53 protein-coding genes and 1 other annotated feature (2 of these 54 only partly in view) are annotated in these 57,671 nt (G+C 49.1%); of the genes, 2 read left to right on the top strand and 51 right to left on the bottom strand.

Annotation, left to right across the window (positions count from 1 at the left end):
• From KNQ12_RS09680 to KNQ12_RS09640, 9 genes are all read right to left on the bottom strand, one after another.
• Positions 1 to 704: the beginning of an aromatic amino acid hydroxylase gene (locus tag KNQ12_RS09680; protein ID WP_214747817.1), read on the bottom strand. It extends 946 nt beyond the left edge of the window; the window shows 704 of its 1,650 coding nt (coding positions 1–704); it begins with the start codon at positions 702 to 704; its stop codon lies beyond the left edge, outside the window.
• Positions 705 to 764: 60 nt separating this feature from the next.
• Positions 765 to 969: a binding site (T-box leader), on the bottom strand.
• A 70-nt stretch (positions 970 to 1,039) separates the two neighbouring features.
• Positions 1,040 to 2,185, bottom strand: coding sequence for an FUSC family protein (locus KNQ12_RS09675; RefSeq protein ID WP_023467731.1), 1,146 nt, complete (start codon positions 2,183 to 2,185; stop codon positions 1,040 to 1,042).
• 105 nt (positions 2,186 to 2,290) lie between these two features.
• Positions 2,291 to 4,225 carry a PTS fructose transporter subunit IIABC gene (locus KNQ12_RS09670; RefSeq protein ID WP_214747814.1) on the bottom strand — a complete coding sequence of 645 codons (1,935 nt, stop codon included), beginning with the start codon at positions 4,223 to 4,225 and terminating at the stop codon, positions 2,291 to 2,293.
• 17 nt (positions 4,226 to 4,242) lie between these two features.
• Positions 4,243 to 5,163: a 1-phosphofructokinase gene (pfkB, locus tag KNQ12_RS09665; protein ID WP_023467729.1), complete on the bottom strand. Its 921-nt coding sequence runs from the start codon at positions 5,161 to 5,163 to the stop codon at positions 4,243 to 4,245.
• Entirely contained in the window at positions 5,160 to 5,906 is a 747-nt protein-coding gene (locus tag KNQ12_RS09660; protein WP_023467728.1) for a DeoR/GlpR family DNA-binding transcription regulator, read from the bottom strand. The genes pfkB and KNQ12_RS09660 overlap by 4 nt, the downstream gene beginning before the upstream one ends.
• 287 nt (positions 5,907 to 6,193) lie before the next feature.
• Complete coding sequence (locus KNQ12_RS09655) at positions 6,194 to 7,018, bottom strand: fumarylacetoacetate hydrolase family protein (RefSeq protein ID WP_214747811.1); 825 nt, start codon at positions 7,016 to 7,018, stop codon at positions 6,194 to 6,196.
• Positions 7,019 to 7,259: 241 nt separating this feature from the next.
• Complete coding sequence (locus tag KNQ12_RS09650) at positions 7,260 to 7,712, bottom strand: hypothetical protein (RefSeq protein WP_023467726.1); 453 nt, start codon at positions 7,710 to 7,712, stop codon at positions 7,260 to 7,262.
• Positions 7,713 to 7,913: 201 nt separating this feature from the next.
• Entirely contained in the window at positions 7,914 to 9,356 is a 1,443-nt protein-coding gene (locus tag KNQ12_RS09645) for a SulP family inorganic anion transporter (RefSeq protein WP_214747808.1), read from the bottom strand.
• 72 nt (positions 9,357 to 9,428) lie between these two features.
• The gene (locus KNQ12_RS09640; protein ID WP_214747804.1) at positions 9,429 to 10,337 is read right to left on the bottom strand and encodes a TetR/AcrR family transcriptional regulator; all 909 of its coding nucleotides are present in this window, start codon (positions 10,335 to 10,337) and stop codon (positions 9,429 to 9,431) included.
• A gap of 169 nt (positions 10,338 to 10,506) precedes the next feature.
• Here KNQ12_RS09640 and KNQ12_RS09635 point away from each other — a divergent pair, with 169 nt between their 5' ends.
• A complete protein-coding gene (locus tag KNQ12_RS09635; protein ID WP_214747801.1) occupies positions 10,507 to 11,979 on the top strand; it encodes a DHA2 family efflux MFS transporter permease subunit in 1,473 nt (490 codons plus the stop codon).
• Positions 11,980 to 11,999: 20 nt separating this feature from the next.
• On the opposite strand, the gene KNQ12_RS09630 is transcribed toward KNQ12_RS09635, so the two are convergent.
• From KNQ12_RS09630 to KNQ12_RS09445, 38 genes are all read right to left on the bottom strand, one after another.
• On the bottom strand, positions 12,000 to 12,488 hold the full coding sequence (locus tag KNQ12_RS09630) for a 4Fe-4S single cluster domain-containing protein (RefSeq protein WP_214747798.1): 489 nt from the start codon (positions 12,486 to 12,488) through the stop codon (positions 12,000 to 12,002).
• Positions 12,460 to 14,322 (bottom strand): anaerobic ribonucleoside triphosphate reductase, encoded by a 1,863-nt coding sequence (locus KNQ12_RS09625; protein ID WP_214747795.1) that lies wholly within the window; start codon positions 14,320 to 14,322, stop codon positions 12,460 to 12,462. Before KNQ12_RS09625 ends, KNQ12_RS09630 begins: the two co-directional genes overlap by 29 nt.
• A 206-nt stretch (positions 14,323 to 14,528) precedes the next feature.
• Positions 14,529 to 16,568 (bottom strand): ATP-binding protein, encoded by a 2,040-nt coding sequence (locus tag KNQ12_RS09620; protein ID WP_058265170.1) that lies wholly within the window; start codon positions 16,566 to 16,568, stop codon positions 14,529 to 14,531.
• A 101-nt stretch (positions 16,569 to 16,669) separates the two neighbouring features.
• Positions 16,670 to 17,194: an AAA family ATPase gene (locus KNQ12_RS09615; protein ID WP_214747792.1), complete on the bottom strand. Its 525-nt coding sequence runs from the start codon at positions 17,192 to 17,194 to the stop codon at positions 16,670 to 16,672.
• 101 nt (positions 17,195 to 17,295) lie between these two features.
• On the bottom strand, positions 17,296 to 17,979 hold the full coding sequence (locus KNQ12_RS09610; RefSeq protein ID WP_023467718.1) for an LrgB family protein: 684 nt from the start codon (positions 17,977 to 17,979) through the stop codon (positions 17,296 to 17,298).
• Positions 17,972 to 18,346, bottom strand: a complete 375-nt coding sequence (locus KNQ12_RS09605; RefSeq protein ID WP_251137746.1) for a CidA/LrgA family protein — start codon at positions 18,344 to 18,346, stop codon at positions 17,972 to 17,974. Before KNQ12_RS09605 ends, KNQ12_RS09610 begins: the two co-directional genes overlap by 8 nt.
• A 451-nt stretch (positions 18,347 to 18,797) precedes the next feature.
• The gene (gene mutL, locus KNQ12_RS09600; protein ID WP_214747786.1) at positions 18,798 to 20,630 is read right to left on the bottom strand and encodes a DNA mismatch repair endonuclease MutL; all 1,833 of its coding nucleotides are present in this window, start codon (positions 20,628 to 20,630) and stop codon (positions 18,798 to 18,800) included.
• Between the two features lie 10 nt (positions 20,631 to 20,640).
• Entirely contained in the window at positions 20,641 to 23,172 is a 2,532-nt protein-coding gene (gene mutS, locus KNQ12_RS09595) for a DNA mismatch repair protein MutS (RefSeq protein WP_214747783.1), read from the bottom strand.
• Positions 23,173 to 23,234: 62 nt separating this feature from the next.
• Positions 23,235 to 23,672, bottom strand: coding sequence for a YlbF/YmcA family competence regulator (locus KNQ12_RS09590; RefSeq protein ID WP_023467714.1), 438 nt, complete (start codon positions 23,670 to 23,672; stop codon positions 23,235 to 23,237).
• A 111-nt stretch (positions 23,673 to 23,783) separates the two neighbouring features.
• A complete protein-coding gene (locus KNQ12_RS09585) occupies positions 23,784 to 24,611 on the bottom strand; it encodes a DNA-3-methyladenine glycosylase family protein (protein ID WP_214747780.1) in 828 nt (275 codons plus the stop codon).
• Positions 24,608 to 25,876 carry a DUF445 domain-containing protein gene (locus KNQ12_RS09580; protein ID WP_055967116.1) on the bottom strand — a complete coding sequence of 423 codons (1,269 nt, stop codon included), beginning with the start codon at positions 25,874 to 25,876 and terminating at the stop codon, positions 24,608 to 24,610. Before KNQ12_RS09580 ends, KNQ12_RS09585 begins: the two co-directional genes overlap by 4 nt.
• A gap of 105 nt (positions 25,877 to 25,981) precedes the next feature.
• Positions 25,982 to 26,269, bottom strand: a complete 288-nt coding sequence (locus tag KNQ12_RS09575; RefSeq protein ID WP_029341204.1) for a hypothetical protein — start codon at positions 26,267 to 26,269, stop codon at positions 25,982 to 25,984.
• Between the two features lie 124 nt (positions 26,270 to 26,393).
• Complete coding sequence (locus KNQ12_RS09570; protein ID WP_214747777.1) at positions 26,394 to 27,848, bottom strand: phytoene desaturase family protein; 1,455 nt, start codon at positions 27,846 to 27,848, stop codon at positions 26,394 to 26,396.
• Positions 27,845 to 29,461 (bottom strand): alpha/beta hydrolase, encoded by a 1,617-nt coding sequence (locus KNQ12_RS09565; protein ID WP_214748243.1) that lies wholly within the window; start codon positions 29,459 to 29,461, stop codon positions 27,845 to 27,847. The genes KNQ12_RS09570 and KNQ12_RS09565 overlap by 4 nt, the downstream gene beginning before the upstream one ends.
• A 145-nt stretch (positions 29,462 to 29,606) precedes the next feature.
• Positions 29,607 to 30,782 (bottom strand): glycine C-acetyltransferase, encoded by a 1,176-nt coding sequence (locus KNQ12_RS09560; protein ID WP_214747774.1) that lies wholly within the window; start codon positions 30,780 to 30,782, stop codon positions 29,607 to 29,609.
• Positions 30,782 to 31,870, bottom strand: coding sequence for an L-threonine 3-dehydrogenase (tdh, locus tag KNQ12_RS09555; RefSeq protein WP_023467708.1), 1,089 nt, complete (start codon positions 31,868 to 31,870; stop codon positions 30,782 to 30,784). The genes KNQ12_RS09560 and tdh overlap by 1 nt, the downstream gene beginning before the upstream one ends.
• Positions 31,871 to 31,969: 99 nt before the next feature.
• The gene (locus KNQ12_RS09550; RefSeq protein WP_214747771.1) at positions 31,970 to 32,836 is read right to left on the bottom strand and encodes a 2-oxoacid:ferredoxin oxidoreductase subunit beta; all 867 of its coding nucleotides are present in this window, start codon (positions 32,834 to 32,836) and stop codon (positions 31,970 to 31,972) included.
• Entirely contained in the window at positions 32,823 to 34,571 is a 1,749-nt protein-coding gene (locus KNQ12_RS09545) for a 2-oxoacid:acceptor oxidoreductase subunit alpha (RefSeq protein ID WP_214747769.1), read from the bottom strand. The genes KNQ12_RS09550 and KNQ12_RS09545 overlap by 14 nt, the downstream gene beginning before the upstream one ends.
• Before the next feature lie 189 nt (positions 34,572 to 34,760).
• On the bottom strand, positions 34,761 to 35,021 hold the full coding sequence (locus tag KNQ12_RS09540; protein WP_023467705.1) for a stage V sporulation protein S: 261 nt from the start codon (positions 35,019 to 35,021) through the stop codon (positions 34,761 to 34,763).
• 29 nt (positions 35,022 to 35,050) lie between these two features.
• Positions 35,051 to 35,845, bottom strand: coding sequence for a TIGR00282 family metallophosphoesterase (locus KNQ12_RS09535; protein WP_023467704.1), 795 nt, complete (start codon positions 35,843 to 35,845; stop codon positions 35,051 to 35,053).
• 49 nt (positions 35,846 to 35,894) lie between these two features.
• Positions 35,895 to 37,457, bottom strand: coding sequence for a ribonuclease Y (gene rny / locus KNQ12_RS09530; protein ID WP_023467703.1), 1,563 nt, complete (start codon positions 37,455 to 37,457; stop codon positions 35,895 to 35,897).
• A gap of 193 nt (positions 37,458 to 37,650) precedes the next feature.
• A complete protein-coding gene (gene recA / locus KNQ12_RS09525; protein WP_023467702.1) occupies positions 37,651 to 38,694 on the bottom strand; it encodes a recombinase RecA in 1,044 nt (347 codons plus the stop codon).
• 111 nt (positions 38,695 to 38,805) lie between these two features.
• Positions 38,806 to 40,038, bottom strand: a complete 1,233-nt coding sequence (locus tag KNQ12_RS09520) for a competence/damage-inducible protein A (protein ID WP_214747766.1) — start codon at positions 40,036 to 40,038, stop codon at positions 38,806 to 38,808.
• 71 nt (positions 40,039 to 40,109) lie between these two features.
• The gene (gene pgsA / locus KNQ12_RS09515; protein WP_023467700.1) at positions 40,110 to 40,688 is read right to left on the bottom strand and encodes a CDP-diacylglycerol--glycerol-3-phosphate 3-phosphatidyltransferase; all 579 of its coding nucleotides are present in this window, start codon (positions 40,686 to 40,688) and stop codon (positions 40,110 to 40,112) included.
• A 63-nt stretch (positions 40,689 to 40,751) separates the two neighbouring features.
• Positions 40,752 to 41,651 (bottom strand): helix-turn-helix domain-containing protein, encoded by a 900-nt coding sequence (locus KNQ12_RS09510; RefSeq protein WP_035398676.1) that lies wholly within the window; start codon positions 41,649 to 41,651, stop codon positions 40,752 to 40,754.
• 27 nt (positions 41,652 to 41,678) lie between these two features.
• The gene (locus KNQ12_RS09505; protein ID WP_023467698.1) at positions 41,679 to 42,461 is read right to left on the bottom strand and encodes a DUF3388 domain-containing protein; all 783 of its coding nucleotides are present in this window, start codon (positions 42,459 to 42,461) and stop codon (positions 41,679 to 41,681) included.
• Positions 42,462 to 42,555: 94 nt separating this feature from the next.
• Positions 42,556 to 43,260 (bottom strand): elongation factor P 5-aminopentanone reductase, encoded by a 705-nt coding sequence (gene ymfI / locus KNQ12_RS09500; protein WP_023467697.1) that lies wholly within the window; start codon positions 43,258 to 43,260, stop codon positions 42,556 to 42,558.
• Positions 43,260 to 44,531 (bottom strand): EF-P 5-aminopentanol modification-associated protein YfmH, encoded by a 1,272-nt coding sequence (gene yfmH, locus KNQ12_RS09495; RefSeq protein ID WP_251055780.1) that lies wholly within the window; start codon positions 44,529 to 44,531, stop codon positions 43,260 to 43,262. The genes ymfI and yfmH overlap by 1 nt, the downstream gene beginning before the upstream one ends.
• Positions 44,528 to 45,781 carry an EF-P 5-aminopentanol modification-associated protein YfmF gene (yfmF, locus tag KNQ12_RS09490; RefSeq protein WP_023467695.1) on the bottom strand — a complete coding sequence of 418 codons (1,254 nt, stop codon included), beginning with the start codon at positions 45,779 to 45,781 and terminating at the stop codon, positions 44,528 to 44,530. The genes yfmH and yfmF overlap by 4 nt, the downstream gene beginning before the upstream one ends.
• Positions 45,778 to 46,329, bottom strand: coding sequence for a cob(I)yrinic acid a,c-diamide adenosyltransferase (locus KNQ12_RS09485; RefSeq protein ID WP_023467694.1), 552 nt, complete (start codon positions 46,327 to 46,329; stop codon positions 45,778 to 45,780). The genes yfmF and KNQ12_RS09485 overlap by 4 nt, the downstream gene beginning before the upstream one ends.
• Before the next feature lie 33 nt (positions 46,330 to 46,362).
• The gene (locus tag KNQ12_RS09480) at positions 46,363 to 48,090 is read right to left on the bottom strand and encodes an ATP-binding protein (RefSeq protein ID WP_023467693.1); all 1,728 of its coding nucleotides are present in this window, start codon (positions 48,088 to 48,090) and stop codon (positions 46,363 to 46,365) included.
• A gap of 2 nt (positions 48,091 to 48,092) precedes the next feature.
• A complete protein-coding gene (locus KNQ12_RS09475; protein WP_023467692.1) occupies positions 48,093 to 48,809 on the bottom strand; it encodes a response regulator transcription factor in 717 nt (238 codons plus the stop codon).
• A gap of 170 nt (positions 48,810 to 48,979) precedes the next feature.
• Entirely contained in the window at positions 48,980 to 50,146 is a 1,167-nt protein-coding gene (ccsB, locus tag KNQ12_RS09470) for a c-type cytochrome biogenesis protein CcsB (RefSeq protein WP_023467691.1), read from the bottom strand.
• Entirely contained in the window at positions 50,143 to 51,690 is a 1,548-nt protein-coding gene (resB, locus tag KNQ12_RS09465; RefSeq protein WP_081637418.1) for a cytochrome c biogenesis protein ResB, read from the bottom strand. The genes ccsB and resB overlap by 4 nt, the downstream gene beginning before the upstream one ends.
• Positions 51,691 to 51,712: 22 nt before the next feature.
• A complete protein-coding gene (resA, locus tag KNQ12_RS09460) occupies positions 51,713 to 52,303 on the bottom strand; it encodes a thiol-disulfide oxidoreductase ResA (RefSeq protein ID WP_023467689.1) in 591 nt (196 codons plus the stop codon).
• A 126-nt stretch (positions 52,304 to 52,429) separates the two neighbouring features.
• On the bottom strand, positions 52,430 to 53,191 hold the full coding sequence (locus tag KNQ12_RS09455) for a pseudouridine synthase (RefSeq protein ID WP_023467688.1): 762 nt from the start codon (positions 53,189 to 53,191) through the stop codon (positions 52,430 to 52,432).
• Positions 53,191 to 53,763 (bottom strand): SMC-Scp complex subunit ScpB, encoded by a 573-nt coding sequence (gene scpB, locus KNQ12_RS09450; RefSeq protein WP_023467687.1) that lies wholly within the window; start codon positions 53,761 to 53,763, stop codon positions 53,191 to 53,193. The genes KNQ12_RS09455 and scpB overlap by 1 nt, the downstream gene beginning before the upstream one ends.
• A complete protein-coding gene (locus KNQ12_RS09445) occupies positions 53,753 to 54,508 on the bottom strand; it encodes a segregation/condensation protein A (RefSeq protein ID WP_214747763.1) in 756 nt (251 codons plus the stop codon). Before KNQ12_RS09445 ends, scpB begins: the two co-directional genes overlap by 11 nt.
• 92 nt (positions 54,509 to 54,600) lie before the next feature.
• Between KNQ12_RS09445 and KNQ12_RS09440 the strand changes: the two genes are divergently transcribed.
• A complete protein-coding gene (locus tag KNQ12_RS09440; protein ID WP_023467685.1) occupies positions 54,601 to 55,065 on the top strand; it encodes a DUF309 domain-containing protein in 465 nt (154 codons plus the stop codon).
• Between the two features lie 17 nt (positions 55,066 to 55,082).
• Here KNQ12_RS09440 and KNQ12_RS09435 read toward each other — a convergent pair whose 3' ends face one another.
• From KNQ12_RS09435 to KNQ12_RS09420, 4 genes are all read right to left on the bottom strand, one after another.
• Positions 55,083 to 55,430, bottom strand: coding sequence for a GNAT family N-acetyltransferase (locus tag KNQ12_RS09435; protein WP_023467684.1), 348 nt, complete (start codon positions 55,428 to 55,430; stop codon positions 55,083 to 55,085).
• Positions 55,431 to 55,581: 151 nt separating this feature from the next.
• Complete coding sequence (locus KNQ12_RS09430; RefSeq protein WP_214747760.1) at positions 55,582 to 56,109, bottom strand: type 1 glutamine amidotransferase domain-containing protein; 528 nt, start codon at positions 56,107 to 56,109, stop codon at positions 55,582 to 55,584.
• A gap of 97 nt (positions 56,110 to 56,206) precedes the next feature.
• A complete protein-coding gene (locus KNQ12_RS09425; protein ID WP_023467682.1) occupies positions 56,207 to 56,644 on the bottom strand; it encodes a peptidylprolyl isomerase in 438 nt (145 codons plus the stop codon).
• 103 nt (positions 56,645 to 56,747) lie between these two features.
• Positions 56,748 to 57,671 carry the 3' portion of a S66 family peptidase gene (locus tag KNQ12_RS09420; protein WP_214747757.1) on the bottom strand. Its footprint extends 81 nt past the window's final position, so the window shows 924 of its 1,005 coding nt (coding positions 82–1,005); its start codon lies off the right edge, out of view; it ends in the stop codon at positions 56,748 to 56,750.

Here is a 57,671-nt window from a genome sequence, read left to right as displayed (position 1 = left end):
CCGACGGATGATAAAAGACCTGCCCCGTAGATTTGTGGGTTGTCGATATTACCAATCAGACCGAATTCAACCGTCCACCAGAACAGACGTGAGATTTCGTTCGCTTCCGAAATTCCTTTGACGTGTGTCCGTGTCTCCGCGAGTTCGACTTCAGCTTGCTCGATGTCGGCTGGCGTCGAGAACGGGCTCTCTTTGACGATCGTCAATTTCTTTAGTGCCTTGAACACGTCATGCTCGGCTTTATGATTAAAGGCATGTGCCCCGATCTCACCGAAGCGTCGAACGAATTCCGCGTAGACCGGATTCATCAAGATTGGCGCGTGCCCCGCTGCTTCATGCAAAATATCTGGCGCCGGTGTGTAGAGAATGTTATCGACCTTCCGAATGTCGGTCGCGATCGGCAAGAGTCCGTGCCCTTGGAAATCGAAGAAGGCGACGCCAGGAATGAGACCATCAACAGCGACTGTTCCCCAGCCTCCACAGCTTAGGTTCGCTGTCATTTCACGCACGTCCGGAATCCGTTCCGGGCTGATGCCCGATGCAGCAAGCCCTTCGAGGTATGCCGGATGTGCTGTATCTTGTAACGTATTTAAATTCAGTCGCATGACGTATCTCCAAACGGCATGATCCGTTGGCGTGTAGTCTTCGTAGTGCTGTGGTGCGACGTGTGGACGTAAATGACTTGGAATGATTGGTGTAGACATATGAGTTCCCCCTTGAATGAATGTGAGATAACAAAAAAGCCCCTGCCGAACATATTGTTCGACAGGGGCGACGAAAGCCGCGGTACCACCCTGATTACCCAGTCATCGACTGAGTCACTTATGATTGGGATAACGGTGTGCTCCGCTCGCTTACGCAAGAAGCTCAGAAACTGTAATTCAACACCATCTGTGTACACGTTCGCAGCGCCACGTGCTCTCTGAAACAGGGAGATGGTCTTTACTTCGGTTTCATCATCGCTTAATCTTTCGTTCTGTTACGCTGTTATACTGTTATGCTTTTAGCAAGTAAAGTATCGTTAAGGAGGACTATACGCTTACTTTTTACTTTCGTCAATGGCTTTTTTACGTTTAAATCGATTAAATGTTTTATCACGGACTGATTTTTGTTCGATCGTCAGTGATGTGATATGACGACGAAGCGCACCATTGAGCCGTTTTTCGAATGCTTCAAGCTCTTGGATCCACTCATTCATCGAAACGACGATCGGTAAGATTTCCATGATGACTTCTTCCTCGAGTTCATCGCGGTCAAGGAAAGAGTGCTTAACGAAGGCGATGTTCTCTTTGACGAGATCCTCCATTGCGAGTGGTTCTTCCGTCAACAAGAGATCATATGTCAGCAAGACCTTCTCTTGTCGCTGGGCGATATGCATCAAGTGATAAAACAATTCACTCCGAAGATCGTCCGCAATCGAGTCAAGGGCCTTCTCTCGCTCTCTGAAGCGCTCTGCCGTCGCGACACCACGTTCGAGGCACGATTGCATATGTTTGAGAATCAAGAGGTTCCGTAAGAGCGAGGCGTGCTTCTGACGCGTTCCTCGAATCTCTTCCTTGTGTAGGTTGAACAAGTTTTGTGTCTCAAGGAGCGAATTTGACATTTTATCGATTGCCGCCCGATATGGGGCGACCTTGCCTTCGAAGGCAATCGCTCGCGTGACGACGAGCAGCTTTTCGAAGAGTTTCGTCGCTTTTTGATAGTAGACATTGCCATAGCGCGGCGGGAAGATCAGCGCATTGATGCCAAGCGCACAGCCGATCCCGAGCATGACGAGCAAGTAACGGATCAGGACGACTTGCCAAAGTGGCTCGGTCGCTGTCGCCACACTTTCGAGAATGACGATGATCATCAAAACGACGTGTGGAATCGTCCGCCCGAAACCAAAGGCTAGCAAAATCGAGATTGCTGCCATGATGACGATTCCGATCGCGAGCGGATTGGCTGGATTATCCCCTAAAATCCAAAGTGCGAGTAACGTCAAAAAGGCACCAATCAAGTTGGCCTCTGCTTCCTCGAGAAATTGTTTCCATGTCTGATAGACCGAAGGCAGGAGTGTCGTCGCTGCCGAGATTGCAGGCAGGATCGGGCTGAGGTTGAACAGATTACTGATCAACAGCGCCAAGATGACCGCAAGACCTGTCTTGATGGTCCGTGGTCCGATTTGTAAGGATTGTCCACCCATGTCCATCCCTCCTTCTTATTCAGTATGCCCTCTATTCTTCACCGTTAGCCGTCAAAATTCAACAAAAAATCCCCTCCGCTTGAAAACGGAGAGGATTTAGATGAATTATGATGCTTTCGTACCTGTTCCTTCTGTCATTTCCGCTTTCGCGACCGATTGGTCAACAAGTGGTTTTTTGAGGAAGGATAGGATTGCCGCACCGACGAGTGAACCGATGAGGATCGCACCCGCGTAACCGACGATTGCCATGACCGTACCTGATGGACCATCAAGTAACGGGAAGACGAAGATACCGCCGTGTGGTGCTGGGAGCAAGACGCCGAAGACGATCGTCAATGCACCAGCGATAGCTGAACCGATGACGCTTGAAGGAATGACGCGGAGTGGATCGGCTGCTGCGAATGGAATCGCACCTTCTGTGACGAACGATGCACCCATTGCGTAAGCAGCGATACCTGCTTCACGTTCTTGCGGTGTGAATTTCTTACGTGCGAATAATGTTGATGAGAAAGCCACGATGAGTGGTGGAACCATCCCACCTGCCATGACGGCTGCCATGACTTCCGTGTTACCTGCTGTAAGAGCAGCTGTACCGAAAACATATGCTGTTTTGTTGATTGGACCACCCATGTCGATTGCCATCATACCTGCGACGAGCATACCGAGGAGGATTGCGTTCCCACCGCTGAGCCCGTTCAACGAATCCGTGAGCCATGTCATGAACTTCGCGATCGGCTCATTGATGACGAGCAACATGATCATCCCTGTGATGAATGAACCAAACAATGGATAGAGTAAGACTGGTTTGATTCCTTCAAGTGCTGCTGGGAGACCTTTGAGGACTTTAACGAGCAAGAGCACGACGTAACCAGCAAGGAAACCGGCAATCAATCCACCGAGGAAACCAGCATTACCGTTGCTTGCAAGGAAACCAGCAATCAGACCAGGAGCAAGACCTGGTTTATCAGCGATCGACATCGCGATGAATCCGGCGAGGATCGGAATCAAGAGACCGAATGCAGCTTTCCCGATCGACATTAACTGAGCAGCGAACTCGTTGTATGACGGATCATCCGGGTTCGCAGAGTTGATTCCCCAGAAGAAGCTGATCGCAATCAAGAGACCACCAGCGACGACGAGTGGCAACATTGCGGATACCCCACTCATTAAGTGTTTGTAGAATCCACCACGCGCTGGTTTTGAACTTTCGCTTGAACCGCTCGCTTTGTATACAGGTGCGTCTTGTTTGACGGCACGGTTAATTAATTCTTGTGGTTTACGAATTCCTTGTGCGACCGGTACTTCAACGACGTGTTTCCCGTTGAAACGATCCATCTCAACCGCTTTATCCGCAGCGACGATGATCGCTGTCGCATCGTTGATGTCTTGTTGTGTCAAACCGTTCTTGACGCCTGTCGATCCGTTCGTCTCTACTTTGATGCGGACACCCATCTCTTCTGCTTTTTGGCGAAGGGCATCAGCCGCCATATACGTGTGTGCAATCCCTGTCGGACAAGCTGTGACAGCGAGGATGTACGGTGCGTCTTGGTCAACGTTGTCGCTTGAGACGTCAACTGGACCTTCTTCTTCACGTTCCTTCGCTTCGATTGCTGCGATGACTTCGTCTTTCGTTTTAGCCGCAAGGATCGTATCGCGGAAGTTCATATCCATCAGATAAACCGATAGTTTCGAAAGTGTTTCAAGGTGCGCATTATCTGCGTTCTCACCCGCTGCGATCATGAAGAACAACCGACTTGGTTGACCATCGAGTGCTTCGTAGTCAACACCTGCCGAACGACCGAAAGCGATCGCTGGTGTTTTGACTGCTGCTGTTTTTGCGTGTGGAATGGCAATGCCTTCCCCTAAACCTGTCGTACTTTGCGCTTCCCGTGCGAGAATCGCTTCTTTATATGCCGAGCGATCGTTCAGTTTTCCTGCCCGATCGAGGACGTTGACGAGTTCATCGATGATAGCGGCTTTAGATGACGCTTGTAAATCGAGCTGAATCGTATCACGTGTCAAGAGATCAGTAATTTTCATGAGTAGTCACACTCCTTTTAGGATTGAATGAGTTCAACGACGTTGACGTCTTTGATGAGACGATCGATATCTTCCTTCGTACAAAGACCAAAGGAATAAGCAGACGCGCTACCAGTCGTCACCGCATAGCGGAACGCTTCTTCTGGTGATTTACCGAGCGCGTGGCTGGCGACGAATCCAGCGACGAGTGAATCTCCAGCACCGACGGAATTGACGAGCTTCCCTGCCGGTGTGTTTGCCGTATAGGCACCTTCACGATTGACAAGCAGTGCTCCGTCTCCTGCAAATGAGATGACGACGTTCTCGGCACCTCGCTCGACGAGCTGTTGGGCGTATGGAACGGCCATCTCCTTCGACGTAATCTCGACGTCGAAGATTTCACCGAGTTCATGGTGATTCGGCTTGATTAAAAATGGACCGAGCGGTAAGACTTCAAGCATCGCTTCCTTCGTCGTATCGACAGCGAAGCGGACGTTCCGTTCATTCAGGATCGTCGCGATATGACGATAGAGATCATGCGGCAGACTGCTTGGGATACTACCTGCGAAGACGACGATGTCACCGGCTTCCATCGTCTTGAATCGGGATAATAAATGCTCCAGCTCTTCCGGTTGAATCTTCGGTCCCGCTGCATTCAGCTCAGATTCTTGATCGGCGCGAATCTTTACGTTGATTCGCGTCTCATCTTGAATCGGTGTGAAGTCCGTCAACACGCCTCGTTTCTCGAGTTCCGTCCGAATGAATTGTCCGGTACTTCCTCCAAGGAATCCGAGTGCTTGTGTTTCCACCTCATAGTTTTTTAGGACGAGAGAGACGTTGATCCCTTTCCCTCCGGCCACTTTTTCCGCCTGTTCGACACGATTGACTTGTCCTGCCTCAAATACCGGTAACGTGACATAATAGTCGATGGATGGGTTGAGTGTCAGTGTATAAATCATTTCGCGTTCACCACCTCTGTGTATTGACTGTATTTCGCTTCTTGCTCACTGGATGTCGTCGTGATGATCGTCGCCGCTTGCAAGGACGCCACACGACTGAAACTGATCGCATCCAGCTTCGTCTCATCGACGAGTACATACGATTGTTTTGCTAATTCGATCGCTGTCTTCTTTACGAGTGCCTCTTCCGGATCTGGTGTCGTGAAGCCTTGTGCCGGATGAACACCGTTCATCCCAAGGAACGCGACATCAAAATGGTAAATCAACATTCCTTCACGTGCGTTGTAACCGACGAGTGCTTGCGTTGAATGCTTGAGTTGCCCTCCGACGACGAACGTCGGGATACGGTGATAGAGTAACGTGTTCGCTAGAGGAAGACTGTTCGTTACGACCGTAATCGCCTTCTCTTCGAGATACGGAACGATGGCAAGCGTCGTCGTTCCGGCATCGAGATAGACATACATCCCGTCTTCGATCAGATCGGCAGCCGCTCGCGCGATCCGTTCCTTCTCTTCGACGTGTTGGTCACTCTTCTCGAAATAACTCGGTTCTTCAATTTGCAAATGGTTCGCTGTCGCGCCCCCGTGCACCCGACGCAGATGACCTGCTGTCTCGAGTTGTGATAAATCCCGACGAATCGTGGATTCACTCGCACCGGTTTGTTCGACGATCTTTTGCATCTTGACGACTTCTTCTCGGGCTAAAAGCTCAAGGATGAGTTGATGGCGTTTTTTCGTTAACATAAGGTTTCCCTCCGCATCTTTAATATAAAGCGTTTACATCTAAAAATCAATCAAAAACGTTCAAAATTTATATAAATTCTTTATAAAACGTTCAAAATACGACTTTTTTCGACATGAAACCGTTCTTATAGTTTCATTATACATCAAAAACGGTCATTTTGTGACTGTTTTATTGGTTAGAATCAATCATTTTTTAAATTATTAATGATTTTCACAAAATAAAAAACCACTTTCCAAAGCAACTTGGAAAGTGGTGAATGAAAATCGGTCATTTCAGTCATCTTCGTTCACTGTACTTCATTTTGCAAGCGACCGATTCCTTCAATCGATACTTCGACGACATCCCCTGTCTGAAGGTAGACCGGTGGTTTCATGCCGTGACCCACACCAGCCGGAGTGCCTGTCGCAATGATGTCCCCTGCTTCAAGTGTCATCCCGTGTGACACTTCAACTAAAATCGTTACGACATCACGCAACATCAAGGCCGTTGATCCCGATTGACGGAGTTCCCCGTTCACACGCGTCTCGACAAGGACGTCACGCGGATCAAAGCTGTCCGCTGAGACGATGACCGGTCCGAACGGACAGAACCCATCGAGTGATTTGCCACGGAAGAACTGGACGTGTTCTTTTTGTAAGTCCCGCGCTGTCAAATCATTGACGATACTGTAGCCAAACACGTGATCAAGTGCATTCTCAGGTGTCAGATCACGCCCCGTCGTGCCGATGATGATGGCGAGTTCACCTTCATAATCCAGTTGCTGTGTCAAATCCGCATGCCGTTCGATCGATTCGAACGGACCAACGATCGATGTCGGTGCTTTCGTGAACAAGACGAATTTCCCCGCTCCCGCCGTATCCATCTCCTTGATATGATCGGCGTAGTTCTTGCCGACACAGATGACGTTTCGTGCCGGAATATACGGTGCCAGTTTTCGAACATCCCCTTTAAGTAGTGGCGCGATATCTAAATCAAGATCAACATCGAACTCACGTGAAATCACTTCAAACAATGAATCCGTATAGACTTGTGCCGTCACATCATATGTAGAGCCATCCCGTTCAACCCCGATACCTACTTTTCCTTCTTGCTCAAATCGAAACCATTTCATCCTAAATGCCCCCTTTTGTTTCTAGTATAGCGAAACTGAAAGCACGTCGCACTTATCCTCTCCAGCACATGTTCAATCCTCAAATCGTTTTGCTATTATTTTTAGTGATAAAACATAATTCATACATGGTATTCAGTCATTCTTTGACTTTTAGTTCGTTTCAACAGATGAAGATCATATAGATATCTTATAAATCATATCGGACGAGTAGTAGGTTTGAATGTTAAAACATCATACTCATTTATTCCTGTGATAAGAAGTTAAATTTTTCTATAGGAATATGATGAATATTTATAGGACACTTGTATTTTTCTAATACATTTTGGAGTAAAGGAAAAATGTCATCCAAATTATTTTTATGTTTGAAATTACCAATAACTTCAATATCCAAATTCCATCGGCACTCTTCTTTATCCTCTAAAAAACCACCTGCCACGGTACATAATTCATCATACGTTTCTTGAGTAACTTCCTCAGGTGAAATAATGATTGCTTTTATAAAATTATCATATCCAAAGTCGTCTTCCGAGATTCCATCAATATTTTTTAAATAAGGAAAATCGTCAATAGTGCTAGGACGTTGATAGTCAATGAGTATTAGGCAATACATAGGTGGTGTTAAATAACCATCTCTCAAAAAATATGCTTCGACTGTCCTTAAATTGAGTATTCTATTCAAATGGTAATTTTTCATTTAGTGAACCTCGTTTACTTATTAAAGTGAGTTGAATTAAAGTTTTTAACGTTAGTTCATAATAACTTTCTTTTTTAATAGCTTACACCTTATCACATCATACAAATATTGGATACATAGTGCGTATATGACTCGTCGAGACAATAGAAAGAGGTGGCATTCCCAATGTACCTAGGAATGCCACCCCTTTTATAAAATTCGTTACGCAATCCGCTGAGCTAGTCGATCAACAAGAGCCTGCGACTCTTCGTTCAATCCAACGAGTTCAACTTTTTTGCCAAGTCGTTCGTATTTCAAGACGACGTTTTCGATCGCTTCGATAGCGGAATCATCAAACAAGTGACACGCTGAGAAATCGAGCGTGATGACAGACGATGGATCAGTTTCGAGCTGAAACTGTTCTGCAAATGCTGTCGTCGATGCGAAGAACAATGGTCCACGAATCGTATAACGGACTCGATCTGTTTGCTCCTTGCGCTCGACTTGAATACGAGAAATTTTTGACGCGAATAATAACGCAGCAAGCAAGATTCCGACAAGAACACCCATTGATAAATCGTTCGTCAATACGGTGACGAGAACGGTTGCGAGCATGACAGCAGAATCACTCTTCGGTGACGTCTTGAGCATCTTGAATGATCCCCAGTCAAACGTCGCATACGAGACGAAGAACATGACGCCGACGAGTGCTCCCATCGGAATCGTCATCAATAGATCATTCATCGTGAACATCAACAGCATTAAAAACACACCTGCTGTAAACGTCGACAAGCGACCACGCCCACCCGACGTGACATTGATGACCGATTGACCGATCATTGCACAGCCCGGCATGCCACCGAACATACCTGCGATGATGTTCGCAATTCCTTGTCCGCGTGATTCCATCGCTTTGTTCGACGTCGTATCCGTCATCTCATCGACGATTCGTGCTGTCAGCAACGATTCGATCAACCCAACGAATGCAAGTGACAAAGCATACGGGAAGATGATTTGGAGCGTCTCAAGCGAGAACGGAACATTCGGCAGGAAGAAGCTTGGTAACGCCGCTTCGATTTGCCCCATGTCCCCGATGACTCGTGTATCAAGTGAGAAGACGACCGTCAACACTGTCATGATCGTGATCGCAACGAGTGGTGCCGGGATCACTTTCGTCACGCGTGGGAATAACAAGATGATGGCGAGTGATGCGGCGACCATTGCGTACATGATCCAGTTCTGTCCTTCGAACTGCGGCAGTTGTGCCGAGAAAATCAAAATCGCTAAAGCATTGACGAATCCGACCATGACGGATCGAGGAATGAACCGTAATAACTTAGCAATTCCTAAAAATCCGAACGCGATTTGTAGAATTCCGGCAAGGATACCGGCAGCTAGTAAATAATCGACACCATGGTCCTTGACGAGCTGGACAACGACGAGTGCCATCGCACCGGTCGCAGCTGAAATCATTCCGGGACGACCGCCGGCAATCGAGATGACGATCGCAATGATGACGGAAGCGTATAAACCGACCATCGGATTAACGCCAGCAATCAGCGAAAACGCGATTGCTTCCGGAACGAGTGCCAAGGCAACGACGATTCCGGACAGCAAATCCGCTTTTGGTTGCAGGAACCACTCTTTTTTCCATTGAGTAAACATATGATGATTGAGACCCCTTTTCTAACATGAATGGTCTCAGTGTAATCCGATTAGTTTCAAAAAACAACCTTTTTAGGAAGTTCTGGTCCGCACACGGGCAATCTCATCGACCATCGCCTTATAGGTCGCCATGATTTCCTGACCCGCAAAGACCGGATCTTCGTCCATCGTCTCGAGTGCACGGCGTAGAAGATGAATTTTTGGTTTCTTCCGTTCGAGTAGTTCTTCATAGATGAAATCAAGAACCTCTTCATGGGCTTCCTTCGATTCATCGGAAATCGATGACAGGGTAATCAAGCGTTTCATATGCGCACTCGTCTTCTCGAACAAATCCTTCCGAATGACGACTTCATCTTGTGGACGGTCGAGCCAAACGGATAGGAAGCGCGGCGGAATCAACTGTTCTTCCGTCCGACTGACGTCTTCGACGAGATGCGTCAATCGATTGAATACGTAACGGACGACCCGTTCCGGCTGTGTGTTCGGTTCGGATTGACGGAAGAAGTACATCGCATATTGCAACATCCCTGTATAAATGACCGCTAAATCTAGAAGATACGGTTCTTTCGTCTGACCGAATAAATCACGTAATCGTTCAAACGTCCATTCGATCTCGAGAAGACGGTTATTCTCCATGAATGTCTTTAGTTCTTTTTCATTTGAAGCAATCGCCTCTTCGAACAACGTATACAATTTATATTTTTGCATCAGTTCCAAGTAACAGTTACCTTGTTGAATGAACGTCTCATAATCCGAGACATCTCGTCCGACGAGAATTTCCTTGCGCGCTGTCCGCATCTTTTCAAAGACGGTATTGAATACATCGATGAATAATTCATTTTTAGAGGAGAAGTAGTTATAGAACGTTCCTTTGGAAACGTTACTGTGCTCAAGAATGTCCTGGATGGACGTCGATTGATATCCTTTTTCGACGAATAGCTGATAGGCGGCATCTAGAAGTTGTTTCTTTTTTGGATTCATGGTCTTGTCCTTTTCTGTTCAAATGATTGCAATGGTTTAACAATCACTTATTTTAGTGTATGAAGCAAATAATTTGAATTCATTCGACTTAGCCTGGTAAGATAGCCAAGTTAGTCATAGAATTCAAGTCTAACATTTTAGACTCGTAGTACAAAAGGAGCATAACGAAATGCAATCAAGCAAGCAATCATCACGACTTTATTTAATTTTAACTGTCCTTATGGCAGGTGCGTTCGTTGCGGTCCTGAACTCAACGTTACTTAATATCGCCTTACCGTCGATCATGGGATCATTCGGTATTCAGGCAAGCACCGCCCAGTGGTTGACGACGGGCTATATGCTCGTCAACGGAATCATGATTCCGACGTCAGCCTTCCTTGTCCAGAAGTTTTCGACACGTCAACTGTTCTTGACGGCGATGACGCTGTTTTCACTCGGTACGATCATCGCTGGACAAGCACACGTCTTCCCGCTTCTACTCGGCGCGCGGATGATGCAGGCGTCAGGTTCTGCGATCATGATGCCATTATTAATGAATGTTCTTTTGACCGGTTTCCCGATCGAGAAACGCGGACAAGCAATGGGGATCTTCGGACTTGTCATCACGTTCGCCCCAGCCATCGGCCCCACATTGTCCGGCTGGATTCTTGAACATTATGAGTGGCGGATGTTGTTCCATCTCGTTACACCGATCGCATTACTCGTACTGTTCACGGGTGCTTTCTTGTTGAAAAAAGAGACAGTTCGTAGCACACTCAAACTCGATTTGTTTTCACTCGTTCTCTCAAGCTTCGGTTTCGGTGGTTTGCTGTATGGATTTAGTTCCGCTGGTTCTGCCGGATGGGGATCTTGGACGGTCATCGGATCATTGATCATCGGTGTGATTAGTCTGACTTCCTTCATTATACGTCAATTCATGCTCGAAGAACCGATGCTTGAGTTCGGGATTTTCCGTTATCCGATGTTCGCTTTATCGCAAGGAATTTCGATGGTCCTGAACATGTCGATGTTCTCCGCAATGATCTTGATGCCGATCTATATCCAGACGATTCGGGGTATCTCACCGTTTCACTCTGGTCTCTTGATGTTACCGGGGGCGATCGTCATGGCAATCATGTCACCGATCACAGGTCGTCTGTTCGACCGATTCGGTGCCCGGTTCCTTGCGATCATCGGCTTATCACTGACGGTCTTGACGACGTTCTCGTTCAGTCAGCTAGCTGCGGATACGTCATACGCGTTCCTCGTCATCATGTATACGCTACGTTTCCTTGGAATCTCGATGGTCATGATGCCGGTCATGACGAACGGATTGAACCATATTCCGCAACACTTGACGCCCCACGGTACGGCATTGAACAATACGTTGTCACAAGTATCGGGTGCGATCGGTTCAGGTCTGCTCGTGACGATCATGACATCGCGGACGAAACATCACGTTCCGGAATTCGCTTCACAACCTGAAGCCGCTAATCCGGAATGGTTACAGATGCAGGCGATGATCGAAGGGATCAACGATACGTTCTTCATCGCGACGTTACTTGCACTCGCGGCATTGATTTTATCGTTCTTCATCAAAAAACGACGGACGACGACACTTGCAGTCGTCGAATCCGTCGATCAAGAACAAAAATATGCATGATCTGACTCTCCCCTGTCTATTCAGACGGGGGAGTTTTTGTTTTCGTGTAACACTCTTTTTTGCAGTTGCTGTCGATCGTAGATTCGTTGATTCGTGCTGCCCCGAAAACGTGTCGTTCGGTCGAGTTTCGACAGGATGAACGGACCATCGATGAGTCCATCTAGTCGCAGTATTAGTGGATACCATCGTTGACGTCTTAAGATTTCCTCTAGTACATAGCCAGTATATAAAATGACGTCATAGTCTGGTCCAAGTCGTTCAAGTAGTTGCACAAGTGCTGCCGCTTGAAGCATCGGCTCCCCACCGGACAATGTCAAACGACGATTTCCAATCGCCTGAATCCGTTCAACTGTTTCTTCAATCCTCCACTCCACTCCACCTGTCGGGTCCCAGGAGGACGGATTATGACAGCCGACACAGTGGTGTGGACAACCGGCAAGAAACAGGACCGTTCGCAAACCGGGTCCATCAACGACAGAATCAGGATGAAGGGAAAGAACGCGTAACATCGTGCTTCACCCGATTCTGCTCTTCAGCCCGTTTTGCCTCATTCCAACGGTCCAGTGTACCGACGAGATATCCTGTGATGCGTCGAATCCGTTCGATCGATCTACTTCCGCAAACCGGACACTGATCCTCGATCGTCTGCTCCGTTCGACAATCAAGACAACGATCGACGGGATGATTGATTGACCCATAGCCGATTCCAGCTTCCGCCATCAAACGAACGATGTCTTCAATCGCTTGTGGATTTCCGGCAAGGGCGCCATCTGTCTCGACATAGGTGATATGTCCACCATTACATAATGCATGAAACGGTGCTTCGAGTTGAATCTTTTCACGGATCGTTACGGGCGCATCGACAGGGATATGAAAGGAATTCGTGTAATACGGCTGATCGGTCACTCCTTTGATTTCACCGAAGTCACTAGCATCACGACGTGTGAACTTACCTGATAACCCTTCAGCTGGAGTTGCCAGTAAACTGAAGTTCAATCCCGTCATCTCGCCATAGTTGTCGATGACCGTTCGCATCGCTTGAATCAAGGCAATACCAATCTGGTGCGCCAGTTCGGAATACCCATGATGATTGCCCGTCAAAACGGTCAAACATTCCGCGAGACCGATGAAGCCGACCGCTAACGTCCCGTGCTTGAGGACCTGACCCACCTGATCCGTACTTTTTAGCATCTCACCGTCTTTCCAGACATGTTGATATAAAAATGGAAACGCGTCAGCTGTTCGACTTGCCTGGAACTCATAACGCGCAATGAGTTGCCGGCATGCAAGTCTTGTCGTCTCTTGGACGGCTTCGAACATTTGATCGACGGTTTGACTCTGAAGTGCCAAACGGACGAGATTGATGCTCGTAAACGATAAGTTCCCTCGCCCTGTAACGGACGGGATGTCTCCACGATCTTCAAACACACGGGTCCGGCATCCCATGTACGCGACTTCGGCTCCCCCTGGTTGCTCCTGACGGTTGAATGGTGCATCAAGAAACGCAAAGTTCGGAAACAGTCGTTTTCCTGTCACGCGGGTAGCAAGTTGAAACAAATCGTAGTTCGGGTCTGTCGGTGACAGGTTGATGCCTTGTTTGACTTTAAAGATTTGAATTGGAAAGATCGGCGTCTCCCCTCTTCCTAACCCACGTTCCGTCGCTGTCAGCAAGGCGCGCTGGAAGAGCCGCCCTGCCTGCGTAGTATTCGTTCCATAATTGACGGATAAAAACGGTACCTGTCCCCCACCGCGTGAATGCATTGAATTCGTATTATGGATGAACGCTTCGCACGCCTGAAACGTCTTTTCATACGTCTCCTGCCATGCGCGCCGCTCCCGTTTGCGTCGCTTCCAATGCGGTACAAGATCTTGTAGTTTGGTCCATTCGCGTTGGTAGGTCTTTTCGACGAATGGTGCTAGATCATCGTCAAAGGTCGCAAAGGCTTGTCCGCCATGCTGCATGTTTTGATTCGCCTGGACGATGATTGCTGCAAGGGCGAGGGCGGAACGGATGTCTTGCGCTGGACGGATTGAACCGTGTGTCGTCTGAAATCCGTTTGAGAGTAGCTGACCGAGCGGAATCTGGGCACAAGTCGTCGTCCCGGTCACGTAATAATCGGCGTCGTGGATATACAAGATGTTGTCGTCAAGCGCCTGCAAGACATCTGCTTCGAGATGTTGTCGCATCATCTGTCGCGCTGCTTCCCCAGCAATCCGCTGTAATTTCGCTAGCGGTGTTTTGCCATCAATGTTTGCATTCTCTTGTTCGATATCTTGCGGTGGTGTGAGTAACGCTTCTAAGCTCTCCATGATTCTTTTTCCTCCCACGTTTTTTGTAATCACTATAGCGAGAGTTCAGAAACGTTCGCAATCCCTGCACAACTTACGATTTTTTCAACTGTTTCAGCCGTTCTGTCATCAATCTGTTCGATTTATCGTTCAAATGTCTGCATCTTACTCGTTTTAGCCAAACGCAGGAATTTGGACGAATCTCACACGAGGCACGACAAAAAAGAAGAGGCGTATGATATCGCCTCTTCTTCATCTCTTCATTCTGCTTCGAGTAACGCGTCTGTCGCACTCGGCAACTTGACCCGGAAGACCGTTCCTTCTCCAAGGATTGATTCGACTTCGATATTGCCATCATGTGCGCGAACGATTTCCTTACAGATCGATAATCCAAGACCTGTCCCGCCAATCTTTCGGCTGTCTGAGTTGTCGACCCGGTAAAACTTACTGAATAGATGCGGCATCGAATGACTCGGAATCCCGATCCCGAAATCGCGAACGCTGAGTTCGATTTGATTGTGTTGGTGAGTCATCGTGACGACGACATCCCCGCCGTCCGGTGAGTACTTCACCGCGTTATTCAAGAGATTACCGAGTAACTGTTTCATGCTGTTCGCATCTGCCTCGACCATGAAGTCCTGTTCATCATTCAAATCAAGTTTCAGGCTGTGTTGCTCCGTCGCTGCTTGATAAAACTGAATTTGTTCCTTGACGATTTCTTTCAGGTCAAAGATTTGTTTGTCATACTCTTGCTTTCCTGACTCCATCCGCTGAACGTTCAAGAAGTCGCTGACGAGATCGGTCAGACGCTTCGATTCATCGTGAATCGTCTGCAAGTATCGCTTGTTCCGCTCAGGATCCAAATCCCGTTTCAACATGAGCTCCGTAAAGCCATAAATCGAAGAGAGCGGTGTTCGAAGTTCATGCGAGACCGTTGAGACGAGTTCCGACTTCACGCGGTCGACTTCTGTCTCAGCCGTGACGTCACGGAAGACGAGAATCGTTCCTTTTGAATGTCCCCCGTGCGCAATGGCTTCGGCATAGACTTGAATGAAGTATTCCCCCTGATCAATCGACAAGGAGAACATGCCCTCCGGAATCTCACCCGATAAGACTTCTTCAAAGTATGCTTCAAACGCTTCCTTCTGGTCCATCTGTTCGAACATCGTTTCCGGTCGGACTTCAAGGAAGGTCATCGAATCGTTGTCTTCTTCGACTTGTAACGACTGGAAGATATCGAATAACGCCTGATTTCCTAAGATCGTCTTCTCTTCGTGTTTGATGTAGAGAATCGCTTCCCGAACGGAATTCAGCAGTTGTGCCGTCTCTTTTCGTTCGTATTCCATCTGTTCGTAGAGTGACATTCGCATCAATGAGATCGCAATCTGTTTTGAGAACGATTCCAGTTCCGCTAGATCCTGTTGGTTGAATGGTGCGTCAAACCGTGCTAGATAAAGACAAGCAATCAATTCTTCTTTTGCCGGATCCATGATCGGAATGACACCTTCATATACGTGATACGGATACTTGATCAGATCGTCGTTCGCGACCTTTTTTGAAGAATGTGCGGTTTCCTTTGAAATCATGACTCGCTTTAGTAGTAACGACTCCGTCTTCAGGCTTTCTTGTTGTTCTTCTGTCATTTCTTTTGGAACGACTTGCGCGATTTCATTGTTCTTAATCAATAACAATGCCCCGAACTCTGTCTTCGTCAACCGGACAATCGTACTGATGACAGACGAGTAATCGAATAAACTCTCCTTTGAAGCAAGCGTTTCGATCAGTTCATTCCGATCCTGCAAATGGAGTTCATTCGTCCGCGTCACTTCAAGAGCACGCTCAAGCTCATTCTGTTTTTGCTTCAATACTTCCTGATTGTGTTCCATTTCTTGATTCTTAGCTGACAATTCCGCATGTTGTGATGAGATCGACCGTGCCATCTGGTAAAACGATGCCGTCAATTGACCGACTTCATTATGGCTGTCGACATCGTGCTCGAGCGAAATCGACTTGCCTTCTGCAAGGCGACGACTCTTGACGTTCAATTCGCGGAGTTGTGACGTCACCCGATGTATCAACGGACGGACGATGAACAATAGACAAAATAAAAAAATCATCAAGTTCAAGAACCAGAACCATTGTGTCTTTTGTAACTGGTCAAGTACTTGCTCCTTCGTCCGACCGTCTGCATTATCCACGTATAAATAACTGGCAACCGATGTGATGACACTTAGTGCAAAGACACTATAAAAAATCGCCATCAACTGTCTGCCCAATTTCTCAGTCATCCAGTGTTTCATATTCATAAATCCTCCTAGCAATAAGTTGCCCTTCGTTCAAGATTGTTTCCTCCTCATCTATTATCATCTAATGATTCCCGGAAACATCCCTCTTGAATCCTTTACGGTCGGACAGGCGAGAGTCCAATCCCGGTCACGAGGGCAATCGCATCGACGATTTGTCCTTTCGTCAGATCATCCGTCTCGATCTGTTGACTGAACAGCGGATCGGATAATTGCTGTAGTCGTTGTTCCGCTTGTTGACCGCCCCACGAGTTTGGACGCTCAAAGCGGCTGATCAGGCGGCGTTTGACAGTTGTCTCCTTCGCCATCAGGGCGATATGACGGACGTCATGACCGTTCGCTCGTAACGTCCCGATGATTTCCTGAAAGTACGCTGGATTCGTCAAGGTCATCGGCACGATGATTCGCGCATCTTCCGTATCGAGCTGTTCGAGGAGCTGTCGATTAAACGTGCGCCACAACGGCTCATCCTGAAAATCGTTCTTGTTTTCCGGCAGTTGTGCCCGTAAGAAATAGCCTGTCTCTTCCGGGTCAAAGATGTATGATCTGCTCCAACGCTTTTGTAATCCTTTTGCTGCTGTCGTCTTTCCGACGCCAAACGTACCGTTAATCCAAATGATCATCTTCTTCTCCTCCACCCTGTTTTCTGTTGTACTATACTGCAAAAGTAGTCGACAAGTTTCAATCGGTTACAAAAAAACACTCCGTTGAAAAAACAGAGTGTTTAGCCATATAACCATGTGATTAAAAACGGTGCGATGACGCTGGCACAGACGGCCGTCAAGACCATCGTCAACAGACCGACCGCCCCTTCGCGTTGGTCAAGACTCATCGATTTTGTCGCGCCCATGACGTGGGCAATCGATGCTAGCCCAACTCCGCGACTGACGAAGTGCCGAATCTTCAAGCCCGTCATTAATTTTGGTCCGACGATTGATCCCGTTAATCCGGTCAATAAAACGAAGGCTGCCGTCAGCGTCGTCGTCCCGCCTGCTTTTTGTGAGATCGCTAAGGCAACGGGTAACGTGACCGATTTCGGCAACAAGGCAAGGTTCGTCGTCCGCTCGAGATGAAGCAACAGACCGAGTAACAGATCTGAACTCATTGCAATACAGGTTCCAAGCAACACACCAAGTCCGATTTCCGGTAAGAAACGCCGGACGTGATGTCGGACACGATAGAGTGGAATCGCAAACGCCGTGATCGCTGGACCGAGCATTTTCGACAAGTATTGTCCCCCTTGCATGTATTCTGCATGTGAGACGCCGCTATAGACGAGAATCACGATCAGGACAGCCGTCACCGTCAGGATCGGTAACGTCCAGACACGAGGATGACGTTGATAAAGGAACATTGCGCCACTGAATAAAAGAATGGTTAGGATGATCCAGAACAGTGTCTCACTCATGTGGGTTCACCGCCTCTTTCCGGTGTGCCAAGCGATCGACGATGTACGCTGAGCCGACTAACGTCAGCAGGCTGCTGACGACGACGATCAACACGACTTGAAGACCAGATGCTCGAAGGAATGTCGTATAATCCATGATTCCGGACAGTGCTGGAACGAAGAATAACGGCATGACGAACAGCAGAAAGGTTCCGCCCCGTTCAACAGCGACGAGAGGAAGCAGTCGACTTTTTAACGTCACGTACAGCAGAATCAAGCTGATGATGTTACCGGGTAATGGTAACTGGAAAGTTTCGCTCACCCAGTCCCCACTGAGTGAAAAACAAAAAATAAGTGCGATTTGAGCAATGATTTGAATGATACGCATAACGCATGACAACATGATAAAGGTCCCCTTGTTAACAGTTTCGGGTCTTATTATCCGCCTCTTTCCTTCAATAATCAATGAAATCTAGTTAATCAACTGAAGTAACCGTTCTCATGAAAATCCACACCTTTTTTGTATTAGCACAAACAAAAACCAGTCAGTCGTGTATCGGTACAAACAATGATTAGAGACAACCAAAAAGGGGCTGACTCTAAAAAAGAATGACGCGTCTTTTCACGCCCTTTCCTCAGGCGAGACACAAGCCAGTTTTCCTGCTTCATTCAAGAAGGAAATCGGGTCTTGTTTGTCTCTGAAGCGCATAAATGCGCTTTTTCCTGTAGGAGTTGCGTGTGACACGTCATTCTTTGCAGAAACTGACTTTTAAGTTTTGAGTCAGCTCCCTTTTTAATCTGAAAGATGACTCCTGAATGGAATCGTCTCCTCATCTTGATCACATGACCCGTTTAAATAACTTCTCGAGTTCATACGTCGTCCATTCGATGATGACCGGACGTCCGTGTGGACACGTGAACGGCATTTCCGTTTTCGCTAGATCGTCAATCAACCGGCGCATCATCTCATCGTTCAACGGATGATTTGCCTTGATCGATTTTTTACATGCCATCATGATGGCGGCATCTTCCCGATACGTCTCGAGATCGATTTTTCGCTTCATCAAGGCTTCATCGAGTAATTCCTGAATCGTCTCTTCCTGTCGATGGGACGGGAACCACGTCGGAACTTCTCGGACGATGAAGCTTTGTGGACCAAATGCTTCGAACTCGATACCGACGTCTTTTAGCAACGGAAGGACTTCCTCCATCCGTTTCATGTCATCCGACGAGATTTCAAACGTATACGGTAAGAGCAATTGCTGTCGTTGTTCCGGTGGTCGACCGAACATGACCTTATACGTCTCGTATTTGATTCGTTCCTGTGCTGCATGTTGATCAATCATATACATCCCGTCTTCCCCGGCACAGACGATATAGGACGAATGGAGTTGACCGATGACGTCGAGATGCGGAAAGCGCGGACGCGCGGGTGGCTCCTCAATCGGTTCAGTAAACTCCTGCTTGACTGGTGCGATGGGCTCGAACAGATCATCCTCGTTGCTAAACGGTAATGATTTCACTTCAGGTGGTCGATCGTCCTCTTGCGGCTTTTTCGGAATCGGATAATTCCAGACCGCTCGCGATGACGTTTCTTCGACCGGTTCCGCGACATAAGAAAAATCGAGTTTTTCCTGGCTACTCGGATCTTTTTTTGGTTTCGGTGGCGTCACTTTCGGAATCAGCGTCTCCCGGCTGAGCGTCATCTTTATCGTCTCCTGGATCAACTGGCAGAGCTCCATCTCTTTTGAAAGACGGACTTCTCGTTTCGCCGGGTGAACGTTGACATCGATCAAGAGTGGATCCATCGTCACCTCGATGACCGCAATCGGATATCGCCCGATCGGTAAGAGCGTATGGTAACCGTTCAAGACCGCTTGCGTCAGGGCGAAGTTTTTGACCGAACGTCCATTGAGAATCAACGTGATGTAATTCTTTGAGGCACGGGTCACTTCCGGTTTGACGAGATGACACGTCAATTGATAATCGGCATTCGCACCTTTGGCGACTAGTGTTCCTTGAATCGTTTGATGACCGTAGACACTCGCCAGTGCTTGCCGGACGTCTCCTGATCCGTTCGTCTGGATCAATGTCTTCCCTTCATGCGTTGCTCGAAGTTTGACGTCTGGATGAGCGAACGCCATCCGGTTCAGCACGTCCGTGATCGCCGCAAGCTCCGTATGCGTCGTCTTCAAATACTTCAGCCGTGCCGGTGTGTTGAAGAAGAGATGCTCGACCGTCAATTCCGTTCCCCGGTTCATTGCTGCTGGTGTCCGTTCAACGACCGTCCCGTACTCAAGCGTCACTTGAATTCCTTCCGCGTCCTCACGTTTCGTCTTCAATGTCACTTTACTGACGGACGCGATTGAGGCAAGTGCCTCTCCGCGAAAACCAAGTGTCTTGATTCGGAACAAGTCATGCTCGTCCTTAATCTTACTCGTCGCGTGACGGACGAAAGCCAGTTCAGCGTCATCCGGGTAAAACCCGTGTCCGTTGTCGCGGATCGTCATCCGTTTCATTCCAGCTTCTTCGAGTTCGACATCGATTTGGGTCGCACCGGCATCAAGTGCGTTCTCGACCAGTTCCTTGACGACCGATGCTGGTCGTTCGACGACTTCTCCCGCCGCGATCCGGTTCGCTAAACTATCGGATAATTCACGAATGATTCCCACTGCATTCTCCTCACTTTCTCGCTTCGGCTTGTAGACGATACAGCGTATTCAATGCCTCGAGCGGCGTCATATTGATCAAATCAAGACTCGCCATCGTCTCTCGCAGAGGATCCGCATCTGAGAACAGACTGAGTTGATCAATTGGCTCCTCCTGAACAGGAGCTTTTACAGGTGCTGCGACCGGAACAGGCTCAGCCTGCTCGAACTCGGACAAGAGGACTTGTGCCCGTTCGATCAGACTATCTGGTAAATCAGCTAACCGCGCGACATGGATTCCGTATGATTGGTCGGCTTTTCCGTCGCGTACTTCATGCAAGAAGACGACACGCCCATCTTGTTCAACGGCACGGACGTGAACGTTCGCTAATCGATCAATCGATTCTTCGAGCACCGTCAGTTCATGGTAATGGGTCGAAAATAGCGTTTTCGCTCCGACATGCCGGGCGATGTGTTCAACGATCGCTTGTGCGAGTGCCATCCCATCGTACGTCGAGGTCCCGCGACCGATTTCATCTAGCAGGATCAACGATCGGTCCGTTGCACGCGTCAACGCTTCTTGTGTCTCGACCATCTCGACCATGAATGTCGACTGTCCACTGACGAGGTCGTCTGCCGCCCCGATCCGGGTGAAGATTTGATCGAAGATCGGCAGTTCCGCTTGAGCAGCTGGTACGAACGAGCCGATTTGGTGCAATAGAGCAATCAATGCGAATTGTCGCATATAGGTCGATTTACCGGACATGTTCGGTCCAGTGATCAACAGCATCTCGCGTCCTTCGTTTAAGGTGATCCCGTTCGCGACGTATTCACCGCGCGGTAAGACTGTTTCGATGACCGGGTGACGTCCTTGCTGAATATCAACCGTTCGTCCCGTCGTCGTGATTGGTCGGACATAGTCGTGCGTTTCAGCAATCTCAGCTAGTGCGACGAGGACGTCGAGTTCCGCGATCCTGCGACTGACCCGTTGTAAGCTTTCGATGTGTCCTTTGACTTCATCGCGCACTCCACAGAAGAGATCGTACTCGAGCGTGACACTCTTCTCTTCCGCACCAAGGATTAATGCTTCTTTTTCCTTCAGTTCCGGTGTGATGTAACGCTCGGCATTGGCAAGTGTCTGCTTCCGTTCATACCGTCCTTCTGGCAACAGCTTGGCATTGGCTCGTGATACCTCGATGTAATAACCGAAGACGCGATTGTAGCCGATCTTCAACGTCTTGATGCCGGTTGCTGCCCGTTCACTGGCTTCAAGTGTCGCAAGCCATGTCTTTCCGTCTTTTGAGGCGACGAGTAACTCGTCGAGATCTGCTGAATAACCAGCCTTAATCATTCCGCCCTCTTTCGTTGAGATTGGTGGTGCTTCAACGAAAGCACGATCGAGCAAATCGCTCAATTCGTCGTGCGGATCGAGTCCGAGACTGAGCTGACCAAGACGTTCGCTCATCATCTCCTCGAGCGCTGATTGAATGCGGGGAATCAGCCGTAACGTCGACTTCAATTGAACGAGGTCGCGCGCTGAAGCCGTACCGTAACCGACTTTTGCGACGAGTCTCTCGAGATCATAGACTTCGCGTAACGTATCTTTTAATTGCTGACGTTCGAAGTAGTGTTGCAACAATTCCTCGACAGCGTCGAGCCGCTCGGTGATCACGCGTTCCGATAACAACGGTTTTTCAAGCCAGCGTTTCAACATCCGTCCGCCCATCGCTGTACCTGTCACGTCAAGTAAACCAAGCAACGAACCCTTTTTATCTCCTGTCCGTGCCGAGCGGACGAGTTCGAGATTCTTGACCGTATTCGGCTCGAGTTGCATGAAGTCGCTCGCTTCATAGACGACAGCAGGTTGTAGATGTGTCAACGCTCGTTTTTGTGTATCGTGCATGTAGGCATAGAGGACCGCAAAGGCTTCCGCTTGGGCTGCATCAATCGCACGGTCACCGTGCGGATGCGTCTCGCGCCGTGAACTACGCGTCAGTGGAATCCGTAAGTGTGCGAGCGCTGTCTCATGTTCCTCTGTCGTGACGATGATTTCCCGTGGCAGGATGATGCTCAGTTCTTTGACCACACCGTCGAGTGTCGCAACGCTAGTCAAGGCACTCTCACCGGTCGAGACATCACCGCGAGCAATCCCAAAGCGACCGTCCTGTTCGACGACCGCGACTAAGTACCGATTCTCTTTTTCCGTCAAGGCGGACATCAACGTTCCCGGTGTGATGACTTGGATGACTTCGCGTTTGACGAGTCCTTTCGTCAACTTCGGATCCTCGACTTGATCACAAAGCGCCACTTTATAACCACGCTCGATCAACTGTTCGATGTAGCCGTTCGCTGCGTGATGGGGCACGCCACACATCGGAATCGGATGTTCCGCGTTCTTGCCGTTTTTCGCCGTCAGCGTCAACTCCAGTTCATGAGCGACTTTCTTGGCATCCTCAAAGAATAATTCGTAAAAATCACCGAGTCGATAAAACAAAAAGGCATCCGGATAATCCGCCTTGATTGAGAAGTATTGTTTCATCATCGGAGTGTTGTGTACTGCTTCCATTCTTCCACCTCATTCGTAGAAAAAGCCGACGGATGTCCGTCGGCTTTTCGTTCATTTCGTGATTAGTAGCCGCAACCGCCGCTTTTGTTTTCTGCTTCCATGCCGCTACCTGTCTTACCAGCGAGAACATCTCCGTCCGTCGCTTCGATGATTTGATCCGTAATCCCGTTCGAGATCGTCACCGTGATGTATTGGAGAAGTCCGTTGACTTCTTCTTGTGTTTCTTGGAACTGTTGGACAACAGGCATCTCATCGAGCTCAGCGAACAATTTATCGAGCTTCGCTTCGACACGGGCGAGTGCTTCTGTTTTGCCGTAATGTTGGCAGTTGACTGCCTCTTTTTGAAGGAACTTGATTTGTTTCATCATCTTTTGGACTTTTTCATTCCCATTGATGTTGGCTTCTGCCGCTTTAAATCGTTCTACTTCCGGTGTCTCTGAAATCATTTTGGCGATTTCATTGGCTTTTTCGATGATTTGTTCATCTGTATACATCCACATTCGTCCCCTCTATCGTTAGCGAACACGTCGCTTCCCTTAGCATTCTGAACGATTCCTCGTTCTGTCGCATTCATTATACCGTTCTCGCGATAGAGTGACAAGAATAGTTCCTTATTCAATCGAACGCCATAATAGATAGGCGGCGTGACTACGGACAGGGGCAAATTCCTCCGCCAGTCGCGTCGCTTCTTCCACCGTCGGTCGGTAACCGAGCAACCGTTCGAAAGCCCGTAATATCCCGATGTCCGATGCCGGAAAAAGGTCCGGACGACCGTATCCGAACATCAGGACGTTTTGGACCGTCCATGGTCCGACGCCTTTCAGTGCAATCAACGTCTCAGCGATTTCTGCATCGTCGGCTGACATCAATGCATCGTAATCAATCGTTGCTGTCGCTACGCCAAGCAGATAATCGACTTTACGTCCTGATAGTTGCAGAGCAAGCAAGTCCTCGCGACGCGCTGCCGCTAATTGACGCGGTGTCGGCGGAAGAATGATTCCGTCCTTGACCGTTCCGAATGTTCGAAAGACACGTTCCGTCAACGTATGGGCAAATGAGAGATTGATCTGTTGATGAATGATCGAGCGAATCAAGGCCGTGAACGGTGAATGATCAAGCACGAGTCGTTCATCGCCGAACCGTTCGACGATCGCGTGTAACGACGTCGCTTTGAGACGCTGCGCAGGATTTGGCTCATTGAGTCGAAACCGTCGATTGAGTTGCGTCAGCACCGCTGTTTGCGGTCCTGAACCGTCAATCCGTAACGTGTAACCATCGATGGCTTCCATCGTCGTGATGTATGTCTGATCGTTGATGAAGATCGGAACGACGAGTCGCCCATCCTGTTCGATTTGTAACGGGTCTTCCGTCAAACGAGATACGATTCCTTTAAAATCAAATGCTTCCGACAACGTCACATCATGCGTCCACCGGCTCATCCGACGAACACCTTGATCGCACCGAGAATCAAACCGATGATGAATCCACACAACGCCCCGTTGACCCGAATCCATTGCAAGTCACTGCCGACCTTATCCTCGATCATATGAATCAGTGTCTCCGTATCGAACCGGTTTAAGTTCTCGCGGACGAGTCCACCGATTTTTTGGTGATTTTGTTCGACGAAACGAACGAGTTGCTCCTTCATCCATTGATCACTGCTATCTTTGAACGTCGGATGCTGTTCCCAGTCGTCTAAAGCGCGCGAAAGCATCGGCATCGCCCGTTCCGTCCAGAAGGCATCTGACGTCAAGTAGCGTTCGAGTTCGATCAAACCAGCATCATACGCGCGTTCAATGACCGGAACGAAGTCAAACCGGTCGACCTCGCTTGCCTTCCAAGCATCGATTTTTGCTAGACGCTCTTCATCAATCGATAACTGTGCCAGATTACGACGCAGATGATCAAGAATCGCTAAACGATTCGGGTGATGGACGTGTCGCATATCTTGAATGACCGTCAACAAGACACCTTGAATGACAAGACTGAGTTTTTCTTCTGAATAGACTTTTTGGACGGTTCGCGCCGTCACCCGCAAGAACGTATTCTTTTCTTGGTCGATCATCGCCGTATAGGCAAGGCGCCCAATCTGGTCTCGGATGACGGGGTCTTCGAGCAGACGTTGCCCATAACCGAGTAACTGATCCATCAGCCACTCGTCGAGTCGACGTTCCTCATTTAACTCCATCGCCCGTACCGCCAGCCGTTTTGACGGATACGCTTTGATCGTCTCCGTCAACCGTGTATTCGCAAACTCAAGAATCGCCTCTTTCGGTAATTTCCGGATCAGACCGACCAATAGTTCGGTAACGGTCGCTCGAAAAGCAGGCAGAACGAGAATCGAACGTAAGATTTTGATGACACGGTCTGCGAGCGTCATATGCTGGAGCTTCGCGACGATACTCTCTTTATTGAGCAAGTCCGTCTCGAGCATATGAACGATTGATTCGATGACCCGTTCCCGATTTTTCGGCAACAGGTTCGTATGGGGAATCTTTAAGCCGAGCGGATGGCGAAACAATGCCGTGATCGCAAACCAGTCGGCAATCCCACCGACGAGTCCGGCTTCAAAACCACTCTGGAGCCAAAAGACCCACGCATTTTCTTTAAATGGCAATGAGACGACGAATCCGACCGCCATGAAAATCAACGAGACGGTCGCAAGCCGCCGTGTCGATGTTTTAGGTTGTTCAAGTGATGACACATCGTTTCCTCCTTCAACTGAGTCACTTACCTACCTTACGAACGGGACAAGGATTAGGTTTCGACACGAAAGAGCCCCAGTCATCGACTGGGACTCCCTATGTACTTAAAACGTATATTCACCAAAACGGTCGCCATCCCATGTCGCGGTTGCCGTTGAGACAAAATAGACCAGTCCGTTGCCGAATGTATTTTCCATCAATGAAACGAGTTGTTGACCATTCGTCTGCTCGACGAACGCTAATCGGACTTCCTCTTTCCCTTGATAAATCCGTTCGTAAACGCTTAAACCGCGTGCATTGAGAAACGTACGCGCCGACTCGAATTGAATCGGACCGACTTCAGGTCGTCGTTCCTGAATGAATGACTGACATTTTTGCTCGAATGTCTCCATGGTTCTTCACTCCTTTTCTCTTTCTGTTCATGGATATCATGTTCCCGACTCTTCCTCATCATAATCCTCAAATGTGAAAAAAGCGACAGATGCGTCGCTTCTTTCATCATTTTACGATGATTTCTCATAATCTGACATCAAACTGTCGGGCAACATGAATCGCAGACGTCGTCGCCCCGATCGTCCCGGCACCCGGAAAAATCGTGTCGCCGATCGCAAAGAAGTGATCGATGCCTGTTCGAAACGGCGCTGCGAACAAGAGACTCGTACTCGGACGTTGCGGATATCCCCCGACTCCACCGTCCGGACGGAACGTATAGCGAACCCACGCACCGGGTCCACCCGGATGGCGTTCGATTGCCTGTTGACGGAAACCTGGAAACTGTTGTTCAAGAATAGCTTCGAAGATTGCCGACATCTTCTCGACTTGTTCGTCGTAGCGTTTCCGGTTCGTCTTATCGAACGTACCAATCGGAACATGGCATGACATCGTCAGCGTCCGCTGACCGGCTGGTGCACGTAACCGGTCATCTGGACGGGAGAGGGAGATGAAGGCATGACCTGAAGGTAGGGACGGATCATGGACTTGCCAGAATGCTTCATCAGACAAAATGACCGACTCCGGTATCGCCGCATAATACGTAAAGGTCGCCCATTGCTGTAGCTTTTCTTGTCGCTGGTACGTCCGTCGTAACGTTCGTTTCATATCCGTACTGACGACTTCCCTGATGCCTTCAAGCGGAACTGCGCAGATGACAGCATCAGCAAGCATCAAGCGTCCGCGACGATCCTCGATCAAGAAACCATCCGGTGTCTTTCGAATCGACGTGACTTTTCGCCCAAGGAGACAGGTTGCCCCGCTCGCCTCTGCTGTCTCTTTTAATTGCTCGGCCAGTCGGTATAATCCACCTGGGACATAATAAGCACCCTCGTGGTAAATCGATAAGGCGACGGCTCCTAGTAAAGCAGATGCTTCCTGCCCTGTCTGCATGCTGTCGAGTAAGATCCCGTCGATCACTTGTGCGAACAGCGTATCCGCTAGTCGATGTTTGCGTAACAGATGACCAATCGTCAGCGGAAAATATGGTAAGAGGACGACACTTTTCGTGTGACGGACTAACCGCCGGACGTCGGCTAAATCTTGAAGTGGCAATGCCGGCAGTTCTGCCATTAGTGGACGAATTGCCTCGTGTATCTGCTCGATTTCAGCAAAGAATGCCCGAATCGACGATGCCTGCTCCGGAAAATGTGAGGTCAATTCGGTTAGAAACGCATCACGGTTTTGATAATAATGAATCAATCGTCCTTCGATGCGAATCGTCATGACGACGTCGAGTGGCTCGACTTGGTGCGTCACTCCGAGATGATCGAGCACACGGGCATGAATGCCACCTGGTTCAAATCCCATCCCAAGGGTCGCTCCAACTGGATACGTCAAGTCCCGGCGTGTGAACTTCCCGGCTGACCCTCCCCATTCACGGCTTCCTTCAAGTACCGTGACGGCATGTCCTTCTTGTGCAATCAATGCCGCAGCCGTTAGACCGGCAATTCCTCCGCCGACGATGACGACCTGTTTCATGATGGTTCCTCCTCCGTGACTCGATTTTCTTTAAACAGGAAATTGCGGATTTCGCGGAAGACCGGCTCCCGGCGATGAATCGTGAAGTGATCATACTTATAGGATTTCGTCTGAATGTTATCCGTGTAGTTCTCGAGTGCAAACGAACTATTTAACGAAATCAGATTGAAGTCGCCTCCTTTGGCACCAAACGAATAGACGAGTACGTCGCGTGGCCACGTCTCAAGCCGTTGGGTCAGATTGTTCATCGCTGGAGAACCTTTCGCAAGATCACGTATCGCAGGACTGTTCGTATTCGTGCCGAGTGGCGCAAGTGTCAAACCAAGTTTCGCGTAATCGGAACCGGCGATCGGTGAGTCGAGCGTCACGACTTTTCGGACGTGATACGGCATCTCCTCTTGGACTGTGTAGGCGACGACATCGACACCACCCATGCTGTGCCCAACGAGCTGAATATCGGCAAAGGTCGCTTTTTGTTTCGCATCGTAAGCTGCAATCGCTGCATTCAACCACTTTTGCTGGTCGGCAAGGCTTGCCTCATCATCTGCGAAGACGATTCGGACAAGTGGGTAGCCGGTCGGCGAGGGTTTGACGCTACAGGTTGCTTTTCCGGAACGAGTCACGTCACATCGACCACCATCATCGGCGACTTTTTTATTCGTGAAGTTTTGAATCATCGGCACGAATGTCCGCTCCGTCCCGAATAACCCATGAACGAGGAACGTCGGCACGATTTCACTCTTTCCTTGTGTAACGATCTGGCGCGTTGGTGGCGGCGCACTTGACGTATCCTCCGCGAACACCCACCACGCGCCTCCCCCGACAATCAAACAGACGAGGAGCGAGATGCCGATCGTCTTTAACTGTTGCCGGCGCAAACGACGGACACGGTGAAAGACCCAGTAGAGGAATAATCCGAAACCGATCAATAACACGATACCAGTAATGATCCAACCTGTCGGATTCGGTACATACGCAATCAACTGTAGCTGGTTGGCTTTCGTTCCGTATAATTTCCATGACACATCATGATAATTCGACCAGTCGATCTTTTCTCCATTTTGGAGACCGATTACTTTCGGACCGTGGAGCTTGATCTCGATATCGGCTTGACGGATATACCGGTCGGCGAGTTTCTTGACCTGTCCTGTCGGTTGATAGCCTTTGATATTCAAACGATCGATACTGAGATCGATGTTCGTATCCAGTCGATACGTATCAAACCAAAAACCATCCGATTTTTTCATGTCGAACTTCGTATCAGGTGGAATGAGAATCCCTCCGATACCTGTCTTCCATTCGTCCTTAATCGACGTCATGTCCTTGAAGTTCGCGAATGTCTTCTGCATCCGAATCCCTTCATAGTCATCCTTCGTCTTGAACGCCTTCGCTGCATAACCGTTCTTTTCTGCCTGTTTAACATAACTATTCCAATTCGGATTTAGGTTCAGTAAACGCGCTACCGGGTGTTCCTTTGCGGCATATGTCGTCTTTAAGGTGACACTCTGGTCGGTATGGATCGTCGCATCATATTGGATGCGAATACAACCCCCAAGGAGCAGCGTCAGCATCAAAAATGAGAGCAAAATCCCTTTTTTCTTCGTACTCATCAGGTCACATCCTTTCCTCATCTGTTATTCCCTATCTCGCAAAAGTAAAAACGGTCGACGTTGATTCTTTCGTCATGACGCACTTCAGGCAGCGAATCGCTGATCCGCTGCCTGAAAGTATGTGGACGCATTTCGTCCGTGATCGATATCAACCGATCAAGTTTAATTCACGACCGACTTTTTCGAAAGCTGCAAGCGCCGTCGTTAAATCTTCACGCGTATGTTCCGCCGTCACGATCGTCCGGACACGTGCTTTTCCTTTTGCGACCGTCGGGAAGGCGATGCCTTGAGCAAAGACACCTTCTTGACGTAAGCGGTCCGACAACTCATGGCAACGTGCTTCATCCCCGACGATGACCGGTGTGATCGGCGTCGTCGATGTTCCGATGTCGAATCCAAGATCACGGAGTCCTTGTTTAAAGAATTCCGTGTTTTCCCATAGACGATCGAAGAGTTCCGTCTCTTCCTCCATGACACGGAGCGCTTCCCGGTTCGCTTCGACGACTGCTGGTGGATGTGATGTCGAGAACAAGAACGGACGTCCTTTATGGATCAGATAATCCTTGACGTGCTGTTCACACGCGACGTATCCACCGAGGACACCGATGGCTTTTGAGAGCGTACCGACCTGCAGGGCAACACGTCCGTCAAGACCAAAGTGATTGACCGTACCGCGTCCCGCTTTCCCAAGCACACCTGACGCATGGGCATCATCGACCATGACGAGTGCGTCATAACGCTCAGCTAATTCAACGATTTCCGGAAGTGGTGCAATGTTTCCGTCCATCGAGAAGACGCCATCCGTGACGATGAGGCGCGTCCGCGCGTCTTGTGTTTCTTGTAAGGCCGCTTCAAGATCCGCCAAGTCGACATGTTTATAGATGCGGCGTTTCGCTTTCGTCAGACGAATCCCATCGATGATCGAAGCGTGGTTCAACTCATCCGAGATGACGACGTCTTCCGGACCGAGCAGTGCCGATAAGACACCGAGATTCGTTGCGAATCCAGACTGGAAGACAAGTGCTGCTTCCGTGTGCTTGAATGTCGCGAGTTCCCGTTCGAATGCTTGGTGCATCTCGAGTGTCCCGGCAATCGTCCGAACAGATCCTGTTCCAGCACCGAACGTGCGCGCTGCTTCCGCTGCTTGTTCAGCAAGACGTGGATGTGCGGCGAGTCCGAGGTAGTTGTTCGACGACAGTTGAATGAGTTCCTTACCATTGATCGTCACGCGGTTATGTTGCGCGCTCTCAAGTGCTACGAGGTTGCGGAACGTGCCCGCCTGTTTCATCTCTTCTAGTTCTGTCCGTAAGTGTTCAAATCCCATTAATTCGTCCCCCTTGGTTGTAATACGACTTTCCCGCATTTCCCTTGACGCATCAATTCAAATCCTTCTTCGAACCGCTCTAGCGGTAACGTGTGTGTGATTAACGGTCGGACATCGACTTTTCCGCTCGATAAGAAAGCGGAAACCTGGCTCCATGTCTCATACATCTTCCGACCGGTGATGCCTTGAACCCGGACACCTTTGAAGACGACATGGTTCGTCAAATCGATTTCGACCGGTTTGACCGGCAGACTGAGGATGTTGACGTCTCCACCTGCTGTCACCATCTCGAAGGCTTGACGAATCGCAACCGGATGACCACTCATCTCACAGACGACATCAATTCCATCTCCGTCCGTCATGCGCTCGATCCGCTCCAAGACATCGTCATGACGTGAATCGATGACGACATCCGCCCCCATCGTCCGCGCGAGTTCAAGACGATACGGATTGACGTCGATCGCGACGACTTCCGCCGCACCGGCTGCTTTTGCGACCGAAACTGCCATCAGACCAATCGGACCACAACCGACGATTGCGACCGTTTTCGCGCTGACATCGCTCGCGAGTACCGTATGGACGGCATTGCCCATTGGCTCTTGAATCGAAGCGATCCCTGCTGGCATATCTTCCGGGTTGACCCAAAGGTTTTCTTCCGGCATGACGACGTATTCTGCAAAACAACCTTGTGTATCGACACCGATGATCTTCGTATTCTTACAGATGTGATATTGCCCACGAAGACACTGTTTACATTGATGACAGACGATATGCGTCTCCGCCGAGACACGATCACCGAGTTTCAAGCGTTTCGTGCCTTCTCCGAGCTCGACGACTTCGCCCGAGAACTCGTGACCGAAGACATACGGCGGATTGACACGCGAGGCTGCCCACGCGTCCCACTCATAGATATGCACGTCCGTCCCACAGATCGATGTTGCCTCGACTCGAATCAAGACTTCTCCACGACTCGGTACGGGTACCGGTACTTCTTTGAGTGCGGCACCGAACCCGCGCTCTTCTTTGACGAGTGCACGCATCGTTTTCGTCGTTGTCGTCTCTTCTACCGTCGTTACTAATTTCGTCATCTTTCCCCGACTCCTTCGCGGAAGTTCACGTTTTTTATATGTGGCGAACTTCCAAATGTTTAGCATCCCCAAAAAAACCAAACACATCTTTCCTCTATCTTACATGAATTCCGCTGCCAGTTTACCGAATGTTTCTTCGTTTAGCTCAAGATCCGCGTACGCGAGACCCGATTCTTGATACCCATCGATTTGTGACTGGTAATCAGGACGTGTTTCATCCTGATAGATCAATCCCATGACGAGTCCGTCGTGAGCATGAACGGTCTGTTTCGCAAGATCCAAGTTCGCCGGATCGTATCCTTCGATATCGGACAGCTTCGTCAAGTTCTGTTTGAACCAATCGTACGTATTGACCTTGTTGAACGTGACACATGGACTGAAGACGTTGATGAAGGCAAATCCTTTATGTGCCGTCGCTTGCTCGATCAATTGCGTCAAGCCCTTCAAATCATTCGAGAAGCTTTGGGCAACGAACGTCGCACCAGCCGTCAAGGCGAGTTCAACGGGTGAAACACTCTTTTCGATCGACCCTTTTGGCGTCGATTTCGTCTTGAATCCAGGTGCAGAAGTGGGTGATGTCTGTCCTTTCGTCAAGCCGTAAATCTGATTGTCCATGACGATGTACGTCATGTCGACATTGCGCTTGAATGCATGGATCGTATGTCCCATGCCGATTGCAAATCCATCACCGTCGCCACCAGACGCGATGACCGTCAATTCGCGGTTCGCCATCTTGACACCTTGGGCGATCGGAAGGGACCGTCCATGAACGCCGTGGAAGCCATACGTATTGATATAACCGGAAATCCGACCAGAACAGCCAATCCCGGAAATCAATGCCAACTCTTCTGGTTCGAGACCGACGTTCGCGACAGCACGCTGAATCGCTGCTTGAATCGAGAAGTCTCCACACCCTGGACACCAGTTTGGTTTGACATCGTTTCTAAAATCTTTAAAGGTTGCCATGATATACCCCTCCTACGACCTGCTCGACGACCTCTGCTGGGTAGAACGGGTCGCCATTGAATTTCAGGATATGCTCGATCTTCGATGCATGTCCACAGTTCATCTGGATCAGCTTCGCCAGTTGTCCCGTTGCGTTGTATTCGACGACGATGACTCGTTTTGCCCGCTCTAAGTGTGGCGTGACAAGCTCACTAGGGAACGGATGGACTTGACGGATATGCAAGTGATCAACCTTGATTCCTTGTGCTTCGAGTCGTGGCATGATCTCTTCAATCGTTCCACGTGTCGAGTTAAAACCGACGAATAAGATATCCGGTTCTGCATGATGCTCCGTTACGAGAACGGCATCCTGTAAGCGGAACGTGTTTAGCTTACGGAGTCGCTTCGTCATCTGATCGACTCGGTTCTTCGTCGCTTCCGACGGACGCCCTTCCTCATTGTGCTCAACACCCGTTACGTGATGAATCCCGTGCTTGACGCCTGGAATGACACGTGGGCTGATCCCATCTTCCGTCACTTCGTAGCGTTTGAAGTACGCTTTTCCTTCAAGTTCCGGTAAGTCTTCCTGGATCAACTTCCCGCGTCGGATCTCAACGCGTGACATATCCGGTGGTTCGACCGATTGTTTTCCAAGAGACAGCATCAAATCCGTCAATAGAATGACAGGACACTGGTATTCCTCTGCGATGTTGAATGCCTCTGCTGCATCGTAGAACGCTTCCTCGACCGTTGACGGTGCCAAAACGACCTTTGGAATCTCACCATGCGTGCTGTAGATCATCGCCATCAAGTCAGACTGTTCCTGTTTCGTTGGTAGACCCGTTGACGGACCACCTCGTTGTGTATCGACGATGACGAGCGGTGTTTCCGTCATCCCGGATAACCCGATCGCTTCCGCCATCAATGACAATCCTGGACCAGCAGACGCCGTCAAAGCACGGACACCTGCGTAGTTCGCCCCGATTGCCATCGTGACTGCCGCCAATTCGTCTTCCGTCTGGACGACCGTCCCGCCGAACTGCGGCAGTTTCTTGATTAAGTATTCCATGATCTCAGATGATGGTGTGATTGGGTAGGCTGCCATCAGACGTGCTCCACCGGCAATCGCACCAAGCGCAATCGCATCGTTTCCGATCATGAACATCCGTTGTTTTCCGTCTGCTGGATCTAAAACGAATCGTTCACCATCTCCTGCGAGTGCTTCGAACGCTGCTGCTCCTTCACGGATTGCCGCTAAGTTTTTCTCGACCATGTCTGGACCTTTTCGGCCGAAAATCTGTTCGACGACGGCTTGGAAACGCTCCGGTGCAATGCCGAGAATCGCGCTCGATGCACCGATCGCGACCATGTTCTTCATCAAAGCCGTACCGAGATCAGCTGCAATCTCCGTAAATGGAATCGCATACAAGGAAGCGCGTGCTTCGTCCGGATTCGTCGGATTGAATTTCGCATCCGCGATGATGATGGCACCTTGACGCAATTCATGGAAGTTAACATCAATCGTCTCTTGATCGAACGCGACCAAAATATCGAGATCATCGGAAATCGTCCGGACTTCCTGTGTCGCGACACGAATCTTATTGTTCGTATGTCCTCCCTTGATACGTGACGAAAAGTGACGGTAGCCGTACAGGTAATAGCCGAGTCGATTCAAGGCAATCGCAAAGATTTCGCCTGTTGATTCGATCCCTTCTCCCTGCTGACCGCCAACTTTCCATGATAACTGATTATACATCGACGTTCGCTCCTTCTCTGTCCCCTGAAATGATAGTTCTCTCTATCCTCCCTCATGATACCGATTTACCGGAAGTAGTACAATGCTCCCTCGGTGGAAAGGTGAGAAAATTTCGCAGGCACAGCAAAAAGACCATCTACTCCAGTCGAGTAAATGGTCTACTTGCAAATAGGACCTATGTCCAATTCGTCATCGTGGTTCGATGATGAGTTTGATGGCGGTTCTCTCTTCCCCATCAATCAAAATGTCTGTGAAGGCTGGGATACAAATCAAGTCGATGCCAGAAGGCGCCACGAATCCGCGTGCGATGGCGACGGCTTTGACAGACTGATTGAGCGCTCCCGCACCAATGGCCTGAATCTCGACGGAACCTCTCTCTCGAATGACACCCGCGAGTGCACCTGCTACCGCGTTTGGATTCGACTTAGCTGATACTTTCAGGACGTCCATGCGTGTACCTCCCCATCCAGAAATGGCAATCAGTCGAAGAATACTGACTGATCCGTCAGATGAATCCGTTCAATCTTCGTTGCTTTTTTGGTTGTGTCATCGATATGAATCAAGACTCCATTAAGTTGTTCCCGTCCTTCGGCAACTTCAAACCGTGTTGGGAGCTGTGTCTTGAATTTTCGTAGGACATCTTCTTGGCGCATTCCGAGCACGCCGTTCAGCGGACCTGTCATCCCGACATCCGTGATGTAAGCTGTTCCTCCGTCAAGGACACGCTCATCTGCTGTCTGGACGTGCGTATGTGTCCCGACGACAGCCTGTACTCGACCGTCGAGGTGATAACCCATCGCAATTTTCTCACTCGTTGCTTCCGCATGGACATCAACGAAGATCGCATCAACTTTTCCTTCGACTTCCGCAATCAGTGCATCGACGGTACGGAAAGGGTCACCGAGTGGTGGTAAGAAGACCGTTCCTTGGACGTTGATGACGGCAATCTTTTTATTACCTGCTTTGACGATCATCATTCCACGACCTGGCGTGCCTTCCGGATAGTTCGCCGGACGGACGATTCGATCCGCATCGTCGATCCAGTCAAAGATGTCGCGGTTATCAAACGTGTGGTTCCCCATCGTGATTCCGTGGAATCCGAGTTCAAGGAATTGATGATAGATCGACTTCGTGATGCCGCGTCCGTGTGCCGCGTTTTCGCCGTTGACGAGCATGACGTTCGGGTTGTACTTCGCTTTCAGGCGTGCTGTGAATTGTTGCAGGATGTGTCGACCGGGTGCACCGACGACGTCTCCGATGAATAAAATCTTCATTGCTGTTCCTCCGTTCATTAAAAAAAGTGGCGGTCGCCCGCCACTCCATTTATTTCGCGTATTCGACTGCTCGTGTTTCCCGAATGACCGTGACCTTGATGTGTCCCGGATAATCGAGTTCTTCTTCGATTTTTTTCCGGATGTCACTCGCCATCTTGTGAGCCAGTACATCATCGACGACGTCAGGTCGAACGATGATACGGACTTCACGACCCGCTTGGATCGCAAATGATTTTTCGACACCGTCGAACGATTCCGAGATTTCCTCGAGGCGTTCGAGACGGCGGATATAACTTTCGAGTGTCTCTTGACGTGCACCTGGACGAGCAGCAGATAATGCATCCGCAGCTGCAACCAAGACGGAAATGACAGATGTCGCTTCCGTATCCCCGTGGTGGGACGCGATCGCATTGATGACGGTTGGATGTTCTTTGTACTTCGTACCGAGCTCGACTCCGATCTCAACGTGACTGCCTTCGACTTCGTGGTCGATCGCTTTCCCGATATCATGCAGAAGACCCGCACGCTTCGCAAGCGTGACATCTTCTCCAAGTTCAGCTGCCATCATACCTGCAAGGTGGGCAACCTCAAGTGAGTGATACAGGACGTTCTGTCCGTAACTCGTACGGTACTTCAAGCGACCGAGAATTTTGACAAGGTCCGGATGAATGCCGTGGATTCCGACATCATACGTCGCTTCTTCCCCGATTTCTCGAATCCGCTCGTCGACTTCACGACGGGATTTGTCGACCATCTCTTCAATACGGGCCGGGTGAATCCGACCATCCTGAACCAATTTCTCGAGCGCCATTTTAGCGACTTCGCGACGAATTGGGTCAAAACCAGACAAAATGACGGCTTCCGGCGTATCATCGATGATCAAGTCGATCCCAGTCAAGGTCTCGAGCGTACGGATGTTGCGGCCTTCCCGTCCGATGATCCGACCTTTCATCTCATCGTTCGGCAAGTTGACGACCGATACAGTCGTCTCTGCGATATGTTCAGCGGCGAACCGTTGAATCGCAAGTGACAAGATGTTACGTGCTTTCTTGTCGGCTTCTTCTTTTGCTTTTTGTTCGATTTCTTTTTGAAGAATGGCTGCATCATGTAAAGCAGCCTGTTTCGTCTCATCCATGATGATCGTTCTTGCCTCGTCTTGCGATAAATTCGCGACGCGGACAAGCTCTTGACGTCCCTGTTCATACAGGTCCTCTACTTTGCGCTCTAGTTCTTCAGCTTGATGCTTCCGTTTCGCGATCTCTGCATCACGTGTATTGATCTGATCTTCCTTACGGTCGATAGCGTCAACACGGCGATCGAGTGTCTCTTCTTTCTGGAGCAACCGGGCTTCTTGTTTCGCTAGCTCTTGGCGACGTTCACGCAATTCTTTTTCCACTTCGTTACGAAGTTTGAATGCTTCATCTTTCGCTTCGAGTACTGCTTCTTTTTTCGTTGCCTCAGCCGATTCACGCGCACGTTCAACGATTTTGTTCGCTTCCGTTTCTGCGCCTTGAATTTTCGCTTCTGCAATCGATTTCCGCAAGAAGTAGCCTACGATGAATGCGATCAGCAAAGTGAGGAGAAGTATGACAATCCAAGTCAGTGTACTCATGGGTTCACCTCCCCTTTGCAAGGTGTTTCTTAGTTCATTTCGGTATTTCATCGAAGCTGTCTAAAAAACGTACATCTATATTGTAAGGATAGCACTCGTTCATTGTCAACGAACGGACGGGAAAGAATTCCACTGTTTTCCTCTTTTACACTAAAAAAGAGAGGATTCGCACGCGAATCCTCTCTGAAACGGTTTATTCAGCAAATAGATCTTCTGGTTGTTCTGCTTCGAAATCAACCGGCTCTTCGCGATCGACGAGACCGTGGTGTTCACGAATCAAACGTTCGACCTCTGCTGCGACTTCCGGATGCTCGACCATGTATTGTTTCGCGTTCTCACGCCCTTGACCGAGACGTTCAGAGTTGTACGAGTACCATGCACCACTCTTTTGAACGATATCAAGGTCTGTTCCGATGTCGATCAACTCGCCGACTTTCGAAATCCCGAGACCATACATGATGTCGACTTCCGCTTGTTTGAACGGAGGCGCGATCTTGTTCTTGACGACCTTAATCTTCGTTTTGTTACCGACGACATCCGTACCGTTTTTCAACGCTTCCGCACGACGCACTTCTAAACGAACAGACGAGTAGAATTTAAGTGCACGACCGCCTGGAGTTGTTTCCGGGTTACCGAACATGACACCGATTTTTTCACGGATTTGGTTGATGAAGATGACGATCGTCTTCGATTTATTCGTTGCACCAGACAACTTACGAAGCGCTTGGCTCATCAAACGTGCTTGAAGACCGACGTGTGAGTCACCCATCTCGCCTTCGATCTCTGCTTTTGGTACGAGTGCTGCAACAGAGTCGACGACAAGAATATCGACCGCACCAGAACGAACGAGTGCTTCCGCGATTTCAAGTGCCTGTTCCCCAGTGTCCGGTTGTGACAAGAGGAGCTCATCGATGTTGACACCGAGTTTGTTTGCATATGCTGGATCGAGCGCGTGCTCCGCATCGATGAATGCGGCTTGTCCGCCTTGTTTTTGAACTTCTGCGATTGCATGAAGCGCAACCGTCGTTTTACCTGACGATTCAGGTCCGTATACTTCGATGACCCGTCCACGTGGGTATCCACCTGCACCTAGGGCAATATCTAATGTAATCGATCCAGAAGAGATTACTGATACCTTCTGATCCGCATTTTCTCCGAGTTTCATGATAGAACCTTTACCGAACTGTTTCTCTATCTGGCGTAACGCCATCTCAAGTGCTGCTTTACGATCACTCACGTAGCAGGCCTCCTTTTAATTATCTTACTGAGATTATTGTACTTCTTTTGAGACCGAATGACAAGCATTTTACGAACATTTATTCGCATACTTGCACTTCGATCATTTTTCTTACTCTGATGCTTTCTCGAGATGTTTCAGTAAAAGGAAATAGGTATCCTTGACGGCGCGCAGTCGAATCATGCCTCTGTCGAACGATGGATATTGCCATTCGACGATCCGTGTTCCATGTGCGTCCGCAACAGCACAATAGACCGTTCCGACCACTTTTCCACTGTTGCTCGTCGGACCTGCTTCCCCCGTCAAGGCGACGGCGATATCGGATTGATACAGTTCTCGTGCCCCTTCAGCCATCGCAATCGCGACCTCTTTACTGACAGCAGTATGCTCTCGTAATAAATCCTCTGGTACCGATAACACGGCTTGCTTCGCTGCATCATCATAGACGACAGCGCTCCCGCGCAATACTTGACTCGCACCGCTGACATCAACGAGACCACTCGCGACAGCTCCTCCCGTCAGTGATTCGGCGAGCGAAAGTGTCAATCCTGCATCTTGATACCGTTTTAGGACGACTTCCGGCAGACTCGTCTCCCCATATCCATAAAAGTACATGCCGACTTCAGCAAGGACGTGTTGTTCGAGTTCATCGAGCATACGATCGGCTTCCTGTTGATCGAGTGCTTTAGCCGTCAGGCGCAACCGGACTTCAGCGAGCTCCGCATACGGTGCGACCGATGGATTGGTCGCTTCCTTGATCAACGTTTCTAGACGGTCGTTTAACGCCGATTCCCCGATTCCGAAGAATCGTAACGTTCGAGAACGAATCGTTTCTTGACCGAATAGATGACTGAAGTGATCTTTGAGGATTTGCTTCATCTCGCGTGGCACACCGGGTAAGACGATATATTGGTGATGCTCCGTTTGGACCGACATACCGGGAGCAAGTCCTGCATCATTACGTAAAACCGTTGCACCATCGATGATTAATGCTTGTTTTCGTTCGTTGATCGTCATCTCTCGTTGACGTGTCTTTAAAAACCCTTCGATTCGCTCGTACGCCGCTTGATCGAGAACGAGATCACGTCCGAGGAGATCAGCGAGCACCTCTTTCGTTAAATCGTCTTCCGTCGGTCCAAGACCTCCTGTGATGACGAGGAGATTTGCCCGCTGTTGTGCCTGACGGAATGTTTCTTGCATCCGTTCGCGATTGTCACCGACGACTGTATGATAATGAACGTCAATTCCGGCACTCGCTAACCATTCGGAAAGGTACTGTGCATTCGTGTTCGCGATTTCCCCAAGGAGGAGTTCGCTTCCGACTGCGATGATTTCTGCTTTCATGTTGATTCCTCACCTTCTTGAAGTATAAGAAAAGACTGTTCGGTATGACGAACAGTCTAAATTGATCCATCTTACATGGATTTCGTAATTAACTTAATGTTTTTCGAGAAATATTCGACGCCTGAGTAGATCGTCAAGATCAAAGCAAGCCACATCGTAATATCTGCGAACGGAATGTTCCACATCGCAAAGATGATATCGTGCAACAAGTATGCCGTAATTGATGTCAGCTGGACCCATGTCTTGGCTTTCCCAGAGTTTCCGGCAGCAAGGACGATCCCTTCGTCAGATGCGACGAGACGAAGACCCGTGACTGCGAACTCTCGACAGAGAATGATGACGACGATCCATGCTGCGACGAATCCAAGTTCCACCAAGTAGACGAGTGCAGCTGCAACTAACATCTTGTCGGCAAGTGGATCCATGAATTTTCCAAAGTTCGTTACTAATTTTTGTTTACGAGCGATATATCCATCGAGCCAGTCCGTCAGTGAAGCAACAAGGAAGATGATAGCTGCAACGAAGTGTGAGACGGGAAGCTCGGCTCCCAACACATCCCACTGTCCCCAGTTCGGATCAATCGCAAGTACGATGACGAACACGGGAATTAATAAAACACGTAATACTGTCAATTGATTCGGTAAGTTCATGTAACGCCCTCCTCCTTCATTTCATATGTAAATGACATGCCATCTAAAAGAAGGCACGCCGGATTACGGCGTGGCTACTTTCTTTAGATAGATGTTTTGGACGAGAAGCGAACGGTTCAGTTTCAGTTCTTGGTCATTGACGACGATTTTATCAATCCCTTTAATCGAACCGATCCGGATGCGGATCAAGTCCGTCTTCGCGTCCTTCACGACGATCGGATTCGGATCCGATGCGTTGATGTGGTCTGGCGCGAGTGCTTTTCCTTCAAGTGATGTATCACGCACACCGACGAATGGCGACGGAGAGGCATCTTTCTTGATTTGAATCGAGACACTCATCGTATCTTTCGTTGCGACTTCATACGTGACATCTTGACCAGATGTCGACTTCGCAGCAAGTGCCTCTTTTTTAGGTTCTTCTTTTGTTTCTTCCTGTTTCGCCGGTTCTTCCTTCGGCTCTTCTTCCGTCTTCGCAGGCGCATCCGTCTCTTTACTTGGTGCGTCCCCTTGATCGATCGTGACATCATTTTGCTTCGGTGCGGACGTCTTCGCCTCTTCGTTACCGTCGAGGAACGTCTGCAGACCATAATACAAGGCAGTACCGATCGCAAAGATTAGTACGATGATGATGATGTTCGGAATCCAACGCTTCGCAACGCTCTTCTTCGGAGCACTGGATTTCGAATACGTCGCGCGCCGTGACAGTTCGACGACCGGTTGTGCTTCCGGTTCCGGAAGATCACGTTTATAAGTCGTAAAGACTTCATCGACGTCAAGACCGAGTGCTTCCGCATATGTCTTGATGAAGGCCCGGGCGTAAAAGGCTCCCGGCAATTGATCATAATTGCCTTCTTCGATCGCGACGATGTAACGCTTTTGAATCTTTGTCGTCGTTTGAATTTGTTCGAGAGAGACGCCTAGCGCCTCCCGTTGTTCCTTTAAGTAGGTTCCGAGCTCGGTCATCGGTAACACACCTTCCATTTTTCATACTTATTCAAAGTTGAACCAATCATTTCCCCCATGGGAACGAGGCAGTTCAGTCACAATGATTTCTTCAGTCGTGTTGCGTAATTCAATGATGTAATCAAAATCATCCCACGTATACTCACTCGATTTGACGAACGCATCCGGATGTTCGACGATCTTCGTCGCGGGTAGACGCATGACTTCCCGCAGGATTTGCCAGTGTCGTTCATCGAAATTTCGTTGTGACACTAACGCATCGATGATGTAAACATAATCACCCGTCCGCTCGTCGTCGAACAACGATGTTCGAACCGTCTGTTTAATCAACGTCGACGATAGGAACAGCCATTTCTTATTCGCACTGACGCTCGCTGCGACGATCGACTCCGTCTTACCGACGCGTGGCATGCCGCGGACACCAATCAACAAGTGCCCATCCTGTTTACATAGCTCTGCCATGAAATCGACGAGAATCCCTAAGTCTTCCCGGACGAAGCGGAACGTCTTTCGTTCATCACTGCTTTGATCGATATAGCGCCCGTGACGAATCGCGATTCGGTCACGTAGTTTTGGTTTTCGTAGTTTGATGACCTCTATGGTTGACATCGTCTTGAGAATAGCGGCGAGTCGTGGAATTTGATCCGGTTGTTTCGTTTGGAGCAACATACCGCGTCGTTGATGATCGACACCATTGATCGTCACGATCGAAATATGTAACATTCCCATCAACGAAGCAATGTCCCCGAGTATACCGGGACGATTGACCTTTAATTCATATTCGAGATACCATTGCTCGAACTCACTCACGCGCCCATCCTCCTCTATCAATACGATTATCCATTCCTCATGTTAAATGATTTTTTGAAAAATGAAAAGCATTCCTGAACTGAAATTCCAATGCTTACATCCACGCGCCATCTATTTTAAGGATGGCTCCCGATACATAACTCGATTCGGGTTGCACTAAGTAACGGATCGCAGTAGCCACTTCCTCTGCTTTCCCGAATCGTCCGGCAGGAATTTCAGCAATCGCTTCTGCCTTTTCATCCTCAGAAAAAATCGCGTTCATCGGCGTATCGATCCACCCCGGCGTAATCGCATTGATGCGTCCATGCATCGGTCCAAGTTCCTTACTGTATGCCTTGACGAATCCAAGCTGTGCCGCCTTGCATGTCGAATAGACGACCTCACCCGCGACACCTTGTTCTCCTAACACACTACTGATGACGACGATCGCAAGCTTCGACGTAAACGGTTTCGTTCGTGTCACGGTTTGGCTGATGCGCATCAACGCCTCGACATGAATTTTCCAGAGTTCGTGCATTGATGTTGCTGATTGATCGAGCAACAGACCGCTATAACTCGTTCCGGCACAATGGACGAAGGCATCGACGACAGGTAATGCCGCACAAAATGCCTGCAAGTCCTTCTCGTCTGCTAAGTTCGCAGTCAGGATGTGGTGCTCGCCTTGCCACTCCTCTATCATCCGTTCTAAAACCGCTTGCTGTCGATACGTCTGAAGCACCAATTCATGACCGGCGGCAGCAAGTTGTTTTGCTGCCGCAAGACCAATGGCGCCACTCGCACCGGTGATGAGGATTCGCATCACGCGTACGGTTTGACGATTGAGATCGCCCGGTTTTCAATGGCGAACAACTCGTCGAAACGGGCTTCAATCTCTTCTTTCGTAATCGAAGCAATCAACGTTGGAAGCATGAACAGGTTCGTACCGGCAAGTGCGTGACGCGAGAACTGATTCGCAATGAATTCCGGTGAATTCAAGGCACGGAGGAATTTCCCTTGCATCATGTTCCGCTTGCGCGTGACTTCATCTTCCGTGAAGTCAGGACGCGTTTGCAGGAGTGTCTCATACGCTTGGATGAACTTGTCTGGATCCTCTGTCTCCATGCCAAACGTCGCAAAGGCGAACTCTTCCTCACTCGAGTAATCAAAGCTGAACGTATCGTCAATCAGACCGTCTTCATACAGTTCCAAATACGTCGATGATGTCTGATCGAACAAGAGGTGTAACAGCAGTTCACTCGTTAACTCACGGCGGACTTGTGCCTCGCCGCGGAGCGATTGGTCCTTGTAACCGATCAATACCTTAGGTGTCTTAACGTCGAGCTCGAGTTCAAAACGTGGACGATGTACGCCATGCGGCTCTTGACCGTAATCTCGTTCGATTGCCGGGCGATCCGTATAGTCCTTCTTCGCCTGGTTCGCCTTGATCAATGCCAGTGTCTCTTCTGGATCGATGTTTCCGACGACGAACAACACCATGTTCGATGGATGATAGAACGTACGGTAGCACGTGTACAAATCATCGGCTGTGATTTGATTGATTGATTCCGGAGTTCCCGCGATATCGATCCGGACTGGATGCGATGCATACATCGATTCGATCAGACCGAAGAACAGACGCCATCCCGGATTATCTTGGTACATCTGGATTTCTTGCGTGATGATCCCCTTCTCTTTTTCAACACTCTCCGGCGTGAAGTAGGGATCTTGTACGAAATCGATCAATGTCTCAAGGTTTTGTTCGATCAGCGACGTCGCTGAGAACAAGTACGCTGTCCGCGAGAACGAGGTAAAGGCATTCGCAGAGGCACCGAGACGACCAAACTCTTGGAAGACGTCCCCTTTTTCGGATTCGAACATCTTATGCTCGAGGAAATGGGCGATGCCGTCCGGTACCGTGATCCATTCCTCCCCTTTTTTGAATCGTTGATCAATCGAACCATAACGTGTCGTAAACGTCGCATACGTCTTTTCGTATCCTTTTTTTTGCAACAAATAGACGGATAAGCCGTTATCGAGTTGCTCGTGGTATACCGTTTCGTCTGTATCGTGATAAGTCAGTTGTTCCATCATGCTTCACCTCGCAATAGATATACGGCATCAAGATCGATTGCCGCTGCTAATCGAACGACGTCTTCACGTGTCGCCGTTTCAATGATATGAATCTCATCCTCCAGTGTCAGTCCACGCATCTTCGAACCATTCAACCAACCAATCAATTGACCTGGCTGATCAAGGATTTGGCGGCGCGCATTGATCAACATCGCCTTCGTCTGTGTCAATTCTTCATCCGTGAACTGTCCTGCTTTCAAATCAACGAGTTGTTCCAAGATGATTTTCTCAGCACGTTCCGCTTCTTTCGTGTCGACCCCTGCATAAACATAGAGTGCACTGTTCAATGCCGCGTATCGTGAAGCCGCATAATACGCGAGACTCTCTTTTTCACGAACATTCATGAACAGTTTTGAATGCGGGAAGCCACCGAACAGACCATTGACGATTTGCATCCGAATCGAGTCAGCAGATGTCGGATCGACCGCTACCCGGTAACCAAGATGCAATTTACCTTGCTTGATCGGTTGCGTTTCACTCGACCGTTTCACGCCATTGACTGCTTTTTGGGCCGGAATGTAATGACTGATTTTTTCAGAATGCGATGGCAAGAATGATAGAGCGTCTTCCATCTCCTCCTTCGTTACATGTCCGACGACGAAGACATCAATCCGGTCGTCTTCAATCATCGAACGGTATGTATCACGCAAGGATGACGGGGTGATCTGTTCGAGTTCTTCGAGTGTTCCAAGGGATGGCAACGCGACGGCTTCACCTGGTGCCATCAATTCGAGAAGACGTTGCTGTGCGTAGCGCATTTTATCGTCATATAGTGAACTGATCCGTAAGGCATGCAATCGTTTTTCTTGTTTGACGAACTGTTCACGGAAGCCACCTTCCGTCAAATCTGGATACAGCACCATTTGCTCGAGCAATTCGAGTGCTTCTTTTAACAACGATGGATGATGGACGAGTTCTCCCCGGACGACATCGAGTTGGAATGAGATGACATGCTCTTCTCCGAACTTCGACGCGTCCGCATAAAGTCCCGCATCATATAGTGTTTCAAGCGGCTCACGTAACGCTTTCATCGACGGATAAGCGGCTGTCGATTTTTCCATGATGTACGGTAGGATTGCACGGCTTGTCAGCGTCTTCGCTTCTAACGGTGCTGAAAATGTGACGAGAATCGTCGTCGTCTTGAATTTATCGGTCGGAACGAGATGGTAGCTCGTTCCTTCCTTTTTCCATGTGCTAAATGACTGACTCATTGCTCTCCATCCTTTCGTTTGAATACATGCGCACTGCGGACATATTCAATATCTGCTTTTTGTTTGACGGCATTCTCGTAACGGGCTGCTGTAAAGAAGAAGTCACTGAGTCGGTTGATGAACGGTAACAAATGAGCCGCTTGAGGGACATCGATCATCGAACGTTCAACGCGACGACAGACCGTCCGTGCCACGTGTAACGTTGCAGCTGCTTCCGTTCCGCCAGGCAAGATGAACTTATCGAGCGGCGGCGATAACTCCGTTAACGTGTCGATCCAACTTTCTAAATCAATCGTCGCTTCTTGACTCAAACGTGACGGACGCGGTTCGACATACATCAAGTCACTACCACAATCGAATAACGCGTGCTGGATCACTGTCAGTTGCTCACGCACCTCGATTGACGATGCTTTCGTCCGGGCAAGTCCGACGAAACTGTTCAATTCGTCGAGTTCTCCCATCAAGCTGATCAACCGATCATTTTTTTTGACTCTTCCACCAACGAGAGATGTTTCTCCTTCGTCACCAGACTTCGTGTAAATTTTCATGTTTCATTCACTCCTATAGCGAAAGGAAGCGACTCATAATGTTCGCTTCCCTTGTTTTTTCGGTAATCGGATCCGGAAGGTCGCTCCCTCTCCCAAGCGGCTGTCGACTTCGACTTCACCACCATGAGCTCGGACGACATTCGCCACGATCGCAAGACCGATTCCTGTCCCCGTCTTGCCACGTGTCCGCGCTTTATCCGCTTTATAAAAACGGTCAAAGACGAACGGTAGATCTTCTTCTGGAATTCCGTCACCCGAATCAATGACGGATAATGTAATGTTTTCCCTATCTTCGTCAATCTTAATCTTGATTTCACCGTTCTCCGTATAACGCAGGGCGTTCCCAAGCAGGTTCGTCAAGACTTGCTCCATCTGATCAGGGTCTGCTTCAAACGCGATGTTCGGACCAGAAACCGAGAAGGTAACTTGTTTATCGCGTCCCATCTGTTTGAACTTCTTGATCACCCGCTTTGCAAAAGGGATTGCTTCGACGGATTCAATCCGTAACTCCTGATATCCCGCTTCCATTCGTGCAAGATCAAGAAGATCGTTAACGAGTCTCGACAGTCGCTGGGACTCGTCGTAAATGATCGAAGCGAATTCCTTCGTTGCCTCATCACTCTCGGTCATCCCATCGACAATTGCTTCCGAGTACCCTTGCAGCATGACGAGTGGTGTCCGCAATTCATGACTGACGTTTGCGACGAAATCAGCGCGCATCTTCTCGAGTTGCTGAGCTTCCGTCATATCACGCAAGACGGCGACCGCTCCGATCTGTTCTTCTTGTTCGAGTAACGGACTGACGATGATGATGTAGAAGCGTCCCTCTCGTTCAAAGGAGACCGTCATCTCCGTCTCTTCACGCATGACCGTCTGGAATAACTCAATTAGTTCATCCGGTACGGGAGAACCCGCCAAAAAGGCTTCAGCCGGTGGATTCGTCGCGAGGAGCTCACCTGATTTTGAGAACGTCAACACACCGTCTGCCATACAGCGCAGAATCGAGGAGAGTAAATGCCGCTCCTTGTCGAGATCCGTGACGTATTGATTGAGTTGACTACTCATTTCATTGAACGCAAGCGCTAAGTCACCGATCTCATCCCGTGAACGTTGCGTCAGGCTCTGATCAAACTTTCCTTCACCGGCCTCAACGACAGCTTGGCGAATCGTTCGCAGTGGCGCCGTGATTCGTGTCGAGAGGAAGAAGGCAAAGACGGTCGTTCCGATGATCGCTAACAGGACACAGAGTTGAATGATTTGACGTGCACCCTCATTCGCCTGTTCGATGTTCGTCAATTGCTCGATCAAGTAGATCGTTCCGTTGCCACTATCCGTAATGAGCGGTGCCCGATACGCGAGTGCTGCTTTTCCATCAAAGGTCTCATAGTTGCCTATCGCTGTCTCGCCTTCTTCACCATCAATTGCTTTCCAGTTCTGACGTTCGAGTTCCTTGATGATCCGGTTCGCCTTCGCTTGTGAGATATTCGCTTCGACGGAATCATCCTGCGTCTTTGCGATCAGTGTCGCCCCGTAGATATCCGTGATTTCAACAGCAGTACTCGACCCTTCCTCGATGCCGGAGTGCGCCTGAAAGACGGTCTCGACTTGTTGACCGAGCTTTGCCAAGTGCCCCCGTTCCTGTTCGATATGGAACGAGTTGAAAAATTCAAGTAACAAGATCGTCAAGGCGATCAAGACGACCGAAACGAGTAACAGAATCGTTCCCCATAGTTTGATGACAACGCTTTGCAACCATTTCATCGTCAGGTCGGACTATTCTCGAACTTGTATCCGACACCCCAGACCGTCGTGATCATTTGAGCGGCGTTCGGAGACAAACGATTCAGCTTTTCACGCAGACGTTTGACGTGTGTATCGACTGTCCGCAGATCTCCGAAAAATTCATAGTTCCAGACTTCCTTGAGTAATTGTTCTCGCGAGAATACCTTATCCGTTTGTTTTGCTAAGAAATAAAGGAGTTCGTATTCTTTTGGTGTTAAATTGACTTCTTGCGACTCGACCGTCACGCGGTGCGCATCATTGTCGATCGTCAAGTGTGGGAAGACGATGACATCTTTTGTTTTCGCATCCGTGTGGAGGAATTTCGTCGCACTTGCCCGACGAAGAATCGCTTTGACACGCAAGACGACTTCACGTGGACTGAATGGTTTGACGATATAATCATCTGCCCCCATCTCAAACCCATGGACGCGGTTCGTCTCTTCGCCTTTTGCCGTCAACATGACGATTGGCGTCGCTTTCGTTTTCCGCAGTTCTTCACAGACTTGCATCCCGTCCATCTTCGGCATCATCAAGTCGAGGAGAATGACATCGTATTCTGTCTCAAGCGCCATTTCAAGCGCCGTCTCTCCATTGTCTGCTTCCTCGATCGTGAAATTTTCCCGCTCCAGATACATCTTCAACAGGCGACGAATCCGTTCTTCATCGTCGACGACTAAAATACGTGCTTCTTCTGACATGCTGTCTCCTCCTATGAACTAAACTCTACTCCTCTATCCTACTACTCTTTTAGTATACTATGAAACGAAAAGAATGGCTTGCTCCGGCTGATTTCTCCGAAAAGGCACACTTCGGTCAGACGCATACGAAAAAGCAGCGGACCGTTTCCGGGTCCGCTGCTTGCTTTTTCTTACGCGTATGAGTGTAATCCTGCTACGACAAGGTTAACGAAGACAAGGTTGAACATGATGACGGCAAATCCGCCGACACATAACCAAGCTGATTTTTTACCAATCCAACCACGCTGGATGCGCATATGGAGATAAAAGACGTAGAAGAGCATCGTAATGAGTGCCCATACCTCTTTCGGGTCCCAGCCCCAGTAACGGCTCCAAGCCATTTGCGCCCAGATCATCGCGAAGATCAGACCGCCCAGGATGAAGATTGGAAGACCAATCGCAACAGAACGATAGCTGATCTCATCTGCTGTCTCAAGATCAATCTTACGTGCAATCGGCTTCAAGCTCTCAGCAAGACGCTTGCGAAGAATGACGAAGCGAAGCAAGACGTATAAGACGACGCCACCAATGATCGACCATAAGACCGTATTGACTTTGTTCGCGTTCAAGAAGTTCGGTAATTCGATGACGGCACCTGAACCCGATAAGACTTTTCCGCCTTCAGGACCGGTCAAGACTGGCATCGCGTAGTCATGTGTCATCGTTGCACCGTTTTTCGCAACGTATTCGATCGTCGATGCAGAACCTGTTGCTTTGAACAACAGCCCAACTAAGATGTAACCGACAACACATGCGAGTGAGAACATGACGACTTCGAGCCACGTCCGTGTTTTCGATTCCTTACTGAAATCCGTCGCGTGAATCAGATACAGTAATCCCGTCGCGAAGCTGACGGCCAGAATCCCTTCGCCGAGCGCTGCCGTCGTGACGTGGATTTTGAGCCAAACACTTTGTAGTGCTGGGATCAACGGTTGGACTTCATCCGGGAACATCGACGCATAGGCGATGACGAGCAATGCAACTGGCATCGCAATCAAGCCAAGGACGTTGTTTTTGTAGATGGCATAAACGATCAAGAAACCAAGTACCATCATCATGCCGAAGAATGTCGTGTATTCATATAAGTTCGAAACTGGAACGTGCCCAGCTCCAGCCCAGCGCGTGAAGAAATAACCGAGCTGCGCGAGGAAACCGATGATCGCGAGCGTAAAGGCGATTTTACCAGAACGCGTCGGTCCTTTTTTACCACTCGTCGCTACAGCGAAGAATCCTGTACTGACGAGGTAGACGATGAATGATGTAAGGAGCAGGTTACTGCTCAACTGAAGCAAATTCATTTAGCTTCCCCCTCTTCCCGCAACTTTTGTCGATCCTCAAGTTCTGGTAGACCGACTTCCGTCAACGCGAGATTAGCTTCTTTTTGAAGCCCCAATGCATTTTTGTTCGTAAATCCAGCAATCTGGATCCGACCGTTCTTCTCTTTGAGCCAGAGACGACGGTGTGGCCAGTACATTCCGATCAATAGACCTGCCATGAAGATGATACCACCTGCAAACAGGAACGGTAGCGTCAGATCTTTTTTAATCCGGACACCCGAGATGTTCGAGAGTTCCGTACCCGCGAATGCCATTTTGTACTGGTTCTCATCTCCACCGACGTTCAATTTGATCCCAATCAAACTCCGTTCACCTTTCGGATGTTCCGGTGACTTGATACTAAAGACGAAGGCTGGATTGACTGGACGTCCCGAGTTCGTCGTTGGCTGACCATCTTTAACGACGAAGTCCGGAAGGAAGTCCTTCAGTTCGACTTCATATCCATCTTTTAAAGCATATGTTTCTTTCGGATCACGCAAGTCGACTTTGATCGTATCGACGACTTTGTCCGTCTTCTGGTTGACGATATTAAACGACATCGTCTTGAATTCCGGATCTGCCGCGTATTGTTCCTGGAAGACTTGATAATCATCGAATTCGAATGGGCGGTTGACTGCCGTCTCACCTGATTTGATTTCTTCAAGCTTCGGTTTGAAATCGGATGTTTCGCCGACTTTCTTGTACAGCGTCATCTTCGTATCATAGTTCTTCGGTACGTTTCCGCCTGCTGCTTCAAGTGATTTCTTGAACTTCTCATCGACCTTCTCAGGATCATAGAACTCGATGTTGAACGCTTCATTTTTCAAGTAGTACTGATTGTCCGTCGCCTCGATCGGCAACGTCTCTCCTTCGCGGAGCCAAAGCAATTCATCTTCGTGCATCCCTGGTACGACTCGAAGCATCGCACCACCGAAGAATAAGACGAGTCCGATATGATTGATGTATGGACCCCATCGTCCGAAACGTTGCTTTTCCGCTAAGAGTGCCCCGTCTTGTCGACGGACTTTATAGCCTTTTTTCTCAAGCAACGGTGCGATCGCATCGATTTTTTTGACATCGCCAGTCGCTTCCGCGCCAAATCGCTGACCGTTCATGAAACGGTCCGACTGGATGACCGGTTGTTTCTTCAGTGCTCGGTAGAGCGGGAAGAATCGGTCAATCGACACGATGATGATCGAGAGTAATAAAAGCGTGATCAATCCGATATACCACCATGATTCAAATAGGTTATGGAATCCTAACGTATAGTAGATGTCACCTGCCGTGCCGTATTCCTTTTGGTAAAACTCTTCTGGTGGTGTTGCCTGTGGAATGTACATCTCTTGCGGGAAGATCGTTCCGACCCCGCTCGCGATGATGATCAAGGCAATCAACCATAACCCGACCTTGACGGACGAGAAGAACGTCCATGCCCGGTCGATCCAAGATGGATTCTTACGTTTCGATCGAAGCTCCGCTTCCTCGTAACGCATGTCCAGTTGTTTGAAATCTTCTTGCTCCTGCATCCTTAAATCCCCCTTCGATGCGTTACTCGTTCGCCTTCTTCACCATCTCTTCGAGCTTCGCTTGATCAATCTCACCTTCATACTTCTCGACGACTTCACCTTTTTTATTGATGATGAACGTCACAGGTAAGTTGTAGATCCCGTAAGCCTTCTCGACCGAACTGTTCGTATCCATGAGAATCGGATAGTCCGTTCCGCCAATATCCTTGATGAAGCTTGAGACACGAACTGGTGTTTCACCGACATTGACCGCTACGAAATTGACGCCTTGGTCTTGCATCATCTGATAGTTGTCATTGATCAATGGCATCTCTTTCTTACATGGTTCACAGAATGTTCCCCAGAAATTGAGTAAAAGTCCTTTTCCTTTGTATTCGTCCATCGAGTGCTGTTTCTCACCATATAGATCGACGAGTGCGAAACCAGGGGCATCATCGCCTGCCATGACACGACCGTTTTTATCACGTGTCGCTTGATCGACGAATTGCATGATGACGACTGCTCCGGCGAACAAGACAATCGTCATGATCATCAGACGCCAGAAGGAGCGTTTCTTCTTTTTTTGCTGGGCCGCTGCTAAGCGTTCTTCCGGATTTTGTTTCGTTTTTTTCATATTTTACCGCCTCCACCCATATTGTACTTGAAATCGCTTTACCGTTGACAAAATGTGAAATTCGTTAATCGTTTTGTCACAAAAAAAGAAAACTCAACCCGGAGGATGAGCTTCTCGCTTTACAAATTAACGTTTTTTTGTGTTCTTACGTCTTTTCGTAGGTGGAGCGGCTGGATCCGCTAGCTCACGCAATTGATTGACTTCTTTTTTTGAAAGTTCACGCCACTCGCCAGAAGTAAGACCGGCCAGTGTCAAGAAACCGAACTGTTCACGTTTCAACTTCAAGACTTCCGAACCGAGTGTCTCGACCATTTGACGGACTTGACGGTTATGTCCCTCGTAGATGACCATTTCAAGAATCGCTGTATTTTTCTTCTTATCGATATCGCGCATCTCGACACGGGCTTTACCTGTCTTGAAACCATCCGGTAAGACGACACCTTTTTCAAGACCTTTGACGTGGAAGTATTCTGGTACACCTTTGATTTTGACGATGTAGCGCTTCGGTACCTTATATTTCGGGTGAAGCAAGAGGTTCGAGAATTCACCGTCATTCGTCATTAAAAGAAGACCGCTCGTATTGTAGTCGAGTCGACCGACTGGGAAGACACGGTGTCCGGGTGGTACGAGATCGACGACCGTCTTACGTCCTTTATCGTCCTCAACCGTCGAGACGACACCTGTTGGTTTATAGAGCATGTAGTAGACGTGTTCTTCCCGTTCGAGCTTCACACCGTCTACTTCGACTTCCGCACGTGCTCCGACTTTCGTTCCAAGCTCCGTGATGACTTTTCCGTTGACCTTGACGCGACCTGCTGTGATCAATTCCTCTGCTTTACGCCGCGAAGCGACACCTGCTTGTGCGATGATTTTTTGTAACCGTTCCATTAATTCACTCTCTCCTCTAATGAAGGATCATTCCGGAAGAAGAGATCTCCATCCGATTCGAACGTTTCTTCGAACTCGAGTGGCGGCAACTCTTCAATACTGTTCAGACCAAAATGGTCCAGGAAATGATCCGTCGTTTTATACAATTTTGCGCGACCGACGCCTTTGGCGCGTCCCGCCTCTTCAATCAAACCTTTTGCACTTAACGTATGGATGACACGCTCCGTCTTCACACCACGAACGACTTCGATGTCAGCACGTGTGACGGGTTGCTTGTATGCGATGATGACGAGTGTCTCCATCGCTGCTCGAGACAAGGAATCTTCTGCGAGCGAACCGGCATATGCCTGAATATATGGCGACATCTCTTTTCGTGTCACCATCTTAAAGACACCACCCGACTCCACGATTTGCAACACACGCTGCTCTGCTTCGAATGTCGTTTGAAGAGCCAGCAACTGTTCACGCGCTGCCGCTTCACTGATCTCTAGTGCTTGACTGAGACCACGTGGATCGATCCCATCGTCTCCGACGACGAATAACAGGCTCTCAATGATTTGTTCATACGCCAATCTGACTCTCCTCCTTCACCATGCTCCGCAATAGGATATCATCGGTCATCTGTTCACAATCAATGACCCGTTGCTTCACGAGTTCTAGAACAGCGAGGAAGCTGACGACTAGTTCTTCGACCGTCGGTTGCTCCGCAAAAAAGCCGAAGAATGTCGTCCGCTCACGGGTCGCGACGTACCGGGCAACGGACTCCATCTGTTGCTCGAGTGAACGTTCTTCCCGTTTGACCGTCTTCGAACGGCGTACCTTCCAGGCTTCCCGTTGGCGCATTTTTTCGTAAGCACGTAATAAATCACTCAGTGATAACGTACCGTTATACTCTTGTGCATCCGTATCGAGATAACGCATCAAATCCTCTGGTTGTTTCGAGAACAGCTCAAGGCGTGCCTCTTCCTTTTCTTTCAGGACGAGTGCTGCTTCCTTGTATGCTTTATACTCGATCAACTGTTGAATCAGACCTTCTCGCGTCGGTTCTTCCTCGAAATCGGGAATCTCATCGTAATCCGTCTGTTCGATCGGCAAGAGTTGTTTGCTTTTCAGTTGCAACAGCGTCGCTGCCATGACAAGATATTCACTAGCAACATCTAGTTCAAGATGCTGCATCGCACGGATATAGGACACATATTGATCCGTCACCATGGAAACGGATATATCATAAATATCGATTTCTAATTTACCAACCAAGTGTAACAGCAAGTCCAGCGGGCCTTCAAACGCATCCATCTTTACACTGTATGATTCCATGATTCTCCCTGCCCATCAACGTTTTTTGCGCCTTAGTATACCATACAACAGATGGGTTCGACTATGTTATATTCAAAGGAAGAGGTGATTCCATGAATCCGATCGAGCGATTCGTATTTGAATTCAACATCCGGCACGATTACTTCGAGTGCCATGAAATCTTAGAAGAAGTCTGGCAAGAAGGACAACGCCAGGACGAGGCGCTTGTCGGTCTGATCCAACTGGCCGTCGCCCGCTATCATCACCGCCGCGGAAATACGACTGGGGCACAGCGGACATATGCGAAAGCATTCGATAAAATCGAACGTCACCGGGCATCACTGATTGCGTCCGGGATCGACGTCTCATATTTGCTCGATCATCGCGACCATTTTACGGATAAGGTCTATCGACACATCCCGTTACCTGTCTTCTCGGACGTCATCCGAGCCGTCGCACTTGAAGCGACAGCACCTGATCTCGACTATGTGACACATAAACACCGTTTACGCGATCGTACGGATGTCGTCACGGCACGACAAGAAGCGCTACAAAACCGAAGAGACCGGTCCATCTGAGCCATGGACCGGTCTTTTTATTGATTTTTCCATTTGTCGACGAGGCGTTGCGTCTCTTCGGTCGCACCCGTAATATCCGTTCGAAGAAGCTTGGCTGCTTCATCGAGTAGGAGATACGACATCCGTTCTCCACGGAAAGACGGTGATAATGCGATATGTTTCAATTCAGCATGGCCATCCATTAATTGAAACCCGATGACACCGACGAAATCCTCATCTTGTTTGTACAAATACAAGCGTTGGTCTTCTTCCTGTTCATAGGCTTGAACCGTTTCAAGCAAATACTTCGGATCCTTCACTTCGCACGAAAAGGCAATCAGCCCCATCGCGGTCCGTTCATTCAACTTCTTATATTTTACTAGCATGTGATTCTACACCTTCCTAATTTCAACAACTCTCAGGAGCATGAACGACTGAGACTCATTCATTCTACACCTTCTCACACAGAATTACTGCATTTTTTTCATAATCCATGAAAATGCAGGAGACCGTCACGTGACGTCCCCTGCATCTGAATCACGCTTGTTCTTCCATCACTTGGATGAAGGTACGCATGTAGTCCGGTAGATCGGGCGGACGACGACTCGAGACGATATGTCCGTCGACGACGACGGCTTCATCATGCCAAATCGCACCCGCATTCGTCATGTCATCCTTGATTCCTGGCGTACTCGTGACGTTGACACCTTTTAAGATGCCGGCAGAGATCAGCACCCAACCAGCGTGGCAGATTTGACCGATCGGTTGTTTGTTCTGGTCAAAATGACGCACCATGTTCAGAACAGAGTCAAAGCGGCGTAATAGATCGGGCGACCAACCACCTGGAACAAGAATCGCATCGTATTCTGCTGGATTGATCTCATCGAACGTCTTATTCGATTTGATTGGGACACCGTACTTCCCGATATATGTTTCATCCGCTTTCTCACCGACGATGTCGACGATTGCGCCTTCTTCACGTAAGCGATGGACTGGATACCATAATTCTAAATCCTCGAAGTCATTGCTGACGACTTGGATGATTCGTTTTCCTTCTAAACGCATGACAAACACTCCTTTTCGAGTTGAGTTCCCTTACTGATTGTACCCGGTTCTAAAAAAAGAAAAACTCCTCTTCGAACGTTCGAAGAGGAGCAAGAACTTACGCTTCGACGCGGATTTCTTTGATGCCAGCGCCTTGCTTCATTTTTTGTGCATGTTCGAGACCTGAAGTCACTTGTCCGAAGACCGTGTGTACGCCGTCGAGGTGCGGTTGTGGCTCGTGTACGATGAAGAACTGGCTCGATCCTGTGTTACGACCAGCGTGTGCCATCGAAAGTGAACCCGCTTTGTGTTTGTGTGGGTATGATGTTGACGTTTCACAAGGAATCGTTTTTCCTGAACCGCCTGTACCGTTTCCGATTGGGCATCCGCCTTGTGAGACGAAGCCTGGGATGACACGGTGGAAGTTCAATCCATCGTAAAAGTTCGAGTTTGCAAGGTTTTCGAAGTTTTCAGTCGTGATCGGTGCTTCATCGTTGAACAATTCGAATTCGATTTTATTTCCATCTTCTAATAAGATATGACCAGTTTTTTGCATGTTTGACCAACCTTTCGTGCTTTTCAGCAAGAGATTCGTCACGATTCAAGATCGTGATTCCATGGTACAGTGTACCAAATTTCAGGACGTCGTGCAGACCTTTTTACTCGACGGCTGCCTCTAAAATATCGAGTGTCACCGAATCTGTTGCTTCGACACGAATCCGAATTCCATTCGCAAGTGTCGTGACGGGATCCGTATGCCCGAAGTCCGCATCGAGAATGATCGGGAAATCATAGCCTCGCGTCGCGCGCAGAATGATGTCTTTGAGCGGGAAGTCCGGATCAAAATCGACTTTGCGCGGGAAGCGTCCGACGACGAGTGCCGCAATCTTGTCATACGCACCCATGTGTCGCAATTGCGTGAAATACCGGTCGATCGTTTCTGGTGTCTCACTCTCGTCATCCTCAAGCATCAAGACGACACCGTCAAACGATGGCAAGTAAGGTGTTCCGGCAAGCAGTAAAAGTGTTCCCGTGTTCCCCGTCAGAATCGGACCTTCTGCGGCACCGGTCTTAACGATCGTGTACCCTGCGTTCACTTGATGTTCTCGTCTTCGGTCGTCCGCGACATCCCAGCGTAAAACCTCATCTGTCCACTCCTCAGACGCTTCGATCCGACCAATCGGCTCCGTCTGCATGAACGTACGTTTGAACGATTCTTCTGTATACGGATCAAGACCATCGAATTGACCGAACTGCGTCAGCAGTGCGGGTCCGACGAACGTCGTCAATCCTGTCTGCTGATAGATCCCAGCAAACAGTGCCGTGATATCGCTGTAACCTACGAAGATCTTCGGATTGTTCCGGATTAATTCATAATCGAGTTCGTCGAGTAGCTGGTGCGAGTTAAACCCACCGATCGACGAGATGATCGCCTTGATCGACGGATCAGCGAACGCCATATGTAAATCTTGTAGCCGTTCCCCGATCGTTCCTGCCGTATGACTATGGACAGCTGTTGCGTTCGGCATCAAGACGACCTCAAAGCCCATTTTTTCAAGTGTTGCGATACCGCGGGCGAGACG

The organism is Exiguobacterium sp. s11 (assembly GCF_018619015.1).
GTDB classification, from domain to species: domain Bacteria; phylum Bacillota; class Bacilli; order Exiguobacteriales; family Exiguobacteriaceae; genus Exiguobacterium_A; species Exiguobacterium_A indicum.
The sequence above is the reverse complement of the archived record's forward strand: the minus strand, read 5'-3'. Positions and strand labels throughout refer to the sequence as shown.

What these genes read in the sequence shown, in the direction of transcription:
- KNQ12_RS09675 (WP_023467731.1), bottom strand. Translation starts at nt 2,185, where the DNA reads ATGGGTGGACAATCCTTACAAATCGGACCACGGACCATCAAGACAGGT.
- KNQ12_RS09670 (WP_214747814.1), bottom strand. Translation starts at nt 4,225, where the DNA reads ATGAAAATTACTGATCTCTTGACACGTGATACGATTCAGCTCGATTTA.
- pfkB (WP_023467729.1), bottom strand. Translation starts at nt 5,163, where the DNA reads ATGATTTATACACTGACACTCAACCCATCCATCGACTATTATGTCACG.
- KNQ12_RS09660 (WP_023467728.1), bottom strand. Translation starts at nt 5,906, where the DNA reads ATGTTAACGAAAAAACGCCATCAACTCATCCTTGAGCTTTTAGCCCGA.
- KNQ12_RS09655 (WP_214747811.1), bottom strand. Translation starts at nt 7,018, where the DNA reads ATGAAATGGTTTCGATTTGAGCAAGAAGGAAAAGTAGGTATCGGGGTT.
- KNQ12_RS09650 (WP_023467726.1), bottom strand. Translation starts at nt 7,712, where the DNA reads ATGAAAAATTACCATTTGAATAGAATACTCAATTTAAGGACAGTCGAA.
- KNQ12_RS09645 (WP_214747808.1), bottom strand. Translation starts at nt 9,356, where the DNA reads ATGTTTACTCAATGGAAAAAAGAGTGGTTCCTGCAACCAAAAGCGGAT.
- KNQ12_RS09640 (WP_214747804.1), bottom strand. Translation starts at nt 10,337, where the DNA reads ATGAATCCAAAAAAGAAACAACTTCTAGATGCCGCCTATCAGCTATTC.
- KNQ12_RS09635 (WP_214747801.1), top strand. Translation starts at nt 10,507, where the DNA reads ATGCAATCAAGCAAGCAATCATCACGACTTTATTTAATTTTAACTGTC.
- KNQ12_RS09630 (WP_214747798.1), bottom strand. Translation starts at nt 12,488, where the DNA reads ATGTTACGCGTTCTTTCCCTTCATCCTGATTCTGTCGTTGATGGACCC.
- KNQ12_RS09620 (WP_058265170.1), bottom strand. Translation starts at nt 16,568, where the DNA reads ATGAAACACTGGATGACTGAGAAATTGGGCAGACAGTTGATGGCGATT.
- KNQ12_RS09615 (WP_214747792.1), bottom strand. Translation starts at nt 17,194, where the DNA reads ATGATCATTTGGATTAACGGTACGTTTGGCGTCGGAAAGACGACAGCA.
- KNQ12_RS09610 (WP_023467718.1), bottom strand. Translation starts at nt 17,979, where the DNA reads ATGAGTGAGACACTGTTCTGGATCATCCTAACCATTCTTTTATTCAGT.
- KNQ12_RS09605 (WP_251137746.1), bottom strand. Translation starts at nt 18,346, where the DNA reads ATGCGTATCATTCAAATCATTGCTCAAATCGCACTTATTTTTTGTTTT.
- mutS (WP_214747783.1), bottom strand. Translation starts at nt 23,172, where the DNA reads ATGGAAGCAGTACACAACACTCCGATGATGAAACAATACTTCTCAATC.
- KNQ12_RS09590 (WP_023467714.1), bottom strand. Translation starts at nt 23,672, where the DNA reads ATGTGGATGTATACAGATGAACAAATCATCGAAAAAGCCAATGAAATC.
- KNQ12_RS09585 (WP_214747780.1), bottom strand. Translation starts at nt 24,611, where the DNA reads ATGAGCCGGTGGACGCATGATGTGACGTTGTCGGAAGCATTTGATTTT.
- KNQ12_RS09575 (WP_029341204.1), bottom strand. Translation starts at nt 26,269, where the DNA reads ATGGAGACATTCGAGCAAAAATGTCAGTCATTCATTCAGGAACGACGA.
- KNQ12_RS09570 (WP_214747777.1), bottom strand. Translation starts at nt 27,848, where the DNA reads ATGAAACAGGTCGTCATCGTCGGCGGAGGAATTGCCGGTCTAACGGCT.
- KNQ12_RS09560 (WP_214747774.1), bottom strand. Translation starts at nt 30,782, where the DNA reads ATGGGATTTGAACACTTACGGACAGAACTAGAAGAGATGAAACAGGCG.
- tdh (WP_023467708.1), bottom strand. Translation starts at nt 31,870, where the DNA reads ATGACGAAATTAGTAACGACGGTAGAAGAGACGACAACGACGAAAACG.
- KNQ12_RS09550 (WP_214747771.1), bottom strand. Translation starts at nt 32,836, where the DNA reads ATGGCAACCTTTAAAGATTTTAGAAACGATGTCAAACCAAACTGGTGT.
- KNQ12_RS09545 (WP_214747769.1), bottom strand. Translation starts at nt 34,571, where the DNA reads ATGTATAATCAGTTATCATGGAAAGTTGGCGGTCAGCAGGGAGAAGGG.
- KNQ12_RS09540 (WP_023467705.1), bottom strand. Translation starts at nt 35,021, where the DNA reads ATGGACGTCCTGAAAGTATCAGCTAAGTCGAATCCAAACGCGGTAGCA.
- KNQ12_RS09535 (WP_023467704.1), bottom strand. Translation starts at nt 35,845, where the DNA reads ATGAAGATTTTATTCATCGGAGACGTCGTCGGTGCACCCGGTCGACAC.
- rny (WP_023467703.1), bottom strand. Translation starts at nt 37,457, where the DNA reads ATGAGTACACTGACTTGGATTGTCATACTTCTCCTCACTTTGCTGATC.
- KNQ12_RS09520 (WP_214747766.1), bottom strand. Translation starts at nt 40,038, where the DNA reads ATGAAAGCAGAAATCATCGCAGTCGGAAGCGAACTCCTCCTTGGGGAA.
- pgsA (WP_023467700.1), bottom strand. Translation starts at nt 40,688, where the DNA reads ATGAACTTACCGAATCAATTGACAGTATTACGTGTTTTATTAATTCCC.
- KNQ12_RS09510 (WP_035398676.1), bottom strand. Translation starts at nt 41,651, where the DNA reads ATGACCGAGCTCGGAACCTACTTAAAGGAACAACGGGAGGCGCTAGGC.
- ymfI (WP_023467697.1), bottom strand. Translation starts at nt 43,260, where the DNA reads ATGCGAATCCTCATCACCGGTGCGAGTGGCGCCATTGGTCTTGCGGCA.
- yfmH (WP_251055780.1), bottom strand. Translation starts at nt 44,531, where the DNA reads ATGATGGAACAACTGACTTATCACGATACAGACGAAACGGTATACCAC.
- yfmF (WP_023467695.1), bottom strand. Translation starts at nt 45,781, where the DNA reads ATGAGTCAGTCATTTAGCACATGGAAAAAGGAAGGAACGAGCTACCAT.
- KNQ12_RS09485 (WP_023467694.1), bottom strand. Translation starts at nt 46,329, where the DNA reads ATGAAAATTTACACGAAGTCTGGTGACGAAGGAGAAACATCTCTCGTT.
- KNQ12_RS09480 (WP_023467693.1), bottom strand. Translation starts at nt 48,090, where the DNA reads ATGAAATGGTTGCAAAGCGTTGTCATCAAACTATGGGGAACGATTCTG.
- KNQ12_RS09475 (WP_023467692.1), bottom strand. Translation starts at nt 48,809, where the DNA reads ATGTCAGAAGAAGCACGTATTTTAGTCGTCGACGATGAAGAACGGATT.
- ccsB (WP_023467691.1), bottom strand. Translation starts at nt 50,146, where the DNA reads ATGAATTTGCTTCAGTTGAGCAGTAACCTGCTCCTTACATCATTCATC.
- resB (WP_081637418.1), bottom strand. Translation starts at nt 51,690, where the DNA reads ATGCAGGAGCAAGAAGATTTCAAACAACTGGACATGCGTTACGAGGAA.
- resA (WP_023467689.1), bottom strand. Translation starts at nt 52,303, where the DNA reads ATGAAAAAAACGAAACAAAATCCGGAAGAACGCTTAGCAGCGGCCCAG.
- KNQ12_RS09455 (WP_023467688.1), bottom strand. Translation starts at nt 53,191, where the DNA reads ATGGAACGGTTACAAAAAATCATCGCACAAGCAGGTGTCGCTTCGCGG.
- KNQ12_RS09445 (WP_214747763.1), bottom strand. Translation starts at nt 54,508, where the DNA reads ATGGAATCATACAGTGTAAAGATGGATGCGTTTGAAGGCCCGCTGGAC.
- KNQ12_RS09440 (WP_023467685.1), top strand. Translation starts at nt 54,601, where the DNA reads ATGAATCCGATCGAGCGATTCGTATTTGAATTCAACATCCGGCACGAT.
- KNQ12_RS09435 (WP_023467684.1), bottom strand. Translation starts at nt 55,430, where the DNA reads ATGCTAGTAAAATATAAGAAGTTGAATGAACGGACCGCGATGGGGCTG.
- KNQ12_RS09430 (WP_214747760.1), bottom strand. Translation starts at nt 56,109, where the DNA reads ATGCGTTTAGAAGGAAAACGAATCATCCAAGTCGTCAGCAATGACTTC.
- KNQ12_RS09425 (WP_023467682.1), bottom strand. Translation starts at nt 56,644, where the DNA reads ATGCAAAAAACTGGTCATATCTTATTAGAAGATGGAAATAAAATCGAA.